General features: G+C 68.5%; 51 protein-coding genes (1 of these 51 running past the window's edge). 32 read left to right on the forward strand and 19 right to left on the reverse strand.

Annotated elements, in window-relative coordinates; all coding sequences use genetic code 11:
• Positions 1–65: 65 nt before the first annotated feature.
• Complete coding sequence (locus tag ACULPM_RS01360) at positions 66–1,226, reverse strand: hypothetical protein (protein WP_445330754.1); 1,161 nt, start codon at positions 1,224–1,226, stop codon at positions 66–68.
• A gap of 196 nt (positions 1,227–1,422) precedes the next feature.
• The gene (locus tag ACULPM_RS01365) at positions 1,423–3,693 is read right to left on the reverse strand and encodes a transglycosylase domain-containing protein (protein WP_445330755.1); all 2,271 of its coding nucleotides are present in this window, start codon (positions 3,691–3,693) and stop codon (positions 1,423–1,425) included.
• Positions 3,694–3,953: 260 nt separating this feature from the next.
• On the opposite strand from ACULPM_RS01365, the gene tyrS reads away from it, so the two are divergent.
• From tyrS to ACULPM_RS01420, 11 genes are all read left to right on the forward strand, one after another.
• Positions 3,954–5,171 (forward strand): tyrosine--tRNA ligase, encoded by a 1,218-nt coding sequence (tyrS, locus tag ACULPM_RS01370; RefSeq protein WP_445330756.1) that lies wholly within the window; start codon positions 3,954–3,956, stop codon positions 5,169–5,171.
• Between the two features lie 189 nt (positions 5,172–5,360).
• Positions 5,361–7,925 carry a peptidase U32 family protein gene (locus ACULPM_RS01375; protein ID WP_445330757.1) on the forward strand — a complete coding sequence of 855 codons (2,565 nt, stop codon included), beginning with the start codon at positions 5,361–5,363 and terminating at the stop codon, positions 7,923–7,925.
• A gap of 75 nt (positions 7,926–8,000) precedes the next feature.
• The gene (locus ACULPM_RS01380; protein ID WP_075279653.1) at positions 8,001–8,237 is read left to right on the forward strand and encodes a NifU family protein; all 237 of its coding nucleotides are present in this window, start codon (positions 8,001–8,003) and stop codon (positions 8,235–8,237) included.
• Between the two features lie 17 nt (positions 8,238–8,254).
• Positions 8,255–9,076: a prolipoprotein diacylglyceryl transferase gene (lgt, locus tag ACULPM_RS01385; protein WP_445330758.1), complete on the forward strand. Its 822-nt coding sequence runs from the start codon at positions 8,255–8,257 to the stop codon at positions 9,074–9,076.
• 396 nt (positions 9,077–9,472) lie between these two features.
• Positions 9,473–9,883, forward strand: coding sequence for a PTS sugar transporter subunit IIA (locus ACULPM_RS01390; RefSeq protein ID WP_167930969.1), 411 nt, complete (start codon positions 9,473–9,475; stop codon positions 9,881–9,883).
• 14 nt (positions 9,884–9,897) lie between these two features.
• Positions 9,898–10,389 (forward strand): PTS system mannose/fructose/N-acetylgalactosamine-transporter subunit IIB, encoded by a 492-nt coding sequence (locus ACULPM_RS01395; protein WP_445330759.1) that lies wholly within the window; start codon positions 9,898–9,900, stop codon positions 10,387–10,389.
• Positions 10,390–10,466: 77 nt separating this feature from the next.
• On the forward strand, positions 10,467–12,068 hold the full coding sequence (locus ACULPM_RS01400) for a PTS system mannose/fructose/sorbose family transporter subunit IID (protein ID WP_445330760.1): 1,602 nt from the start codon (positions 10,467–10,469) through the stop codon (positions 12,066–12,068).
• A 74-nt stretch (positions 12,069–12,142) separates the two neighbouring features.
• Entirely contained in the window at positions 12,143–13,252 is a 1,110-nt protein-coding gene (locus tag ACULPM_RS01405; RefSeq protein ID WP_417802908.1) for a DgaE family pyridoxal phosphate-dependent ammonia lyase, read from the forward strand.
• Between the two features lie 9 nt (positions 13,253–13,261).
• Entirely contained in the window at positions 13,262–13,990 is a 729-nt protein-coding gene (dagF, locus tag ACULPM_RS01410; RefSeq protein WP_445330761.1) for a 2-dehydro-3-deoxy-phosphogluconate aldolase, read from the forward strand.
• Between the two features lie 141 nt (positions 13,991–14,131).
• On the forward strand, positions 14,132–14,854 hold the full coding sequence (locus ACULPM_RS01415) for a GntR family transcriptional regulator (protein WP_445330762.1): 723 nt from the start codon (positions 14,132–14,134) through the stop codon (positions 14,852–14,854).
• 47 nt (positions 14,855–14,901) lie between these two features.
• Positions 14,902–15,561 (forward strand): HAD family hydrolase, encoded by a 660-nt coding sequence (locus ACULPM_RS01420; RefSeq protein ID WP_445330763.1) that lies wholly within the window; start codon positions 14,902–14,904, stop codon positions 15,559–15,561.
• Between the two features lie 94 nt (positions 15,562–15,655).
• Here ACULPM_RS01420 and ACULPM_RS01425 read toward each other — a convergent pair whose 3' ends face one another.
• The 6 genes from ACULPM_RS01425 to ACULPM_RS01450 form a co-directional block, all read right to left on the reverse strand.
• Positions 15,656–16,861 (reverse strand): putative ABC transporter permease, encoded by a 1,206-nt coding sequence (locus ACULPM_RS01425; protein WP_445330764.1) that lies wholly within the window; start codon positions 16,859–16,861, stop codon positions 15,656–15,658.
• Positions 16,862–17,007: 146 nt separating this feature from the next.
• Positions 17,008–17,760: a polyphosphate--glucose phosphotransferase gene (ppgK, locus tag ACULPM_RS01430; protein ID WP_167930951.1), complete on the reverse strand. Its 753-nt coding sequence runs from the start codon at positions 17,758–17,760 to the stop codon at positions 17,008–17,010.
• A 147-nt stretch (positions 17,761–17,907) separates the two neighbouring features.
• Positions 17,908–18,306, reverse strand: a complete 399-nt coding sequence (locus tag ACULPM_RS01435) for a pyridoxamine 5'-phosphate oxidase family protein (protein ID WP_445330765.1) — start codon at positions 18,304–18,306, stop codon at positions 17,908–17,910.
• 41 nt (positions 18,307–18,347) lie between these two features.
• Positions 18,348–18,842, reverse strand: a complete 495-nt coding sequence (locus ACULPM_RS01440; RefSeq protein WP_445330766.1) for a hypothetical protein — start codon at positions 18,840–18,842, stop codon at positions 18,348–18,350.
• Positions 18,843–18,847: 5 nt separating this feature from the next.
• Entirely contained in the window at positions 18,848–19,057 is a 210-nt protein-coding gene (locus tag ACULPM_RS01445; protein WP_167930954.1) for a helix-turn-helix transcriptional regulator, read from the reverse strand.
• Positions 19,058–19,358: 301 nt separating this feature from the next.
• Positions 19,359–19,631: a GNAT family N-acetyltransferase gene (locus ACULPM_RS01450; RefSeq protein WP_445330767.1), complete on the reverse strand. Its 273-nt coding sequence runs from the start codon at positions 19,629–19,631 to the stop codon at positions 19,359–19,361.
• A gap of 539 nt (positions 19,632–20,170) precedes the next feature.
• On the opposite strand from ACULPM_RS01450, the gene ACULPM_RS01455 reads away from it, so the two are divergent.
• Positions 20,171–20,863, forward strand: a complete 693-nt coding sequence (locus tag ACULPM_RS01455) for an SdpI family protein (protein WP_445330768.1) — start codon at positions 20,171–20,173, stop codon at positions 20,861–20,863.
• Between the two features lie 183 nt (positions 20,864–21,046).
• Here the strand turns inward: ACULPM_RS01455 and ACULPM_RS01460 are convergent, their stop codons facing one another.
• Positions 21,047–22,549, reverse strand: coding sequence for an ATP-binding cassette domain-containing protein (locus ACULPM_RS01460; RefSeq protein ID WP_445330769.1), 1,503 nt, complete (start codon positions 22,547–22,549; stop codon positions 21,047–21,049).
• A 183-nt stretch (positions 22,550–22,732) separates the two neighbouring features.
• On the opposite strand from ACULPM_RS01460, the gene ACULPM_RS01465 reads away from it, so the two are divergent.
• On the forward strand, positions 22,733–24,748 hold the full coding sequence (locus ACULPM_RS01465; RefSeq protein WP_445330770.1) for a GTP-binding protein: 2,016 nt from the start codon (positions 22,733–22,735) through the stop codon (positions 24,746–24,748).
• Between the two features lie 235 nt (positions 24,749–24,983).
• Here the strand turns inward: ACULPM_RS01465 and ACULPM_RS01470 are convergent, their stop codons facing one another.
• Entirely contained in the window at positions 24,984–25,979 is a 996-nt protein-coding gene (locus tag ACULPM_RS01470) for a VanZ family protein (RefSeq protein ID WP_167930958.1), read from the reverse strand.
• A 250-nt stretch (positions 25,980–26,229) separates the two neighbouring features.
• Between ACULPM_RS01470 and ACULPM_RS01475 the strand changes: the two genes are divergently transcribed.
• Both ACULPM_RS01475 and ACULPM_RS01480 read left to right on the forward strand, forming a co-directional pair.
• Complete coding sequence (locus tag ACULPM_RS01475; RefSeq protein WP_445330771.1) at positions 26,230–27,414, forward strand: MFS transporter; 1,185 nt, start codon at positions 26,230–26,232, stop codon at positions 27,412–27,414.
• A gap of 50 nt (positions 27,415–27,464) precedes the next feature.
• A complete protein-coding gene (locus tag ACULPM_RS01480; RefSeq protein ID WP_445330772.1) occupies positions 27,465–27,950 on the forward strand; it encodes a hypothetical protein in 486 nt (161 codons plus the stop codon).
• A 61-nt stretch (positions 27,951–28,011) separates the two neighbouring features.
• Here the strand turns inward: ACULPM_RS01480 and ACULPM_RS01485 are convergent, their stop codons facing one another.
• Both ACULPM_RS01485 and ACULPM_RS01490 read right to left on the reverse strand, forming a co-directional pair.
• Complete coding sequence (locus ACULPM_RS01485) at positions 28,012–28,872, reverse strand: class I SAM-dependent methyltransferase (RefSeq protein WP_445330773.1); 861 nt, start codon at positions 28,870–28,872, stop codon at positions 28,012–28,014.
• A gap of 51 nt (positions 28,873–28,923) precedes the next feature.
• Positions 28,924–29,457, reverse strand: coding sequence for an adenylate kinase (locus ACULPM_RS01490; RefSeq protein ID WP_445330774.1), 534 nt, complete (start codon positions 29,455–29,457; stop codon positions 28,924–28,926).
• Positions 29,458–29,548: 91 nt separating this feature from the next.
• On the opposite strand from ACULPM_RS01490, the gene ACULPM_RS01495 reads away from it, so the two are divergent.
• Positions 29,549–30,469, forward strand: coding sequence for a ketopantoate reductase family protein (locus tag ACULPM_RS01495; protein WP_445330775.1), 921 nt, complete (start codon positions 29,549–29,551; stop codon positions 30,467–30,469).
• Positions 30,470–30,694: 225 nt separating this feature from the next.
• Here the strand turns inward: ACULPM_RS01495 and ACULPM_RS01500 are convergent, their stop codons facing one another.
• Together ACULPM_RS01500 and ACULPM_RS01505 are read right to left on the reverse strand one after the other, a co-directional pair.
• The gene (locus ACULPM_RS01500; RefSeq protein WP_445330776.1) at positions 30,695–31,666 is read right to left on the reverse strand and encodes a calcium/sodium antiporter; all 972 of its coding nucleotides are present in this window, start codon (positions 31,664–31,666) and stop codon (positions 30,695–30,697) included.
• Between the two features lie 188 nt (positions 31,667–31,854).
• Positions 31,855–34,839: a hypothetical protein gene (locus ACULPM_RS01505; RefSeq protein WP_445330777.1), complete on the reverse strand. Its 2,985-nt coding sequence runs from the start codon at positions 34,837–34,839 to the stop codon at positions 31,855–31,857.
• A gap of 291 nt (positions 34,840–35,130) precedes the next feature.
• Between ACULPM_RS01505 and ACULPM_RS01510 the strand changes: the two genes are divergently transcribed.
• From ACULPM_RS01510 to ACULPM_RS01520, 3 genes are read left to right on the forward strand one after another with little or no spacing between them, the layout of a single operon-like run.
• On the forward strand, positions 35,131–35,607 hold the full coding sequence (locus ACULPM_RS01510) for a DUF4430 domain-containing protein (protein WP_445330778.1): 477 nt from the start codon (positions 35,131–35,133) through the stop codon (positions 35,605–35,607).
• Positions 35,608–35,615: 8 nt separating this feature from the next.
• Entirely contained in the window at positions 35,616–36,491 is an 876-nt protein-coding gene (locus ACULPM_RS01515; protein ID WP_445330779.1) for an energy-coupling factor transporter transmembrane component T, read from the forward strand.
• A complete protein-coding gene (locus ACULPM_RS01520; RefSeq protein WP_445330780.1) occupies positions 36,488–37,984 on the forward strand; it encodes an ABC transporter ATP-binding protein in 1,497 nt (498 codons plus the stop codon). The genes ACULPM_RS01515 and ACULPM_RS01520 overlap by 4 nt, the downstream gene beginning before the upstream one ends.
• A 128-nt stretch (positions 37,985–38,112) precedes the next feature.
• On the opposite strand, the gene ACULPM_RS01525 is transcribed toward ACULPM_RS01520, so the two are convergent.
• Positions 38,113–38,559 carry a hypothetical protein gene (locus tag ACULPM_RS01525; RefSeq protein WP_445330781.1) on the reverse strand — a complete coding sequence of 149 codons (447 nt, stop codon included), beginning with the start codon at positions 38,557–38,559 and terminating at the stop codon, positions 38,113–38,115.
• Between the two features lie 57 nt (positions 38,560–38,616).
• Between ACULPM_RS01525 and ACULPM_RS01530 the strand changes: the two genes are divergently transcribed.
• A complete protein-coding gene (locus ACULPM_RS01530) occupies positions 38,617–39,327 on the forward strand; it encodes an ECF transporter S component (protein WP_445330782.1) in 711 nt (236 codons plus the stop codon).
• Positions 39,328–39,566: 239 nt separating this feature from the next.
• A complete protein-coding gene (locus tag ACULPM_RS01535; protein WP_075279697.1) occupies positions 39,567–40,364 on the forward strand; it encodes a YebC/PmpR family DNA-binding transcriptional regulator in 798 nt (265 codons plus the stop codon).
• A gap of 161 nt (positions 40,365–40,525) precedes the next feature.
• Here ACULPM_RS01535 and ACULPM_RS01540 read toward each other — a convergent pair whose 3' ends face one another.
• The gene (locus tag ACULPM_RS01540; RefSeq protein ID WP_445330783.1) at positions 40,526–40,786 is read right to left on the reverse strand and encodes a hypothetical protein; all 261 of its coding nucleotides are present in this window, start codon (positions 40,784–40,786) and stop codon (positions 40,526–40,528) included.
• Positions 40,787–40,885: 99 nt separating this feature from the next.
• On the opposite strand from ACULPM_RS01540, the gene ACULPM_RS01545 reads away from it, so the two are divergent.
• From ACULPM_RS01545 to ricT, 11 genes are all read left to right on the forward strand, one after another.
• Positions 40,886–42,175 (forward strand): aminotransferase, encoded by a 1,290-nt coding sequence (locus ACULPM_RS01545; protein WP_445330784.1) that lies wholly within the window; start codon positions 40,886–40,888, stop codon positions 42,173–42,175.
• A gap of 278 nt (positions 42,176–42,453) precedes the next feature.
• Positions 42,454–43,263 carry a tetratricopeptide repeat protein gene (locus tag ACULPM_RS01550; RefSeq protein ID WP_445330785.1) on the forward strand — a complete coding sequence of 270 codons (810 nt, stop codon included), beginning with the start codon at positions 42,454–42,456 and terminating at the stop codon, positions 43,261–43,263.
• Positions 43,264–43,286: 23 nt separating this feature from the next.
• The gene (locus ACULPM_RS01555) at positions 43,287–43,613 is read left to right on the forward strand and encodes an STAS domain-containing protein (RefSeq protein ID WP_274959109.1); all 327 of its coding nucleotides are present in this window, start codon (positions 43,287–43,289) and stop codon (positions 43,611–43,613) included.
• A 36-nt stretch (positions 43,614–43,649) separates the two neighbouring features.
• A complete protein-coding gene (locus ACULPM_RS01560) occupies positions 43,650–44,315 on the forward strand; it encodes a Sec-independent protein translocase subunit TatA/TatB (RefSeq protein WP_445330786.1) in 666 nt (221 codons plus the stop codon).
• A gap of 4 nt (positions 44,316–44,319) precedes the next feature.
• Positions 44,320–45,108, forward strand: coding sequence for a twin-arginine translocase subunit TatC (gene tatC, locus ACULPM_RS01565; protein ID WP_167930219.1), 789 nt, complete (start codon positions 44,320–44,322; stop codon positions 45,106–45,108).
• Positions 45,109–45,117: 9 nt separating this feature from the next.
• Positions 45,118–47,607, forward strand: coding sequence for a DNA topoisomerase I (locus ACULPM_RS01570; RefSeq protein ID WP_445330787.1), 2,490 nt, complete (start codon positions 45,118–45,120; stop codon positions 47,605–47,607).
• 364 nt (positions 47,608–47,971) lie between these two features.
• Complete coding sequence (locus tag ACULPM_RS01575) at positions 47,972–49,822, forward strand: glycoside hydrolase family 2 protein (RefSeq protein ID WP_445330788.1); 1,851 nt, start codon at positions 47,972–47,974, stop codon at positions 49,820–49,822.
• A gap of 64 nt (positions 49,823–49,886) precedes the next feature.
• On the forward strand, positions 49,887–50,510 hold the full coding sequence (locus ACULPM_RS01580) for a flavodoxin family protein (protein WP_445330789.1): 624 nt from the start codon (positions 49,887–49,889) through the stop codon (positions 50,508–50,510).
• 455 nt (positions 50,511–50,965) lie between these two features.
• Positions 50,966–51,583, forward strand: coding sequence for a dTMP kinase (tmk, locus tag ACULPM_RS01585; RefSeq protein WP_445330790.1), 618 nt, complete (start codon positions 50,966–50,968; stop codon positions 51,581–51,583).
• On the forward strand, positions 51,580–52,758 hold the full coding sequence (locus ACULPM_RS01590) for a DNA polymerase III subunit (RefSeq protein ID WP_445330791.1): 1,179 nt from the start codon (positions 51,580–51,582) through the stop codon (positions 52,756–52,758). Before tmk ends, ACULPM_RS01590 begins: the two co-directional genes overlap by 4 nt.
• Positions 52,737–54,254, forward strand: coding sequence for a regulatory iron-sulfur-containing complex subunit RicT (gene ricT, locus ACULPM_RS01595; protein ID WP_445330792.1), 1,518 nt, complete (start codon positions 52,737–52,739; stop codon positions 54,252–54,254). Before ACULPM_RS01590 ends, ricT begins: the two co-directional genes overlap by 22 nt.
• Before the next feature lie 307 nt (positions 54,255–54,561).
• Here the strand turns inward: ricT and ACULPM_RS01600 are convergent, their stop codons facing one another.
• The 3 genes in view from ACULPM_RS01600 to ACULPM_RS01610 are tightly spaced (at most 35 nt apart) and all read right to left on the reverse strand, a layout consistent with a single transcriptional unit that may run on beyond the window.
• Positions 54,562–55,125, reverse strand: a complete 564-nt coding sequence (locus ACULPM_RS01600) for a hypothetical protein (protein WP_445330793.1) — start codon at positions 55,123–55,125, stop codon at positions 54,562–54,564.
• 15 nt (positions 55,126–55,140) lie between these two features.
• Positions 55,141–55,593: a hypothetical protein gene (locus ACULPM_RS01605; protein WP_445330794.1), complete on the reverse strand. Its 453-nt coding sequence runs from the start codon at positions 55,591–55,593 to the stop codon at positions 55,141–55,143.
• Between the two features lie 35 nt (positions 55,594–55,628).
• Positions 55,629–56,335, reverse strand: the 3' portion of a protein-coding gene (locus tag ACULPM_RS01610) for a LuxR C-terminal-related transcriptional regulator (RefSeq protein WP_445332306.1). The gene runs 544 nt beyond the window's last position; the window shows 707 of its 1,251 coding nt (coding positions 545–1,251); the start codon falls outside the window, past its right edge; it ends in the stop codon at positions 55,629–55,631.

The raw sequence follows: 56,335 nt of genomic DNA on the forward strand, positions 1-56,335 counted from the left end.
GGGAAAAGAGAAAGGGCGAGAAGAACGGGGTTCTTCTCGCCCTTTGGCGTGATGTGGGGTGAGGGCTACTCGTCCGTGGTCGTGGTGGTGCCCTCGGCGGTGCCGTTCTCGGAGTTCTCTGCGTCGGCGTCCTCATCGGACTTGGGCAGGCTCAGCGCGTGGATGGTGTCGGTGCTGGCGGCGAGGGTCGCCGCGGCCCACGGGTGCGCGCTCACGTCAGGGGAGGTGGGGTCGTAGACGGTGATGGAGCCGTCCTCGTTCTCGGAGACGAGGAGGATCCAGTGGGCGGTGCTGGTGATGGACCCGGCCTTGGTCTCGAGGAGGACGTAGGTCCCGGCGTCGAGCGCCTGCGACAGGTTGTCGGCGTTCGACGTGTAGCTCTTGTAGGAGAGGCCGAGCCCCTCGGCGGAGCTCTCGAGGAAGCTCGCGGCCATCGCGGAGTCGCCCGTCGCGGCCTCGGCCTCGCTTGCCTGCTGGGCGAGGTCGGCGGGGGACTTGTCGTTGTTGCCGGTGAGGCCCATGTAGGCCATTGAGAGGGCGGTGGGGCCGGAGCCCGTGATGGCGAGCGCACGACCGGCGTAGTCGACGTTGCCCCAGCGGGCATCCCAGCACCAGAGCTGTGGCGCCTCGCCCTGGGTCACGGCGTCGCCATAGGGCTGGGCGGTCTTCTCGGCGTCGGGGTAGGCGGCCACGAAGTCGATGGCCTCGGGGACCCTGAGGGCGAGCTCGAGCAGGCCCGCGTCCGCGTAGCGGTCGGCGGAGGCGGCGATGGCGGAGAGCTTCTCGTTGCGGTTGAGCTCCGTCGCAAACTGCTGCGTGAGCTCCTCGGAGACGCCGGCGGCGACGCGCGAGTCAATCTGGTTGCCGCTCTGCGCGGGCTCTGACGAGCAGCCGCGGACGCAGCTGGACACGCCCACGATCACCAGGACGAGAAGGACCACGGCAAGCGCGCCCAGGATGAGGAGCTGGCGGTCGATGCCGAAGATGCGGTTCCTTCCGCCCTGGAAGTTGATGCTGCGCGACCTGAGCGGGTAGCCGCCCCGGCCGCCCCGGCCACGATGCCCCCTCACGCCGCCGCCGCGCGAGCGGGTGCCGGTGGGGCCGTGATAGGTGGTCTGGCTCGGGACGCGTGCCCTGCTGTCCCCGGCCCCCGCATACTGGCGAGAGGAGCCGTTCATAGATGAGCCGCCCGAGCGGGGGCGGCGGTCGCGATCGGTGCGAGTCATTGTCCCTCCAGGGGATGTGCGCATGAGCGAGAGTAACCCTTATCGCATGATAGGCAGGCCCGGGGACCAATCTGTATGCCGGCAGGCAACAATTCGGGGAGCGGTATGTGTTACGTGCGGTTTGGTCTGACCTCAAGTTTGAGTTGAGTCGGCGGGGACGAAAAAAGGGGACCGGATGGCTCCGGTCCCCTCGTGACTACGCTGGCGGCTCGGGCGATACGTTGCCGCCCTCTCCCCCTGTTCCGCCCTCGTCCCCGCCGGTCACGGGAGGCGTGGTCTCGCCGCCGGTGCCGGACTCTCCGCCGGTTCCGGAGTCGCCACCGGTGCCGGTGTTGCCGCCGGTACCGGTGTTATCGCCGGTGCCGGGAGTGGGGTCGGGCGTGGGCGTGGTAGAGGGCGTGTCGGGCGTCGTGGGGACGACGGGCGTCGTGGGGCCGGTGGTCTCGCTCGACTCGTCGTAGCCGGTCTCCTCCTCGTACTCCTCCTCGTCCCAATCGTCCTCGTTGGAGGCCTGGTTGGTGCCGACGAAGGTCCACGAGTCGTTGGCCTTGTACGTGGCGTTGTGGTCGGAGGTGGGGAAGTCCTGGTAGGCCACGCCCTCGAGCGCCGCGTTCATGTACGCGGTCCAGATGGGCAGCGGGAGCGTCGCCGTGGTGCCGTTGGTGCCCTGGTAGCGAATCGTGCTGTTGTTGTCCTGGTGGCCGCACCAGACGACGGTCGTGAGCTGCGGGGTGTAGCCGCAGAACCAGAGGTCGCCGTAGTTCTCGGTCGTGCCGGTCTTGCCCGCCACGGGCTGGTTGGCGGTGAAGTAGTTGCGCACGTAGGTGGCCGAGCCCTTGGTGATGACGCCCTCGAGGACGCCGGTCAGGTCCTCGATGATCGCGGAGTCGACGATCTGCTCGGAGCTGTCCTGGTGCTCGTAAACGACGTTGCCGTTGCGGTCCTCGATGCGCGTGATCGCGATGGCGTCGCGGTGCACGCCGCCGTTGGCGAAGACGGAGTAGACCTCGGCCATCTCGAGCGGCGTGACCTCCTGGGTGCCGAGCGTGAGCGCGGCCACGGGGTTGATCTGGGAGTCGACGCCGAGCAGGTGGGCCGTCTCGATGATCTTCTCGTTCCCGATGGCCTGGGCGACCTGGGCGTAGCCGGTGTTGGACGAGTACGCGGTGGCGTCGGCGAGTGTGATCGTGCCGAGCTGGTCGTTGTTGATGTTGCTCGGGGCCCACAAGGGCGTGATCTGGATGGGGGAGTTGCAGTTGATGCGCACGGTGGGGCTCATGCCCTCGAGCATGGCGGCGCACAGCGTGATGGCCTTGAAGCTGGAGCCGGGCTGGCGGGCGTTGGTGGCGAGGTTGACCGAGCTCTGGCCGGCCTCGGTGTCGTTGCCGTAGTTCTGGCCGCCGACCATGGCCACGATGTGCCCGTTGGAGTTGTCCACCGAGACGAGGGCGCCCCTCAGCTGCTCGTCCCCGGACGCGGCAACGCGCTCGTTGACGGCCTGCTCGGCGGCCTGCTGCTTGGCGGGCTCGATCGTGGTGTAGACCTTGAGGCCGCCCTGCATGATGGTCTCGGACGAGAAGTCCTGGAGCAGGAGGTTGCGGACGTAGTCGGTGAAGTACGGGTAGGTGCCGATGGAGTCGGTCAGCTCGCCGGGGTTCAGGACGAGCGGCTCGGCGCAGGCGGCGTCGTACTCCTCCTGGGAGATGTCGCCCGCCTCGAGCATGCGCGAGAGGACGAGGTTGCGGCGGGAGACGCAGCTGTCGGGCTTGGTGAAGGGGTCGTAGAGCGAGGGGGCGTTGGGCAGGCCGACGAGGACCGCCGCCTCGGAGAGGGTGAGCTCGCTCGCATGCTTGTTGAAGTAGGTGATGGACGCAGCCTCGATGCCATATGCCCCGTTGCCATAGTAGATGGTGTTGAGGTACATGTTGATGATCTGCTCTTTGGTGTATTCCTTCTCAAGCTGGATGGCGATGTACGCCTCGCGCACCTTTCGCTTGAGGGACTGCTCGAACTGCTCGTCGGAGAGGACGGTGTTTCGGACGAGCTGCTGGGTGATCGTGGAGCCGCCGCCGGCGTCGCCGGAGCCCGTGATCTGGCCCACGACGGCGCGCAGGACGCCCTGCGGGTCGACGCCGTTGTGCTCGTAGAAGCGCTTGTCCTCGGTGTCGATGAGGCCCTTGATGACGTAGTCGGAGATCTCGTCCAGCGTGACGGAGCGACGGTTCTGGAGGTAGTACGAGGCTATCTCGTTCCCGTCCGCGTCATAGACGCGCGTCGGCTCGGCGAGGAGGTAGGCGTCGGCAGAGGTGTAGTCGGGCAAGTCCTCGAGCCATGCGCTCACCACGCCGCCGAGCGAGAGTGCGAGCGTCACGCAGAGCAGCGCGATGAAGCCGAGAACGCCCGCGATGCCAAACCCCACGAAGTGCGTGCGGGAGTGCGTGCGTGCTCTTCGGGTTCTGATCCCCATCTAGTCCTCCTGTCGGGGAGACCGGTCCATAACTGTCCAACATTATAGGAGGTTGTCGGCCCAGGTCTGTCGAGGGCGTTGCCCCTTCGCGTGCGAGTGAGGGCGCGCGCCGTCCTTCTCGCCGCGCCGCCCGCCGGGCGCGCCGCCAGGAAAATCGGCTCTGTCCTGCCCCTTTTCTGGACCTCTGCGCTATGCTAATACCTTATGCGGCCTCCTTGAGAGCCGCTTGGTAAAACGAAGGACCTATGGAGGACAGAGATTTGCTGCCAGTCGACGAGCAACTCAAGGTGATCACCTCCGGCACGATGCAGATCGTGCCGCTTGACGAGCTCAAGAAGAAGCTCGAGAAGGGCACGCCGCTCAACATCAAGCTGGGCGTCGACCCCACCAGCCCCGACCTTCACCTCGGCCACGCCGTGCCGCTGCGCAAGATGCGCCAGTTCCAGGACCTGGGCCACAACGTGACGCTCATCATCGGCAACGGCACCGCCCTCATCGGCGACCCGTCCGGCCGCGACTCCACCCGCCCGCCGCTCACCGAGGAGCAGGTCGAGGCCAACGCCAAGACCTACGTCGAGCAGGCCATGAAGGTGCTCGACCCCGAGAGGACCCAGATCGTCCACAACGGCGACTGGCTGAAGGGGCTCAACCTCGCCGAGATGCTGGGTCTCATGAGCCAGTTCAACGTGGCCCGCATCCTCGAGCGCGAAGACTTCCACAACCGCTACACCGAGGGCAAGTCCATCGCCCTGCACGAGTTCATCTACCCGGTGCTGCAGGCCTACGACTCCGTCGTGGTGAAGGCGGACCTCGAGATGGGCGGCAACGACCAGATCTTCAACCTGCTCGCCGGCCGCGACCTCATGCGCGCCATGGGCATGGAGCCGCAGGTGGCCCTCACGATGCCGCTCCTGGTGGGCACCGACGGCCACAAGAAGATGTCCAAGAGCTACGGCAACTACGTGGGCCTCACCGACGAGCCGGCGGACATGTACGGCAAGGTCATGTCCATCACCGACGAGCTGGTGCCGCTCTACTGGCGCCTGTGCTCCACGGCGGACATGGACAAGCTCGACGCCATCGACGCCGCCTTCGCGGACGGCTCCGCCGACCCGTACGCGCTCAAGCGCGAGCTCGCCGCCAACATCGTGGACCTCTACCACGGCGAGGGCGCCGGTGCCGCGGCAAGTGCCGCCTTCGACGCGCAGTTCAAGCGCGCCGAGGCCCCGGAGGACATGCCGGAGTTCCCGCTCTCCGTCGTCGAGGCGAACGACGAGGGCAAGGTCTACCTCGGCAAGCTCCTCGTTGAGGTGGGCATCGCCAAGTCCGCCGGCGAGGCGCGCCGCCTCGTGGACGGCGGCGGCGTCAAGATCAACGGCGAGGCCGTGGCACCCAAGTGCTACAACGTCGACCCCGTGCTCTTCTCGGCCGGCACGACGGTCCAGTCCGGCAAGAAGCGCTGGGCGCGCCTGGTGTAGGGCCCAAGACAGGGGAAGCGCGGGCGGGGTCGCGGCTGCGGCTCCGCCCGTGTCTGTGAGTTCGGGAAAATTAATCCGCCCTCTGAGCGCTCGGACCGACGTTTTCCCAGTTGGCATTTTGGCGAGAGCTCCACAGGGCGGATTAATTCTGGCGGGTGCGGTCAAGACGGCGCGCGAGAAGGGGGCATGATGGCGAGAGGGACCACGTTTCTGGAGGCCCACGGCGTGCCGGAGCTGCTGGCGCCCGCCGGCGGCCCCGAGCCGTTCAACGCCGCGCTCGCCGCGGGGGCGGACGCGATCTACTGCGGGCTGGGCAACGACTTCAACGCCCGTCGCGGCGCCCACAACTTCGATGACGAGTCGTTCGCCGCGGCGTGCCGGCGAGCCCACCTCGCCGGGACGCGCGTCTACGTGACCGTGAACGTTGCCGTCTCTACCGAGGAGATGCCGCGCGTGCTCGATCTCGTGCGCCGTGCGTGGGAGCTCGGCGCGGACGCCTTCATCATCCAGGACTGGGGCCTCATGGCGGAGATTCGCCGCCGGTGGCCGGAGGTGGAGACCCACGTCTCCACGCAGGCCAACGTGCACGACGCGCGCGGCGTGGCGTGGTGCCGGGACGCTTGGGGCGTCGACCGCGTGACCCTCTCGCGCGAGCTCTCGCTGGCGGAGATCTCCCGCATCGCGGAGGAGGGCGTGGAGCTGGAGTGCTTCGGCCACGGGGCGCTCTGCTTCTGCTACTCGGGCGTGTGCCTCATGAGCTCGCTCAACGGCGGGCGCTCGGCCAACCGGGGCCTCTGCGCCCAGCCCTGCCGCCTGCCGTATGACCTCATCGACGAGGGCGGCAACGTGATGGAGATTCCGGGCGTGGCCACGCAGGGCCTTCCCGAGAAGAGCCGCGGGGTGGGCGGCACGCGCCTGCTCTGCCCCAAGGACTACTGCACCGTGGACCGCCTCGCCGAGATGCGCGACGCCGGCGTGGGGTCGCTCAAGGTGGAGGGGCGCATGAAGGCCCCCGACTACGTGCTCTCCGTCGTGGGGGCCTATCGCGACGCGCTCGACGCCCTGGCGGCGGGAGAGGACTCCGAGGCCGGTGCGGCCGCGCGGCATCGACGCCTCAAGCGGGCCTTCAATCGCGACTTTACGGACAGCTACCTCTGGGGTCGCTCCGACAACGACATGATGAGCTACGAGCGGTCCAACAACCGGGGCGAGGTCGTGGGCGAGGTCGTGGGCTCGCGTCAGCTCGAGGACGCGGTGGTGCGCCGCGGGGGCAGCAACGGCGGCCGCGAGCGGATGCGCCGCCTCACGCGCGCCGACGTGGAGGTGCGTCTCACGGCGCCGGTGGACGAGGGCGACCTCCTGGAGCTTCGCCCGGTGGATGACCCGACACAGTTCCTCACCGCTCCGGCGCCCGCGGACGCCGCGGCGGGGGAGAGCATCATCTGCCGCGCGGCCCGCCCCATGCCCGCAGGCTCCGTCGTGCGCCTCATCCGCTCGCAGCGCGCGCTCGACGAGGCGGCCCGCGTGGCGGACAAGGACGTGGTGCGTCGTCGCCCGGTGCGCGTCAGCGTGACGGCGCGACTCGGTGAGCCCTTCTCCGTTGAGCTCTCATGCGTGGACGGTGCCGCCTCGGCCCGTGCGGAGGGCTTTGTCGTTGAGGCCGCCCGCACGCGCGAGGTCACCGGCGAGGAGCTGGTGGAGCATGTCGGCCGCATGGGCCAGAGCCCGTTTGAGCCCGTGGAGTGGGACGTGACGCTCGATTCCGGCTGCGGCATGTCCTTCTCCGCCGTTCACAAGGTTCGCGCTGAGGCGTGCGCGCTCCTGGAGGAGGCCATTCTCGCACCGTACGCGTGCAGAGGGGGCAGCCCGTGCAAAGGGGACAGTCACTTTTGCACGCCCGGGCGTGCAAAAGTGACTGTCCCCTTTGCACGGGCTGCCCCCTCTGCACGCCCCCTCGTCTCGCCCACGATCTGCGCGCTCGTGACCGCGCCGGAATGCGCTGAGGCGGCGCTTGCCGCCGGCGCGACGCGCGTCTACGCCCCTGCCGACGACCTCGCCGAGGGCGCGTGGCCCGAGGGGGTCATCCCCTGGCTGGACGAGATCTGCCGCGAGGCCGACCACGCGCGCCTGGACGGCTGGGTTCGTGCCGGCGAGCCCGTGGCGGCGGGCAACGTCTCGGAACTTGCGCTCGCTGTGGAGCGCGGCGCGCTGCCCGAGGTCCGCTCCTGCGTCCCGGTGCACAACGAGTCCTGTCTCGCGGCCCTGGAGGACGCGGGCGCGGCGGGCGTCTGGCTCTCCCCGGAGCTCACGCTCGACGAGGTCTGCGCGCTCGCCCGCGCGGCGCGCGTCCCCGTGGGCCTCTCGGTCCTGGGCCGTGAGCGCGTGATGACGAGCGAGCACTGCGTGCTGCAGGCGCTCGGCCAATGCATCCATGACTGCCGCCGCTGTGCGCTGCGTCGCCGCAGGCTCTCACTGCGGGACATCGACGGCCGCGAGCTCCCCGTCCGCACTGACGTCAACGGCCGGTCGCGCATCTGGTTCGGCCAGCCGCTCGACGCCACGCCGCAGGTGGACGTCCTTCTCGCCGCCGGCGTGTCGCGCCTGCTGGTGGACGCGCAGCTCATGGACGAGGAGGAGGTCGCGGCTGCCGTGGGACGCGTCGCGCGTGCGGTGGAGGCGGTCCGCGCCGGCCGCAAGCCCGCCCGGCGCCTCCCCGGCGCCACTTCCGGGCATCTTTTTGCCGGCATTGGGTAACATGGTCTTCGAACGCAAGCACAAGCTGCCTCCCGGGTCCCATGCGCCGGGCGAGGCATGAGGAAAGGACATCCCATGGCCGTTGATCGAGCCCTTCTCGACGCAACCCTCGACGTCATCCGCCAGAGCCTCCAGGCCGACGGCGGAGACGTCGCCCTCATCGACTGCACCGACGACGGCGTGGTCACCCTGGAGATGCAGGGCGCCTGCGCCGGCTGCCCGCTCTCCTCCCTCGACATGTCCGAGGGCATCGAGCGCATCCTGCGCGAGCACGTCCCCGGCGTGACGCGCGTCCAGCCCGCCGCGTTCTAGCACGGGGCGAGAAGAACGTGTTCCTGAACGACCTCTATCACATGCTCGACCCGGTGGCCTTCTCGCTGGGGCCGATTACGGTGCGCTGGTACGGCATCGCGTACCTGCTCGGCTTCATCTGCGCCGGGGTGGTGATGTATCGTACGGCGCGCCGCTGGAAGCTCGGGCTTACCGTCGACGACGTCTTCTCCATCGTGATTGGCGTGGTCTTTGGCATTATCATCGGCGCGCGCCTGTTCTATGTGATCTTCTACGTCTGGGGCGCGGGGCTCAGTCTCTCCAGCCCGCTTGAGATCTTCGCCACTTGGGAGGGCGGCATGAGCTTTCACGGCGGGCTCGTGGGCGCCGTGGTGGGCGGCGCGCTCGTGTGTCGGCACTACGGCATCTCCGTGCCGACGGTCTGCGACCTCGGCGTGATCGGAGCGCCGCTCGGCCTCTTCTTCGGCCGCTGCGCCAACTTCGTAAACGGCGAGCTCTGGGGCAAGGAGACGGACCTCCCCTGGGGCGTCATGTTCGAGACGGGCGGCAACGTGTACCGCCACCCCTCCCAGCTCTACGAGGCCATCCTCGAGGGCCTGGTGATCTTCGCGGTGCTCTACCTGCTGTCCCGTCGCGTGCCGCCGCGCCCGCAGGGGACCTTCATGGGGACGTTCCTTGTTCTCTATGGCGTGTTCCGCTTCCTCGTGGAGTTCGTCCGCGTGCCTGACGCGCAGCTCGGCTACCTCTTTGGCCCCATCACGATGGGCCAGCTTCTGAGTCTGCCGCTCGTCCTTCTCGGCATTGTGGTCCTGGTGGCGGCCCATCGCCTCAACCGACCGCAGGTGGGCTATCTGGCCTAGGGGCGCAGCCCGACAAACGCGACGGGGCCGTCTGCCATGAGTGATTTCATGACAGACGGCCCCGTCGCTTTGTCGGGAACGGTGTCTTCTCGTTCGTTGGGCAGTGCATCAACTGGAAGGCGTGCCCTACCGTTCGCGGAGAATAACTGCCCGCTCACGGTAATCACCTGTGTCCATATCAGGGTGGATTATCTCAATGCCGAATCATCGCACCTCTGTCTACCAGCGGTTTCTTATTCGTTTTGTACTGAAATTAAATCGTTCCGGTACGATTTGACAACAGTTACATCATCACATACATTTCATCCCGAAACGCGCATATAACACCTGCTACTGATACTCGCCAGCATGCCCGTGGGAAGCGCGGGCAATGATATCGGAGGAGGTTTTTACGCCATGGAAGAGAAGCCGACCAAGATTTTGCTGCTCACTCACGGGGGTTGGGGAGAGTCTCTTACGGAGAGTCTCAGGATGATCCTCGGCGCTATCGACTGCGTTCACGAGATTGCCCTCAGGCCGTCGTACACGCTTCCGGAGTACATGGGCATGGTCCGAGAGTACGTGGACACCATCTCGCCTGACTCCCTCATCATCACCGACCTCTTTGGGGGCACACCTTCCAACGTTGCGGCTGCCATCGGAAACCAGACGGGCATCAAGGTCTTCTGCGGACTCAACGCTCCGATGCTGCTGGAGGCATGTGTCGAGCTTCAGGGTGACGGCACGCTCGACTTTGACACGATCCTCGCTGCGGGTGCCAGTGCCTGCAAGGATGTTGTTGCTGAAGTCAAATCGAACATGAAGTAGAGAGAGGAGGAAAGATGGGAAACATTGTTCTGACGCGCGTTGACTCTCGTCTCATTCACGGACAGGTCATGACCAAGTGGGTCAATCAGGTCCGGGCAAACAAGATCGTGGTCGTGAGTGACGAGCTTGCCGCTGATGAGTTCATGAGGAGCATCTATCTCATGTCAGCGCCGACGGGCGTTGAGGTCGTGTGCCTCTCCGAGGCTCAGGCTGCCGAGAGCTACGCTGCCGACGTTTTTGGCTCGGGCAACGTGCTCCTGCTGCTTCCGAGCCTCAAGGCCTTGAAGAACATCTATGACCAGGGCGTCAAGGTTGATTCGGTTCAGGTCGGCGGCCTTGGCGGCGGTCCTGAGCGCAAGGTCGTCTTCCAGAACATCACGCTGGACGACGCCGATGCCGTCATTCTCGACGAGCTCGCTGCCTCAGGCGTCAAGATCGTCTTCCAGACGATTCCCGAGGACGCCCCGCAAGACGTCGACTCTATTCTCAAGAAGTACCGCGGCTAGAGCGGTCGGACTCCGCGCGCCCCTGAGGTGCGCAGACAACCCGAACTGAACGTCTATATCCCTTAGGAGGTACCTAGATGGGTACTATGGGCATCGCAATCGCGATGGGCATCTACTACTGGTTTGCCCGTCTGCGCTTTGGCTACACCCTCTCGAGCGCCCTTCTCCAGCCGGCGACGATCGGCGTGTTCGTCGGTCTTCTCACCGGTGAGATGATGCTCTCGATGCAGATCGGTGCCGCACTTCAGCTCGTCTACCTCGGCGTCACGTCGACGCCCGGTGGTAACGTCCCCAATGACCCGTGTCTGGCCGGAGTCATCGCAATCCCGCTTGGCGTCATGTCCAACATGAGCCCTGAGTTGGCGGTTGCCCTTGCTGTCCCGTTTGGCGTCATCGGTGTGTTCGTTGACCAGCTGCGTCGCACCACCAATGCGATCTGGGTGCACATGGCGGATAAGTATGCGGAGGATGCCAACACTGCCGGCATCATGCGCTGCGCGTTCGTGTACCCCGCCCTTATGGGCTTCTTGATTCGCTTCCCGTTCGTCTTCGTGATCGACCTGTTCGGCGCCGAGTGGGCCAACGCCCTTATCGCCGCACTGCCCGAGGTCCTCATTCACTCGTTTGAGGTCATGGGCGGCATCCTGCCCGCCCTCGGCTTTGCTCTGACGATCATGGTCATTGGCAAGAAGGAGCTCATCCCGTTCTTCTTCCTCGGCTACTTCGCCGTTGCCTACCTTCAGATCCCCGTCATGGGCATGGCCATCTTCGGCCTCATCATCGCCCTCGTCCTGCGCATGATTCTCTATCCCGATACGGTCAATGCCCAGGTCGTCTCGGGTGGCGATAAGGCCGTGGAGACGGCAAAGACCGGGCTTATCACCAAGAAGGACGTCACCAAGTCGTTCTGGATCTACTACTTTGGCTGCGAGCTCTCCAACTCCTATGAGCGCCTGCAGAGTCTGGTCTTCTGCGCCTCGATGATTCCCACGCTCAAGAAGCTCTATCCGGCGAAGGAGGATCTGGCGGACGCCCTCAAGCGCCACCTTGCCTTCTTCAATACCGAGGGCTCGCTCGGCGGCATCATCCAGGGCATCTCCATCGCCATGGAGGAGGAGAAGGCAACCGAGAAGAACCTGCCCGGGTCGGCCATCACCTCCATCAAGACCGGTCTCATGGGGCCGATTGCCGGCATGGGCGATGCCATCGTGTGGGCAGTGGTCATGCCAATCATCTACGGCATGTTCATTCCCTTCGCGGAGCAGGGCAACGCTCTCGGTGGCATCGCGCCGCTGATTCTGTGGCCCGGCGTCTCCATCGCCATTCAGTACTTCATGACGCAGCGTGGCTACAAGCTGGGCCGTGAGTCGATCACCGGCCTCCTGCAGTCCGGCGTGATGCAGTCCATCATCTTTGCCGCCAACGTCCTTGGTCTCATCATGATGGGCGCGCTGTCCAGCTCTTACATCGCGATCTCCAGCCCGCTTGAGATTACGATGGGCGCAGGCAACGTCATCGGCATCCAGTCCATCCTGGACTCCATCGCTCCCGGCATCCTGCCGCTGATCGCTGTCTTCGCCATCTACTTCTACATGCAGAAGAAGGGACCGCGCTATAACGTCATCCTGATCGCCATCGTCCTCGTCAGCGTCGTCTGCGCCGTTTGCGGCATCCTCTAGTCAACGACGCTCCATCCAGGCCGGCGCCGCGCTCACTGGCCGCGGTGCCGGCACCTGCCTAGGGAGTGACACACATGAGCATCTACCAGGAAATTGGGCTGAAGCGCGTCGTTAACGCCTCTGGTCGGGTGACGGTGCTGGGCGTCTCCACGTTCAGCGATAAGGTTGCCCGCGCGGCGGTTGAGGCCGGTCAGTCGTACGTCGTGATCGAGGATCTCATGACTCGCGCGGGGGAGCTCATCTCAGAGCACACTGGTGCTGAGATGAGCTGCGTTGCCCCGTGTGCGTCCGCGGCGATAGCGCTCACGGTGGCGGGGCTCGTCACCAAGGGCCGCTATACCGATATGATGCGCCTCCCCGACTCGTCTGGTCTCGCAAATGAGGTGGTCCTGCAGAAGGGGCATTCCATCAATTACGGGGCGCCCATCCCCACGATGATTCGTTTGGGCGGAGGCGTCCCCGTCGAGGTCGGTCAGGCGAACGAGGTTCATCCCGAGGACATAGAGGAGGGCATTACAGACAAGACCGTTGCGCTTCTCTACGTCAAGAGCCATCACTGCGTCCAGAAGGGCATGGTGGACATCGAGACCATGCGTGACATCGCGCATGCGCACGGCCTGCCCTTCATGATGGACTGCGCGGCCGAGGAGGACTTCCGCAAATACGTCGATCTGGGCGCTGACATCGTCTGCTACTCCGGAGCCAAGGCTCTCGAGGCCACCACATCGGGCTTCGTCACCGGCAAGCGCGCCTATGTCCAGTACGTGCAGCCGCAGTACCACGGCATCGGCCGCGCCATGAAGGTGGGCAAGGAGCAGATTATGGGGCTTCTTGCCGCGCTCGACCAGTACGAGGAGCGTGACCACGACGCCGAGGTTGCCGCCAATGTTGCCAAGGTTGACTACCTCGTGGAGCAAATCGGCCGCATCCCCGGCCTTGCGGCCGAGAAGATCCAGGACGAGGCCGGTCGTGCCATCTATCGCTGCCGTGTTACCTTTGACGGCTCCCAGCGCGCCGGGCTTTCAATGGAGGACGTCAACGTGCAGCTTCGGTCCGGCGATCCCGTTGTCTGGGCGCGTACGGAGTTTCTCAACCTCGGAAAGATTGACTTCGACCCCCGCCCGCTCGGAGAGGGCGACAAGGAGCTCATCGTCGATCGTCTACGTGAGATTATGGAGGACTAAGTAATGGGCATGAACTACTATAACGACCGCGTTGTCCTCAACGTTCTGGGAGGCTCCCTCGAAAACGCGCGCGAGCTGTACCAGGTTGCCGAGGGGCACGTTGCCGTGGGCGTTCTCACGGCTGATTACCCCACGGTCGAGGCCTACGTCGAGGATGCCAACCGGTACATGGAAGTTCTCGAGGGCAACCTTTCCGTTGGCCTAGGTGGCGGTAACCCCAACCAGTGGCGTGCGGTTGCCGAGGTGGCAAAGCATGTTAAGGCCAATCACTTCAACCAAGCCTTCTGTGCCGTGGGCTGGACTCGCGCCAACCTTGACGGTGCGCCCTGCCACGTCAACGCCATGGTGGCCCCCTCGGGGACCCCGGGTCTCGTCAAGATCTCCACGGGCCCGCTGTCCAAGGACTGCGAGAAGCCCGCGCTCGTCGATGCCGACACGGTCGTGGCCATGGCCAAGGAAATGGGGGCGGACTCCCTCAAGTTCTTCCCGATGGGTGGTCTCAAGGTCGCAGACGAGCTCAAGGCGGTGGCCGAGGCCTGTGCCCGCCACGACTTTATCCTCGAGCCCACAGGCGGCATCGACCTGGACAACTTCGAGCAGATCATGAAGATCATTCTCGACGCCGGGGTTCCCAAGGTCATTCCGCACGTCTACAGCTCTATCATCGACAAGGCGACGGGCAACACTCGTCCCGAGGACGTCGTCGCTCTCATGGATAAGGTCAAGAACCTTATCTAAGTATTGCGCACAGTTGGTTCAATGCAGTTCTCGGCTATATACTTGTGTCTTGCCTAAAATGCGGGCTCCGGCCATCGGGGCCCGCATGCGGGCAACCGGGGAGATGATGCCGCGCGCGGCGTCGGGTGCAAGGAAGAACACGTGCCAAAGTACAAGGCTATCGTCAAGGAAATCGAAGAGGCGATCAAGCGCGGAGAGCTCAGGCCTTATGACCAGCTGCCCACCGTGGTGGAGCTCACGAAGAAATATCATGTGAGCCGCACGACCATCGAGCAGGCCATGGACGAGCTTGAGAAGCGCGGCCTCGTCTCGCGCAAGCGTGGGTCGGGCGTCTACGTCAAGAAGGTCGCGACCCCCTCCTTTGCCAAGCCTCTCAATACGGTTTCCCTGACGGATGACATAGACCGGGACCTCGCTGAGAATCCCGAGTGCTCGGTGCATGAGTTCACCGTGCTCAAGCCCGATGAGCATGTCCGGCATGAGCTCGGGCTTCATGAGTTCAGCTTTACGTTCTATATCGAGCGTTCTCATCTTCATCAGGGCTCCCCGCTCGACATGCAGTACCTCTACTATCCGGTGGAGATCTTCCGTGACATCCGCCTCTCTGCCGCAGAGACGAGCGTGCGTCCTTGGATTGCCGAGAACTATGAGGTTACGCCCGACAGCTATCACAAGACGCTTCGTGCCGTGACTGCCACTGAGCGGGAGTGCCAGATTCTGGGCGTTGCCGCGGGAAGCCCCCTGCTTGAGATTGAGCAGGTTGGCTATCTCGACGATGGCCGACCCTTCGAATACCTGGTTTCGCACTTCCCCGGTGACCTAGCGGAGTATCAGACGGTGGATTCTGACTCGCTGCCTGTCTAGGCTCCTCCGGCGGTGCGGCACGGCGTCTCATCCTCAGGGGAGAAGAGATGATTCAAGCCGCGATTTTTGACATGGACGGCCTCATGGTCGATACCGAGCCAATATGGGCGAGTGCATGGCCGCCGGCCTTCGCTCGATATGGCCTCACGGTGGCTCCCGGGCTAGTGGAGGCCTGCGTCGGCAGCTCCTACGAGCGGATTTCCGGTCTCGTTTCTCAGGCATATGATGGCAACCCGGATGCACAGAGGGCCCTGGACGATCATTACGAGATAGGCGCGGAGCGCTTCATTGCCTCCGGCGCGCCCAAGAAGCCCGGCCTCGACGAGCTGCTCGCCTGGCTGGTGGGGCGGGGCATCCCCTGTGCGGTTGCCTCGTCTTCGGAGCGGCGGGTCGTGGAGGCGAATCTGCGGCATGCGGGCGTCGCGAGCCGCTTTGATGCCCTGGTAACCGGAGATGATGGATATCCGTCAAAGCCCGCTCCTGACATCTTTCTCGGTGCAGCCGCGCGCCTGGGCTCCGAGCCTGCGCACACCCTCGTGCTTGAGGACAGTCCCTCGGGCGTTACCGCAGCGAATGCCGGTGGCTTCATCACGGTCATGGTTCCCGATCTGATTGAGCCGAATGACGAACTTCGCGGCCGTTGCGCCCGTGTGTGTCGCGACCTTATCGAGGTGCGTGACCTGCTCGCCTCCGGCTGGGAAGGGTGACGAGAGGCTAAGACCTTACAAACGCGACGGGGCCGTCTGTCATGAGTGATTTCATGACAGACGGCCCCGTCGCGTTTGTCGGGCTGTCAGGGGGCTATGCCGCGCGAGCGCTGTTCTCCGGCGTGATTTCCATGCTCTGGAAGCGATGCTGCATGTAGGCGTCGTCGTAGTGCTCGGCGTAGAACTCCTCCACGGGCGAGCTCGGCGCGAGGCCGCTCTCGCGCTGGTACCAGCACTCGAGGGACTGCAGCGTCATGACGCCGTTCACCAGCATGAGAATCGCGCAGAGCGTGGTGAAGGAGTAGCGCGCCTGCCAGGGGATGAGGTTGATGAGCTTCAGGAGCCACGGCAGGCAGAACTTGATCCACACAAAGCCGAGCGCGCCCCACATGCACATGAAGAGGGTGCTCGTGCGGCCGCCAAAGAGGACCGCGATGGGGTCGGGGAAGAGCCCGAAGATCGTGGAGCCCGAGTAGTCCCAGGCCACGGCGCCAAAGCCGACCTGCATGAACCAGGAGACCGCCGCCTCAAAGAGCCCGCCGATCACGGCCGACACGAGGAAGATCACGATGGGGTTGGCCTTGTAGAAGCGGTTGAGCGCGATGGTCATGAGCACGGCGCCAAACCCGTAGATGGGGGAGAAGGGCCCGTAGAGCATGCCGGCGCGGTCCTGGTAGACGCCGGGGTCCACCACGACCATGTGATACACGGTCTCGATGATGAGCCCGAGCACGCAGCACACCACGAAGACCCAGAACAGGTTGAAGAAGTCGAGCTCGATGAAGCCGCGGTCGCCCTTGGCGCGACCGAGCGTGCCGTCCTTGGCGGCCTCCTCGGTCTCCATGTCACGGAGCTTGCGCTGCAGGCGGCGCTCGGTGATGAGCGTGGGGTCGATGGTGGCGGAGATGACGAGAAGGACCACGAGCCGCACGCCGTCGTAGATGAGGTTGTCGCCAAAGCCGTTGAGCATGATCTCGAGGATGAGGTTGATGATGCCCACGCCGATGAGCGCGTAGGCGATCTGCGCCACGTGCCGGCGCCGGTCGCGCAGCACGAGCACGCCAAAGAGGATGTACCCCGCCGCTCCGACGGCGAGCATCACCACCTGCATGATCATGAGCGTCATCGTGAGCGTGACGTCATGGCTCTCGCGGAAGAGGCTGACGCCGTACTGGGCGAGCGGGATGGCGATCAGCGCCACCAGGGCGAGCACCGCCGCCGCCGTGAGGAGGCAGTAGATGCCGTAGATCTTGAGCAGCAGGGGGATCTTTCGCTTTTCCACGGGGATGGCGTCTGACATGGGGGAGTCCCTTTCTGGGAGCCGGGGCGCTGCCCCGGGGCGTGTGGTGCCCACAGTCTACCCGCAGAGGGCGACAAGAAACAACTGGCGAGAAGAACGTCGGGCAGGACGTTCTTCTCGCCAGCCTGAGGCGTTGTCGGCGATTGCTACCCGCGGTCCGCCGCGAACGATGCGGCGCCGACGATGCCGGCGTCGTTGAGGAGCTTGGCGGGGTAGACGGGCGTCTCGACCTCGATGTACGGGAAGTACTTCTCATGCTTCTTGCTCACGCCGCCGCCGATGACGAAGGCCTCGGGGCTGAGATAGAACTCGAGGAGCCGCAGGTACTTGGTGAGGCGCTTGCCCCACTTCTTCCAGCTGAGGTCCTCGCGCTGGCGGGCGGAGTCGGCCGCCAGCCTCTCGGCGTCCTCGCCGTTCTTGCCCATCGTGATGTGGCCGAGCTCGGAGTTGGGGATGAGCCTGCCGTCCATGACGAGCGCGGTGCCGATGCCGGTGCCCAGCGTGACGGCTATGACGAGGCCCTTGCTGCCGCGTACGGCGCCGTAGCGCGCCTCGGCGAGGCCGGCGGCGTCGGCGTCGTTGACCACACTGACGGGGCGGTGGCAGGCCTCGGAGAGCTTGGCGGTGATGTCGACGCCGATCCAGGACTTGTCGAGGTTGGCCATGTAGCCGATGGGCCTGCCGGGGTGGATCGGGGCGGGGAAGGCTACGCCAACGGGCACGGACGGGTCCACGTGGAAGTTGTCGAGCAGCTCGCAGCATACGCGCGCGACGGCCTCGGGCGTGGACACCTCGGGCGTGGGGATGCGCAGGCGCTCCGCCGCGAAGCAGCCCCTCTCAAGGTCGACGGGCGCGCCCTTGATGCCCGACCCGCCGATGTCAATGCCAAACGCGTCCATGATGTCCCCCTTTGCTGAGTTGCCAATATGAAAATGTTAGCCGTATGTAAGGGGGAGGGAGGCAAAGCGCCGGCTCTGCGGCCGCATTTACTCGGGGAGTGTGACCGGGGGCGGAGCGATGACGGCCCCTCCGCCCCCGACGCGCCGCTACCAGCGGATGGTGTACGGGTCCTTGGTGAACGAGCAGAACGTGGCGGTGACGTTCTCCAGCGCAAGGACCTCGCAGTTGCCGTCGTCGGCGGCATACATCGGCTGCAGCTCGGGGTACTCAGCAAGGACTGCCTCGCGCGCCTCCAGGCGGTCGTCGAGTACGGCGTCGGCCGTGACGCGCAGCCACGAGCCGTCGGCGCCCATCGCGCAGATCGCCACGCGCGGGTGGGCGAGCATCTGCTCGGAGACGGGCTTGACCTTGCCGGTCTGGATGTAGAGCTTGCCCTCGAACTTGGCGATGGTCCCGAAGGGGCGCACCTGCGGGTTGCCCGCCTCGTCGACGGTTGCCAGGAAGTAGGTGGGGTTGGCCTTGAGATAGGCGAGTGCCTCGTCCATGGGCGCTCCTTTCGCGCGCGGGAACGGCTGTTGGCGCTACTTTACTCCGCCTCGGGGACGGCGAGGGTGCGCTTGTAGTAGATCTTCACGCCGAGCAGGACGAGCGCGAGAAAAACCAGCGTGGCCGCCACGGTGACCATGGACTCAAAGCTCACGAGCGCGCCGACGAGAATGGCGACCACGGCGAGGGCGGGCATCAGCTGAACGTAGGCGCGCGCTATCTCTCGTTCCATGTGGGCACGCAGCTCATCGTGCTCGCGCGCCTGAAGGCGGCGCAGCTCGGCGTCGTCTGCGAGGGCACGGCGAAGGCTGTGCGCCCGGCGCGCGGTGATGCCGCCGGCAACGACGAAGATGCCCATTATGAACCCCGAGAGAAAGCCTGAGACGCGCAGGTCCGCGTGCAGTGCGGGGAGCGCGTCAGACATGGAAAGCGCGAGCAGGGCGGCCCATGCGGCGAGGATGACGGCGAGCAGGGCCCTCTCGCGACGCAGGCGGCGACGGACGGTGGCGCGCAGCGCCTCGGCGGTGTTCTTCATGGCGATCACAGCTCCTCGTCTATCTCGGAAAAGTCAAAGACGTCCTCGATCGTGAGGCCAAAGTAGCGTGCAATCTTGTGCGCCAGCGGCAGCGAGGCGGTGTACTTGCCCACCTCGATTGACGTGATGGTCTGGCGCGTGGTGCCCACGGCCTCGGCGAGCTCGGCCTGGGAGAGCTTTCGTTTGCGGCGCAGCTCACGGATGTGCGTGCGCATCGCATTGCCTCCCTCCGCATTCGGTCCTAGATGCTAAGCGCGCTTTGCATTTATAGCATAGTATGCTTTGCAATGAGAGACAAGTTTGCTTTGCAAAGATTCGGTAAGCTGATCGGGAATATCGGCCTGGCACGCATCCCGCGCGACTTCGTTCGCGTTTTCCAGATGATCGCTGGCTATGCGCGCAGAATGCATGCCAGATGCCAGCTCCGTGCCGAAGGTCCCTTCAAGAAAGGCCCCCGCCGCACCTCTTGGGGGAGACGTGCGACGGGGGCCGTTGTCGGGCGGAATGACGCTGGCGCTAGGCGAGAAGACCGGCGTGCTCCGGGTGCTTCTCGAACCAGCTCACGGCGTAGGAGCACGTGGGGCGCGCGTAGAACCCGCTCGCGGCGATGCTCGCCACGGAGCGGCCCATAAGCTCGCCCGCGATGCCCTGGCCACGCAGGCTCTCGTCCACGAAGGTGTGGTTGATCTCAACGATACCGGGCTCCACCACGGGGAAGGTCACCTCGGCAAGGACGTTCCAGGCCTCGTCGAGCACCTGCACGCGATCGCGCTCCATGATCCAGTCCATGCTGCCTCCTCTGAAAAAGGGGGACGGTCCCGAATTCGAAGGAAAGGGTTGCGTGAGATCGGGCCTGTCCCCAACTGCGGCGACTACGACACCCATTCTACCGAGAGAAGGCCAATCGATGAAGTTCCAGCGCGAGGCCACCGTTCTGGACAAGGCTACGCCTCCACCGCCCTGCGGGGCGGCTCGATCATGCACGGCTGGATGTGTGACGGCTGCCGGATGATTGGCTGCCGCCAGGATGGCGCGCGCCCCGCAACGGGTAGAACCCATACCAGACCCTACATGTGGAAAAGTGACTGTCCCTTTTCCACCCCGGCGAGCGGAGGCGGGCATGGCGCGGATGTGGCACATCGCAAACGGTCATCTTGCTAATTGGGGACGGGTTATTTCTCTCAGGGGCTTTGGGACAGGTTCACTCTTCGTCGAACCTGTCCCAAAGCCCCTGAGAGAAATAACCCGTCCCCAATTAGCGGCGAGGTTGATAGCCCTTCGAAAAAGGGGTATACCATCGCGCATCAGGTTCGTCTGAGGAGGCAGAAATGGCTGGCCTTGACTACACGAAGCGCGACAGGGCCCTGTGGATTGCGCTGCTCGCCCTCTGCGTGACAAGCGCGGCGGCCTACGTCCTCTGGGCGCTGCCCGCGATGCCCGAGACGGTGCCCACCCACTGGGGCGCCGACGGCGCGGCCGACGGGTGGGACAGCAAGGGCTCCACGATCTTCATGGGTGTGGTCATGCCGTTCCTGATCCTGGCACTGCTCTTCGCGGTGCCGTTCCTCGACCCGCGTGGCGAGTCCTTCAATCGCTTCAAGGGCGTCTATCAGGGATTCTCTGCGGCGTTCACGGTGTTCATGGTCGCGATGGCCTGGCTCACGCCGGCCACGGCGCTCGGCGTCGTCCCGGAGAGCGGGTCGTTCGTCAACCTGCTCGTCTATGGATCGATGGGCCTGCTCTTCGTGGGCCTCGGCGTGGCGATGCCGCGCATCGAGCCCAACTACACCTTTGGCGTGCGCCTGCCCTGGACGCTCGCGGACCCGGACAACTGGCGTCGCACGCACCGCTTCGCCGGCCCGGTCTTCGTGGTCATGGGCGTGGCCACGCTCGCCCTCTCGTTCTTCTCGACCGCGCTGCCCGAGGCGGCTATGGTGGCCGTGCTGCTCGTGGTCCTGCTCGGCGGCGTCGCGCTCATTGCGCTCTACAGCTTCCTCCTCTGGAAGGGCGTCATCCGGTAGGCGTCGCTCGTGCCCGCAAAACCTGACGTATGTACGAGCGCACCGCCCCTCTCGGTTGGTGAGAAAAACGGTGTGACTCGTCTACCTGTTCATATGCGCTATCGAATCAACGAGACTGGCTGTTTGCTCGTGCAAAAGTCGAGGCTTGCGTCGTGATTCAAAAGGGGACAGTCCCCTTTTGAGTCATTTCTCCCGAACGCGGCCGTCACGGACCTCCCAGGTGCGCGTGGTGCAGGCGTCGAGGAACCGCCGGTCGTGGCTCACCAGCACGAGCGCGCCGGGGTAGGCGGCGAGCGCGCGCTCGAGCGCCTCGGTCGAGTGCAGGTCCAGGTGGTTGGTGGGCTCGTCCATGACGATGAGCGCGGGATGGCGCAGGATGCCCTCCGCCAGCATGAGCTTACGCAGCTCGCCGGGGCTCGTGCGGCCGCCCTCGAGGATGCGGTCCGGGTCCGAGTTGAGCTGCGCCACCGTTGAGAGCACGCGCCCGCGGTCGGCCGAGGCCAGCGCGGCCACGCGCCCCACCATGGCGTCGCGCGCCTCCGACGGGAGCTCCTGCGGGATGTCCAGCACCTCCACGCCCCGCCCCGCGTCCGCCGCCTTGGCGAGAAGGACGCGCAGGTGCGAAAGGAGCGTGGACTTGCCGGCGCCGTTGGGCCCGATGACGCCCACGTGGTCGCGGCTGCCCACCCAGAGCTCGGGAATCTGGAGCGTGCCCTCCGGGCCGCAGGGGATGGTCGCAGGCGGCACGTGCAGCACAGTTTGCCGGCGTGAGGGCTCGGCGTCCACCCAGAGGTCGCCGTCGTAGCGCTTGGCCACGCGCGCGGCGGCCAGGCGCTCCTGCGCAGCGGCCACTCGTGCGTCCATCTGTGAGGAGAGCCGTCCGGCCTGTCCGTCCTTGCCGGTGTAGACCGCGAGGTCGATCTTGCCGCGCGCGTCGCGGTCGCGCGGATCGAGGCCGCGCTTGCTGCGCCGCGCGTCGGCGCGGGCCGCCTCGTGGGCGCGCGCGTCCTTCTCGGCAGAGAGGCGCGCCAGCTCGCGCTTGGCGCTCGCACGCTCCGCGACGGCCGTCGCGCGCTCGAGCTCCGCCTGGCCGTGCGCCGCGCTGTAGCCGCCCGGCCTCACGACGATCCCTCCGGGCTCGAAGGACGCGCAGCGCGTGGCCAGCGCATCCACGAGATCGCGGTCGTGGCTCACGAGGATCCCGATGCCGCGGAAGCGTGCGAGCGCCGTGCCCAGCTGCTCGCGGGCGTCCTCGTCAAGGTGGTTGGTGGGCTCGTCCGCCACGAGCACGTCCGGGCGGCCCCAGAGGGCAACCGCCACCTGCAGCTTCTTGCGCTCGCCAAAGGAGAGCTCGTCAAAGCGCCAGGGCATGTCGTCCTCTATGCGGAAGGCCTCGCGGAGTTCCCGGGCCTCTCGACCGTAGTCCAGCGCGAAGTCCGCGAGCCCCTCGGGCGGCTCGTCGGCGTCCTGCGCCACGTAGGCGCAGACCAGGCCGCGCGTGACGGAGCCCGCGTCCGGCCGCAACAGCCCGCAGGCCACGCGCGCCAGCGTGGTCTTGCCGCAGCCGTTGTCGCCCAGAAGCGCGGTCCAGCCGGTAGGGAAGGTGATGGTGACGTTGTTGAGCACGGCCTCGCGGGCCGCGGGGTAGGCGTAGCGCACGCCGGAGAGCACAAGCTGCATAGACATCTCTTCTCCGTGCAAAAGGGACAGGCACTTTTGCACATCGGGGTTTCTTGGCCGGGGATGTCTAGCGAATGCGCACGGCTCCGGGTCCTTTCGACGGGGCTACGACGCCGCCAGTATCCCGCTCCCGCGCCCGAGCGTCAAGTGATACAAAGGGACTGTCCCTTCGTATCATCGGGAGGTAGCATGAGGCAGGCGGTCGTGGGACTCCTGGCGCACGTTGACGCGGGCAAGACCACGCTCGCGGAGGCCATGCTCGCGGCCGCGGGGGCCATCCGCAACCCCGGCCGCGTGGACAGCGGCAGCACCCACTTGGACACCGACGCCATGGAGCGAGACCGCGGGATCACGATCTTCTCGTCCAGCGCGTCGCTCGACTGGGCGGATACCCACCTCATGCTCGTGGACGCGCCCGGCCACGTGGACTTCTCCGCGGAGGCCGAGCGCACGCTCGCCGCGCTCGACTACGCCATCCTGGTGGTGGGCGCAAACGACGGCGTGCAGGGCCATACCGAGACGCTCTGGGACCTGCTCGCGCGCTACGAGGTGCCCACCTTCGTCTTTGTGAACAAGTGCGACCTCGAGAACCCGGGGCGAGAAGAACTTCTCACTGAGCTGGCCTCGCGGCTCTCGCCGGGCTGCGTGGACGCGTCCACGCTGCTCGCAGGTGACGCGGGCGCGTTGGAGGACGCGGCCTCGACGGATGAGGCGGCGCTCGAGGAGTATCTGGAGTCGGGCGTGCTCTCGGCGGACACGCTGCGGCGTCTGGTGGCGGCGCGGGCGCTCTTCCCAGTCTTCTTCGGCGCGGCGCTGCGCGACGACGGCGTGCGCGAGCTGCTCGACGGCATGTGCGCCCTTCTCGCCGAGCGCTCATGGCCGGACGAGCTTGCGGCGCGCGTGTACCGCGTGAGCCGCGGCGCACGTGGCGAGCGACTTGCCTGGGTCAAGGTCACGGGTGGCACGCTGCGTGCGAAGACGCAGCTCACGGGCGTGGGCCGTCGCGGCGAGCCATGGGCCGAGAAGATCAACGAGGTGCGCCTCTACCAGGGCGAGAGCTTCGAGACCGTGACGGAGGTCCCGGCTGGCCGCATCTGCGCCGTCACCGGACTCAGCCACGTGGTGCCCGGAAGTGCCCTGGGCGCGGAGCCGGAGGGCGCGCGCCCGCTGCTCGCGCCCGTCCTGTCCTACCAGGTGATTCCCGAGCCGGGCGCGGACGTATCCGCTCTGGTGCGGGCGCTCCGCGAGCTTGCCGACGAGGATCCGATGCTCGGCGTCACGTGGCAGGAGCAGCTGCAGGAGGCGCACGTCCAGCTCATGGGCGAGGTCCAGCAGGACGTGATTGCCGAGCTCCTGCGCGAGCGCTACGGCTTTGCGGTGACCTTTGGCCCGGGCGGCATCCTCTACAAGGAGACCGTGACCGCGCCCACCGAGGGCGTGGGCCACTTCGAGCCGCTGCGCCACTACGCCGAGGCGCGCCTTCTCGTGGAGCCGCTACCGCGCGGAACTGGCGTTGAGTTTGGCACGCGCTGCTCCACGGACGACCTCGACCTCAACTGGCAGCGCCTCATCCTCACCAACGCGATGGAGCGCGACCATCTGGGCGTGCTCACGGGAGCGCCGCTCACGGACGTGCGCATCACGCTGCTCGCCGGTCGCGCGCACCCCAAGCACACCGAGGGCGGCGACTTCCGCCAGGCGACCTACCGCGCCGTCCGTCAGGCGCTCATGGGCGCGCGCGAGCGCGGGGAGTGCCAGCTCCTGGAGCCGTGGTATCGCTTCCGTCTGGTGGTGCCGGCCGACCGCGTGGGCCGCGCGCTCACCGACCTCACGCGGATGGCGGCGGAGTTTGAGGCGCCAGTCCAGGCGGGCGACGCGGCTACGATCGCGGGCGAGGTGCCCGCCTCCGAGGCGGGGGAGTACGCGCTCGAGGTCGCGCGCTACACGGGCGGTCGCGGGCGCCTCTCGCTCGAGCTCGCAGGCTATCGGCCGTGCCACAACGCCGACGAGGTCATCGCCTCCGCGGCCTACGACCCCGAGGCCGACCTCCCCAACACGCCCGACTCCGTCTTCTGCAGCCATGGCGCCGGCCACACCGTCAAGTGGCGGGACGTGCCCGCCCACGCGCACACCGCCGCGGACCCAGCACGCCTGCGTCCGTACCGAGCCGCCGACGCCGCGTTCTTCTCGGCCGTGCAAAAGTGACTGTCCCTTTTGCACGATGGGCGCGGAGCCCATGAGCGACTGGACGGTCTACCGCGTGGCCGGCGACGCCCCCGCCCTTCTCTGCCGTCGTGCATCAAATCTGGCCGCGGCGTTTTGGCACTTTCCGCCCCATTTCGGGCCTTGAAAGTGCCAAAACGCCGCGGCCAGATTTGATATGGGCGACCGGCTCGGAAACCGGCGGCGACCGGCGAGCGCCGCGCCGTAGCCCCGCGCGCTAGATGAGGTCGTACGGCATCTCGCGCGCGAAGAGATAGAAGAGGGCAAACGCGGGCCAGAGAATCGGGAAGAAGAAGTACGCGGCGCCGAGGGAGACGACGCGCGCCGCGTAGAACGCCACGCGCCGCACGCCAGAGCGCTCCTGCGTCTCGGAGCTCATGCGAACGAAGGAGCCGCCCGGCGTCGACCCGGCATGCCGCCAGGGCGCCACCAGCTCGACCCAGAGGAACGACGCGTACAGCACGAGGTCCATGGCGTGGGAGCGCACGCCCTCGGAGGCGCCGAGCAGCGACAGGGCGAGGCCGATCGCGCCGCCGACCACGAGCGAGAGGAGCGTCACGAGCAGCGTGTCCAGCCAGAACGCCACGCAGCGGCGGATGAAGCCGGGCTCGTGCGTGACCTCGCCCTCCTCGGCGAGCGCGCCCGGCGGCAGCACCCGGGCGAGCGCCGCCGCGCAGAGCCAGCCGAGCGCGGCGCCCAAGGTGTTGTAGATGAGGTCGTCGACGTCGGCCGTGCGGTAGGCGTAGGGGTAGATCCCGAAGAGCCCCGTGCCCTGCGCCGCCTCGATGCAGAGGGAGGCGAGAAGCCCCACGATGACGGACCGCCAGAACCCCCAGCGCAGCAGGCGCCCCGCGATGAAGCCGAGCGGCATGAAGAGCACCACGTTGAAGGCGATTTGCGGAATCGTGCTGATGCCCTCGCGGCGGAAGTCGTCCACGAACGCCAGCGGGTCGAGCTGCCACGCCACGCCGTAGGTGATGCCGAGGCCGCGCTCGCCGCTCGGCAGCGGCCACAGCGTGAAGCAGCCGAGGCCGAGCACGTAGAGCACCGCCAGATAGGTGGAGACCACCGTCCCGAAGCGCAGCCGCCCGTCGCGGTGGTACACCCAGGCAAGGATCGGCAGCGTCAGCAGGAGCGAGGCCAGCGGCCACAGCGTGAGCGCCAGCAGGAAGTTCTCCGTGTAGCCGGAGAGGAAGCGTCTGATGAGGTTCATGTTTTCCGTTCTTCTCGTCGGTCGTGCCCGACCCATTGTGAGGGAAGGGCCCGCGTCGCGCCATCGATGAAACTAACGGTTTCGCAAGGTGCGGCGCGCGGGACGGGCGAGAAGGACGTGGGCCAGACGGTTGACCCCGTCGCCTCTCCTGGGTCATGCGCCTGCCCCTTGCCCGGTGCCAAGGTGAGGGCTATCATGGTTTGGAAACGTTTCCAAAAACTGGACGCGCCGAAGGGGTCGGGAGCCGCCCATGTCCATCGTTCTTCTCGTTGTCATCTACATCGCCTTCGTGGGCCTGGGAATCCCGGACTCGCTCTTTGGCGCGGCGTGGCCGGCCATGTACCCCGACCTCGGCGTTCCTGTCTCGTGGGGCAGCGCGGTCACGATGGTCACCTGCTGCGGGACCGTCGTCTCCAGCCTCTCCTCCGCCGCGCTCATCGGCCGCTTTGGCACCGGGCGCGTGACGGCCGTCTCCACGGCGCTCACCGCCGCGGCGCTGCTCGGCTTCGCCGTGGCGCCGGGCTTTCCGTGGCTCTGCCTGCTGGCTATCCCGCTCGGCCTCGGCGCGGGCGCCATCGACACGGCGCTCAACAACTACGTGGCGCTGCACTACAAGGCCACGCACATGAACTTCCTGCACTGCGCCTACGGCGTAGGCATCACGCTGAGCCCCTTCCTCATGTCGCTCGCGCTCTCGGGCGGCACGTGGCGCGACGGCTACCTCGAGGCGGCGGCCGTCCAGGCGGCGATCATGGCGGCCACGATCGCGATCCTGCCGCTCTGGTCCCGCGTGGGCCATGAGGGGCCGGCGGGCGAGAAGGACGACGACCCCGCGCCCCGCGCCGCGAGCCCTCTCGCCCTCGTGCGGCGCCGCGACATCCGCCTTGCCTGTCTCGTCTTCATGGCGTCGGTGGCCATCGAGGGCGTCTGCAACACCTGGGGGACGAGCTATCTCGTGAGCGCGCGCGGCATGGGCGCGGGCGAGGCCGCCGGGATGGTGACGGTCTACTACGTGGGCGTGACGGCGGGCCGCTTCCTCTCCGGCGTGCTGGCCAACCGGCTCTCCAGCAAGCAGCTCGTGGGGCTGGGGCAGGCGGTCACCTTTGCTGCCGTGCTCGTTCTTCTCGCCCCGCTGCCGCTCTCCGCGGCCCCGGTGGGGCTCTTCCTCGTGGGTTTTGGCAACAGCCCGCTCTATCCCAACATGCTGCACCTCACGCCGCGCCTCTTTGGCCGCAACCTCTCCCAGGCCGTGATCGGCGTGCAGATGGCGGCCTCCTACGTGGGCTCGCTCACCCTGCCGCCGCTCTTTGGCCTGGTCGCGGAGCGCGTGGGCTTCTGGCTCTTCCCGGTGGCGCTGCTCGCGCTCTCCGCGGTGGTCCTCGCCGCGTTTCTCGGCCTCATGGTGAGCAAGGGCTGGAATCCCCGCCGCTGCTAAGATGTGGAAAAGGGACAGGCACTTTTCCACACTGCAGAGGATGTTGGCTCATGCGGATCTACAAGGGCAACCCGGAGCTCGTGTTCCGCGGCAGGGTGGCCCCGTGGTACGGGGCGCTCGCCGGGATCGTCTCCTTTGCCGCGGCGGCGCTTGCGCTGCAGCCGGGCATGCCCGTGGGCGTGCCGGTCCTGGTGCTCGTGGCCGGGGCGCTCCTTCTCTGGCCCATCGTGGTGCGCAATCGCGTCGAGCTCTACAGGGACCGCCTGGAGATCGTCTTTGGCTGGGCGCGCACGATTATTCCGTACGACCACGTCCGCGGCGTGCGGCGCTTCTCCGGCCCCGCCCTGAACATGAACGACTTTACGGCGCATGCCAACGCGGCCTCGCTCGAGGGCGTGTTCATCGAGGCGCCGATGGACGGTGACGCCGCGGTCTCCGTGATTGGCAACGACAACCTGGTGAGCGAGCTTCGCCGCCGCGCCGGGATCGACGCGGGCGCCGCCGGCGTGCCGTCCTGTCCCGAGGACGCCGAGTAAGAGCAAATCGACAGAAAAGCCCCTCCGGGCGGCCCGTTCCGTCGATTTGCTCTGTCTCGCGTCAGGCGGGGCGGACGGGATGGGATGCTGGCTTGCGCGCCACCACGGCAAACGTGAGCGGGATGCGCGGGCTGCCCTCGGGCATGGTCCAGCCATCCGGCGTTTCCACGAGGCAGGGCAGGGAGCGCCACTCCGCATGCGGGCTCTCGCGGAAGTCCTCGATGACGAGCCCCGCGGCGAGCAGCCCGCCGATAAGCTCCTGGAAGTCGTGGTTCCAGTTGTGGGCGGCGGTGTGCGCGATTGTGCCCTCGGTGCCGGGCACGTAGCTGCCGTCGTCCTCGTAGTCGTCCACGCCGCCGGAGAGGTAGTCCCCGTGCACCGTGAGCGACTCATAGACGAGCGCCCCCAGCAGCGGGTGGTCGTCACGGACGAGAAGGACGCCGCCCGGCCGGAGCAGCCGCGCCGCCGAGCGCGCCCAGCTCGCGAGCTCGGGCAGCCACTCGAGCGCACCCGTTCCGGTGACGATGACGTCGAACTGCCGGTCGATGGCATCGGCCGCGCGCCGGGCGTCTCCCTCCACGTAGGTGACGTGGGCGCCTGCCCGCTCGGCAATCTCCCGCGCGAGCTCGAGGGAGGCGGGGGAAAAGTCGAGACCCCACACCTCGCCCGCGCCGAGGCGCTCCCAGCAGAGCGTGTCCGTCCCGATGTGGCACTGCAGGTGCAGCACCGAGCGCCCGGCAAGGCCTCGCGTCCCCAGGTGGGGGAGAAGAACCTTGTGGTCGCGGCGGGCAACGGGGGAGATGTAGCCGTGGTCGGACACCAGCCGCTCGACCTCGTAAAACGGCGACGCCGCATGCACCCGCGCCCGGTCGTCCCAGTTGAGCCGGTTCTCGGCGACCCTGCGCTCGGTCTCTGCGTCCACGTTCTTCTCCCTCCCCATAGGGGTCGTTGCCTTAGAGCGACCCCTTTGGTTCTAGCATTCGAGCCGACCGCCGGGGGTGACGAGCCGCCAGAGGCATCCGCCGGGCGCGGTCGCGCGCTCGGCCTCCTCTCGGGAGCGCAGCTCGACGAGCTGGCACCTCGCCGGACGGGCGTCCAGCAGCTCGCGGATGCGGGGCAGCCGCTCTTCCGGGAAGCGCTCGACATAGCGGGCGAACTCGGGGTCGAGCTCCGTCTCCTGCCAGGGCAGGTCCTCGCGCGGCCTGCCGATGCGCGAGCGGATTCCCTCGAGGCATGTCTCGAGCGGCAGGTCAAGAAGGACGACGATGTCGGCTCGCTCGATGCGCGCGGGGAGCGTCCTGGAGTAGGTCCCGTCGATGATCCAGCGCTCCTGCGACACGAGCCTGTCGTGCGCGGCGTCAAACTCGTCCCCCGTGACATGGCCCCCGTCAGGGAGGTGCCAGAGCATGTCAAGGTGGTAGAGGGGCAGGCCGGAGAGGTCGCGCAGCCTCCGCGCAAGCGTCGACTTGCCCGAGCCCGGGCTCCCCACAATCGCCACGCGCCTCATGGTCGTCCTCCTCTGCCAATCGCGATGGGCCTGAGAGTATACATTGGCCTCGGGCGCGCTACAATGCCGCCAGCGATGAAGGAGGTTCGTCATGGCAATCGAGCGCGTGGCGATACTGGGCAGGGGAGCGGTTGGCCTGCTCTACGGGACCATTGCCGAGAAGAACCTCGGGCACGGGGCCGTCGAGTACGTGATGGACGACGCGCGCTTCGCCCGCCACGCGGGCGAGACGGTGACCGTGAACGGCGAGCCCTGCCGCGTGCCCACGATTCCCGCGAGTGAGGCCACGCCCGTCGACCTGGTGATCCTTGCAATCAAGGCGCCGGGGATGCCCGCGGCGCTGGACACGATGGAGCGCCTCGTGGGGCCGCGCACCGTCATCGCGTCGCTGGTGAACGGCGTGACGAGCGAGGAGCGGGTAGCGGAGCGCTTTGGCTGGGAGCGCACCGTGCTCTCGGTAGCGCAGGGCATGGACGCCGTCTTCATCGGCTCCGACATGACCTATAGCCATCCCGGCGAGATTCGCTTCGGCGCGGCGCCTGGCACGGCCGCGGGCGTGGTCGAGGACGTCGCCGACCTCTATGCGCGCACCGGCATCCCGCACGTGGTGGAGGCCGACATCCGTCACCGCATGTGGACGAAGCTCATGCTCAACGTGGGCATCAACCAGGTCTGCATGGTCTACGGCGGCACCTACGGATCCGCGAGCGAGCCCGACAGCGAGCAGAACCGCTGCTTCGTGGCCGCCATGCGCGAGGCGCTGGCCGTCGCGCGCGCCGAGGGTGTGGACGTGACCGAGGAGGACCTCGCTCAGATGGCGGCGCTCATCGCCTCGCTCGACCCCGAGGGCATGCCGTCCATGGCGCAGGACCGCATCAACGAGAAGCCCACCGAGGTCGAGGAGTTCTCCGGCACGGTGATCCGCCTTGCCGAGAAGCACGGGCTGCTCGTCCCCACCAACCGCTGGCTCTACGGGCGCATCCGCGAGCTCGAGGCGGGCTTCGGGGCGTAGGGCGGCGTCGGGGGGCTGTGCCCCGGAGCCGGGTACGTACACCTCCCCTTCGGGTACGTACACGCGCCGACGTTCGCAGGCCGTGTCCTTCAGGGAAAACCGCAGATAGAAAGCCTAGCGAGAAGGACATCAAACCGTGAAGCTCGTACGTACCCGGAGAGGGCATGTACGTACCCGGAGAGGGCGTGTACGTACCCGGAGGGCGGGTGCCCGCTGCGGAGGCGCCTAGCGAAGCACGGATGTGGCGATGTAGGCGGCGTAGAGCACCACGAAGACCACGCCGTTGGCGCGGCTCATCTCGTGGCGGCGTCCGATGAAGGCAAACCCCACGAGCGCAAGCGAGAAGAGCGCGAGAAGCACCAGGTCGAGGTTGTAGGCCGGATCATACGGGATGCTCGCGAAGAGCGCCGGGCCGCCCATGACGAGCAGCAGGTTGGATATGTTGGAACCCACGACGTTTCCGACGGCAATGTCGGAGTTGCCTCGAAAGGCCGCGACCACGCTCGTCACGAGCTCGGGCAGGCAGGTGCCGAGCGCCACCACGGTGATGCCGATGACGCGCTCCGAGATGCCCACGGCGGAGGCGATGGCGATGGCGTTCTCCACCACGAAGTCGGCGCCGAACTTGAGCATGGCGATGCCGAGGACGATGAAGACCAGGTCGCGAATGGGGTTCGAGGTGCGGCCCTCCTCCTCGAACTCCTCCTCGAGGTCGCGGTCCGCCTCCGTCATCCCGCTCGCGCCCTCCTGGAGGCCGACCACCACGGTGCGTGCCACGAAGAGCCCGAAGGCGACGAGCAGGATGACGCCCTCGAGGGCCGTGACCTGGCCGTCGGTGTTGGCGACGAGCGCGAGAAGCCCACATGCCGCCACGCTCACGGGAATCTCGAAGCGCTGGGTGCTGCGCGAGAGCGTGACGGGCTTGATCACGGCGGAGAGGCCGAGGATGAGCAGGAGGTTTGCGAGGCAGCTGCCCATGACGTTGCCGAAGGCCATGTCGGCGTGGCCGCCGACGGCCGAGGTCACGCTGACGACGAGCTCGGGAAGCGACGTGCCGATGGCCACGATCGTGAGCCCGGCCACGCGTTCCGGGACGCCGAGGCGCGCGGCGATGTTGCACGCGCCCTCCACGAGCCAGTTGGCGCCAAAGATGAGCAGGGCGAATCCGATTGCGATGATGATGAGACTGAGGAGCACGTCGGTCCTTTCGGGATCGGGGCTGATACCTCAGTCAGTATTCCAGCTCGCATGCAGCGCCATTCCGGGTCCGGGACCGACTCCCAAGCGAATCCACAGATTCGCAGGGTCGCATAACCCGACATTTTTGGCCGAATGAGACGAAAAATGTCGGGGTCTGCGACCCGGCGGGAAGCGCTCTGAGCCGGCTAGCGCCTCCGCGCGAGTGCGGAGACCGCGCCGACGGCGGCGCCTGCCGCCGCAAGGGCGAGAAGGACCTCGGCGGCAACGAGGTCATCGCCGGCGTCCGGCAGGGCGGACAGGCCCTTCTCGGCATCTCCGACCTGCGCGTTCGAGGACCCCAGGCCGCCGTCGGGGGAGGGCGTCACGCCCGGCGTGGGGGTTGGGGCAGGCTCCGGGGTAGGCTCGGGCTCGGGGGCGGGCTCGGGGTCCGGCTCGGGCCCGGGGGCCGGGACCTCGTCTCCCGGCAGCACGAGCGCGCCGTTGTTGCCCAGCCGCGCCGAAAGGCGAACGGCCCCGTCCGTGACCTCGGAGACCGAGGAGCGCTTTGCGTAGGGCGCCGTCTGGGTGACGTTGGGCTCCTTCTCCACCAGGCCAAGCTCCGCCGGCCCGTCGTACTTGGGCGTGCCCGCGAGCGCCACGCACTGCCCGTCGCGCACGACGAAGCGCAGGGGTATCTCGGCCGCGCTGAGCCCGACCACGTACGGCTCCACGACCTTCTCGATGCGCGCGGGCGCCGCGACGCCCGCCTCCGGGAGGTCCGCCGAGTAGATGGTTCGCTCGTAGTAGCAGGTTTGGCCGGGGACGGGCAGCGCGGTCAGCGGCGCGTACCCGCCGTCCGCGCGGGTGAGAAGCGGCGTGTCGCGCGAGAACGCGTAGCGCGAGTTGGTCTGCGCGGCCCAGGCGGAGGCCACGGCGCCCGCCCGGATGCCGCCGTTCGCCTGGGCGAACGCGCTCGCAAAGACGGCGCGCCGCCCGCCCACGTGGCCCACGGGCTCGCCGAGCGCCGCCTCCAGCTCGTCGTCGCCCACGTCCTCCCCGGCCTCGACCCGGTCAAGCAGGGCGTCGACGTCGGGGGTGGGGGAGACCTCGTAGGCCAGGCGCAGCGGTGCCGCGTCGTGCGCCCCGTCGAGCGCCATCGTGGCGGCGCCGTCCTCGCCCACGGTCACGCTCACGCGCCGCGCGGGCACGGCGTCCACGGGCACCGAGAGCAGGACCGTCTGACGGCCGGTGGCGAGGCTCGTCTCCACCATGACCACGAAGTCGTAGAGCGTCACGTCGCCCCCCGTGTACTGGTTGGGGAGGTTGCCGATGTAGTAGTACGTCTCGCAGACGGCGGTGGCGCCGCTGTCCCGCGCGGCCTCGATCCTCTCGCGCACGTCCTCGGGCGCCCGCTCCTGCCAGCGTCCGTCCGCGGCGGCGTCCACCTCGGCCTGCGTTGCAAAGGCGAAGGGCTCTCCGCCCATCGGGACCATCTCGTGCGCGTCGTTCACGTACCACGAGGCGCGGTTGGAGAAGGCCCCGGGCCCGGCATAGGCGAACTGTCCGTCCTGCAGCGCGTCGTAGAAGAGGTCGTATACGGCAGAGCCGAGGTCGTAGCGCGCGTTCATGGCCTCCACGAGGTAGCCGAACTCGTGCGTTGCCTCCACGTGGCCAGGGTCCTCGAGACTGATCTTCACGGCCTGGGCCGCCAGCTCTCCGTCGAGCAGCTTGTCCCCGTAGACGATGCCGCTCACGCGCGTGACCTCCATGCCGGCCCCCACCTCGTCGGACACGGTGACGCGGCTGCCGCCGGGGCGGTCTTCGCCGGGGCCGCCCGACGCCGGCGCCGTGTAGACCACGCCGAGCGAGCGGTCCACCACGGTGCCAAAGGCCCACGAGAGCGCGCTCGCGCTGCGGGCGGAGAGGTAGTCGTCGACGGGCGTGACCTCGTAGCCGTCCGCCTCCGAGAGCAGGCCCGGCGCGCAGGGGAAGGTGACGTCCTCGGCCACGAGGCCGCGCGTGCCGGAGCCGTAGAGCGACAGCGTGACGTCCTTCTCGCCCGCCGCGGAGGCCTCGGCGAACGCCCGCGCCGCGGCGGAGAGGTTGTCCCGCAGGTCCGTGCCTGCCGCCGCTCCGGTGCCGGGCAGGGGGTGGTGCGCCTGCTCGTGGGCGGTCTCGAGCAGGTAGGCGGCCGTCTCGCTCGTGTCCAGGCCGCAGGTGAAGAACGTGAGGGGGCGCTCGGTGCCCCACACGGCGCCTATGCGCGCGGCCTCGTTTCGCATCGTGAGCAGCGTGGCGAGAAGCGCGTCCGTGCCGTAGCCGTTCTCGCGGCTTCCCGGCAGCGGGCCCAGAAATCCCGTGGCGTCGCCGGTGTAGACGGGCGGGTTCGTGAAGTCGGCGCTCGCCATCGGCGGGGTTTCGCGGCCCATGAGGCAGAGCACGGGGACGCGGCCCTCTGAGCCGGGGTCGTCCGCGGCGGCGCTCAGCGCATCTCCCGCCACGTGCGCCGCCAGCTGCAGGTAGGACCCGCTGCTGAGGCGCGCGGAGGCCGTCGCGCCCGCGGCGTCCGTCGTCGTGGCGGTCACGGAGAGCGTGCCGCCGTCGTACGCGACGTAGCGGCCGTTTCCGTCCGGCGCGTAGGTGCCGAGCGGCATGAGCGTCGTGACCCTGGAGTCGTAGCCGATCACGGCCACGCGCGTGGGGATGGCGGCGCCGCCGTTCTCCGCCATGAGGCGCGAGATAGCCTGGTTGAGGGCCTCGGCGAGGTAGGCGGCCTGCGGGCGGCCCCCGTAGGTGACGTCCTCCAGAAGCCGGTTGGTGCTCACCACGAAGACCACGTCGTGCGCGGGCCCTCCCTCCTGGCGGACGGACGTCGCCGCGGACAGCGCGGAGAGCCCCACCAGAAAGCCGCGCCCCTCGTCCTGCAGCGTGGCCGGAAGCCCGGCGTTCGTGGCGTCCGCGCTGCTGCCGAAGACGGACTTGTCGACCCAGATGCTCCCCTCCGCCGAGGTGGAGATGGTCGTCCCGCCGCCGATGTACGCCTCCCAGCCGTCCGCCGTGCTCGGGTCGACGAGCTTCTCGACCCCCGCCGCCGCGGCGCGCCCCGGCGCAAGGGCGGACAGGACCACCATCAGGGCAAGCGCGATGAGGGGGACAAGGCGAGGGCGGGGGTACGCGGTGGCGCGTGGCATGGCATCCTGCTTCCGACGGCGCGGCCTGGACACGTCACCACGATAGGCGCGACGCAACGTCATGACGCAAGGGCGGATGCGCCCCCGCGCCCATATGCCCCGACCTGCTACACTGGAACCGCAATTGCATACCGAGGGCACGGTTCGAAGAGCTGCTACGCCTAGTAGATGAAAAAAGGATTCCGGTTTGACTCCGGATCAGCACACGGCTGTGTCGAGGAAGGCGACCGCGCGGGTCGTCGGTCCTGCCTTGCCCTCACGACGCCCCCAAGGGGGAGAGAGCGAGGCACCATGTCCCAGTCCAAGAACGCAAGAAGTGCCGAGAAGAACCTGCTCACGAGGCTCGTCGCCTGCGCGGCGGCGCTCGTGCTCGCCGTCTCCGTCGCCGCCTGCGGCGGCACGGCCGCGACCTCCGGCACCGACGCCGGCCCCGATGCGTCCCAGGAGCAGCAGGCGACCATCTCCGTCTCGGTCACCATTGACGCGACGGCGGCCGAGGGCGAGTCCACCACCGTCGACGTCGACCTTCCCGAGAACGCCACCGCCTATGACGCGCTCGTCGCCACCGGCGCGGACGTCAACGCCACCGACTCCGACTACGGCATGTACGTCCAGGGCATCGACGGCGTGGCCGCCGGCGACCACGGCGACATGAGCGGCTGGATGTTCGAGGTCAACGGCGAGATGGCCGAGGTCGGCTGCTCCGAGTACCAGCTCGAGGCCGGCGACGCGGTCGTCTGGACCTACGTGACCGAGTTCACCGAGTAGCCCCTTCGATGGCGTGCCCGCGCTCCACAGCCTTCGACGCCTGCCACGCGGCCGTCCCCGCGACGCTCTTCGCGGGGGTGGCCGCGCTCTCGATGCTGGCGGTCCACCCCGTCTTCGTGGCGCTCTCGCTCGCGGGCGCGCTGGCCTTCTCGCTGGTCGCCCGCGGCGCGGCGGTCACGGCGCGCGGGCTCGCCTGGCAGCTGCCGCTGCTCGCGCTCGTGTGCCTGCTCAACCCGTTCTTCTCGGCCTCCGGGTCAACGCTGCTCCTCAAGGTGGGGTCGCGCAGCGTCTACCTGGAGAGCCTTGCGTACGGCGCCACGATGGGCGCCCTCCTGGTCGCGACGGTCCTGTGGTTCGAGGGCGCCGCGGCGGTCCTCACGCAGGACTGCCTGCTCGCGCTCGCGGGCCGGCGCGCCCGCTCGGTGCCGCTCGTGGCGTCGATGGCGTCCCAGCTCGTGCCGCAGATGCTGGGCCGGGCCCGCGCGGTGCGCGCGACCGCCTGCTCCTGCACGGCGGCGGGCCCGCGCCCGCCCCTGCGCGACGAGCTGCTCCGCACGTCGACGATGCTGCTCTCCTGGTCGCTCGAGGACTCCCTCGAACGGGCTGACGCCATGCGCGCGCGAGGCTGGGAGTCCGGCCGTCCGCGGACGTGCTACCGGCCCGAGCGGTTCCGCGCGCGCGACGCCGCGGCGGTCGCGGGAGCCGCGGTCCTTCTCGCCCTGAGCGCGGCGGGCGCGTGGGCGGTCTGCTCCTCCTGGGAGTTCTACCCCAGGATGTCCGGGCTCTCGCCCTGGTGGTCCTACCTGCCCTTCGCCCTGCTCGCGCTCCTGCCCGCTCTCGCGGAGCTCGCGGCGAGGGGGGCCGGGCGAGGGGAGGCGGGATGAGCGCGCTCGAGCTCCGCGGCGTGACGTTCTCCTACCCCGGTGGCGCGGACGTCCTGCGCGACGCCTCCCTCGAGGTGCCCGAGGGTGCCTTTGCCCTGCTCGTAGGCGCCACGGGGTCGGGAAAGTCCACGCTGCTGCGCCTCGCCAAGCCAGAGATCGCCCCCGCCGGCGAGCTCTCCGGCTCGGTGCGCGCCTTCGGGGAGGACGTGCGCTCGCTGGGGCCGCTCGCCTCCGCGCGTGCCGTGGGCTACGTCTTCCAGAGCCCGGACGCGCAGGTCGTGTGCGACACCGTCTGGCACGAGATGGCCTTCGGCCTGGAGAACCTCGGCGTCCCGGAGCCGGAAATGCGCCGGCGCGTGGCGGAGACCTGCTCGTTCTTTGGCATGGGGCCGTGGTTCCGCGCGCGCACGGCGGAGCTCTCCGGCGGGCAGCGCCAGCTCCTCGCCCTCGCGTCGACGCTCGCCATGCGCCCGCGCCTGCTCCTGCTCGACGAGCCGACGAGCATGCTCGACCCCCTTGCCGAGAAGGACTTCCTCGCGATGCTCTTCCGCGTGAACCGCGAGCTCGGCGTCACCGTGCTGGTGGCCACTCACGCGTCCGAGACGATGCTCGACTACGCGACGTGCGCGTTCGAGCTTGCGGAGGGGCGCGTGCGGGAGGCCCCGCTGGAAGGGCTTCGCCCGGAGCCGTCGTGCGCCACCCCATATCAAATCTGTCCGCGGGTTTTTGGCACTTTCGGGCCGGAATCCGGGGCAAAAAGTGCCAAAAAGACGCGGAGAGATTTGATGCAAGGGGGGCGCGCGGCGGGCGGGCCCTCGGGAGGGCCCCGCGGCGAGAAGGACCTGCTCGCCGTCGACGACCTCTGGTTCCGATACGCCCGCGACGGGCGGTGGGTCCTGCGTGAGCTGGACCTCGAGCTGGCCGCCGGCGAGGTTCGGGCCGTGGTGGGGGCCAACGGGTGCGGCAAGTCGACGCTGCTCGCGGCTGCGGCGGGGGTCGTGCGCCCCCAGCGCGGGCGGGTGCGCAATGCTGCCGCGACGAGCCAGGCGCTGCTGCCGCAGAGCCCCAAGGCGCTTCTCTCCCGCGAGACGGTGCGCGACGAGCTTGCGGAGTGGTCGCGCGCCGGCGGGTATGGCGCGCGGGAGGTGGAGGCGTCCCTCGCGGAGCTCGACCTCGAGGATGCCGCCGACCGGCATCCCTATGACCTCTCCGGAGGACAGCAGCAGCTGCTCGCGCTGGAGAAGCTGCTGCTCGTGCGCCCGCGCCTGCTGCTGCTCGACGAGCCGACCAAGGGGCTCGACCGCTCGGCGCGCGAGCGGGTGGCCGCCCGCGTGGCCCGGGCACGCGCCGAGGGCGCCACGGTCCTTCTCGCCACGCATGACATGGCCTTCGTCCGTGCCGTCGCGGACCGCGTCTCCCTCATGTTCGACGGCGGCATCGCCGTGACCGAGCCCACCGGGGACTTCTTCAAGAACTCCTGGCTGTATCGCTGAGCGCGCTGCCGCGCCGCCGGCGTCACGCCACTGGCGTCAGGTTTGTTTGGCACGCCGACCACGCGTGCCAAACAAACCTGACGCCAGTGGCGTGACGCCGGCGGCGCGGCAGCGCGACGATCCCGGGCCTAGAACAGCAGGAACGGGTCGCTCTCCACGAGGTCGTCCTCGTCGATGTCCTCGAAGGAGACGTCGTCGTGGTCGTCATCGTCGTCGTCGTGGTCGTGCTCATCCTCGTCGTCGCCCCACGCGTAGGCGTTCGCGACGTCGCTCTCCTCGTCCACGACGGGCAGCGCGCTCGTGACGCTGCACAGGCCGTCCATCGCCGGCACGATCTTCTGCCACTGGCAGATCACGGGCTCCGTCGGCGCCGCCTCGAGCTCCGCGAGGGAGTCGAGGTAGATCTCGTGCGCCCCGTCGAGCAGGTCGGAGTTCTTGCGGACCTCGTGGAAGTGCGTGGCGAACTTCTCCATCGCCTCGTCGGCGCTCTCGGCCTCGACGACGCAGGGCATGAGGCAGTAGTTGTCCTTGCTGTCGGAGTCGTCGTTGTAGCTGAAGTTCCCGATGTACAGCATGGTGCCTCCTCGCTCGCGGGCGCCCTCCCGGCGGGTGCCTATGGCACACTGATACCCATGATGGAAGGAAAGCAGACAGCCCCGTTCGCCCACCGGCTCCCTGCGGTCGCCGAGGCGCTCGCCCTCGCGGCCGTTCCCGTGGCGCTCGTCGCCCTTGCCGCGGCGGGGGTGCGCGCGACGGCCGGCCTCACCCTGCTGGTCGCGCTTGCCGCCCTCGCCGTCGCGCTCGCGGGCTTCGAGGCCTCGCGCCCGCCGCTGCGCCAGCTCATGCCCACGGCGGTCCTCGCGGCGCTCGCCGCGGCGGGACGCGTACTCTTTGCCCCGATTCCCGACGTCAAGCCCGTCTCGGCCATCGCCATCGTGGCGGGGGCCGCGCTCGGCCGCAGGAGCGGCTTCGTGGTGGGCGCGCTCGCCGCGCTGCTCTCCAACTTCTTCTTCGGGCAGGGTCCGTGGACGCCCTGGCAGATGTATGCGTGGGGCCTCGTCGGCTACGTCGGCGGCGTCCTCGGCGAGAAGAGCCTGCTCTCGCACGGCGCCGTCCTCTATGGCTGGGGGTTTCTCTCGGGCCTGGTCTTCGGCCTCATCCTGAACGGCTACCACGTGCTCGGCTACGTCCAGCCGCTCACCTGGCCCGCCGTGCTCGCGGCCTGCGCGGCCAGCCTGCCGCTCGACGTCACGCACGGCGTGGCGACGGTCGCGTTTCTCGCCGCGATCTGGCTGCCGTGGGGGAGGGCGATCCGTCGCGTGGTGGCCAAGTACGACCTGTGACGGCCCTGCGTTCTTCTCGCCTGCCGCCGTCCGAACGACTCCGCCGAGCATGCCTCCGCGCACCGAACTGCCGTCATGGCGTGAAGAATCGTGCGCGGAGGCATGCTCGTGCCAACGCGGGCCGCGCCCCTTTACAACTTGCGCCGTCTTCGCTATCGTAGGCACGTTTCATGCCGTGAATCATCGTCGAGGGCCTCGCGCGCGGGGGCAGCCGCCCGCGGGGCAAGAAGGAGATGCACATGTCCGGACACTCTAAGTGGGCAACCACCAAGCACAAGAAGGCCGCCATCGACGCCAAGCGCTCGTCGCTCTTCTCCAAGCTCTCCCGCAACATCACCGTTGCGGCCAAGCTCGGCGGCGACCCCAACCCGGACAACAACGCGACGCTTGCCGCCGCTGTGGCCCGCGCGCGCATGGTCTCCATGCCCAACGCCAAGATCAAGGCTGCCATCGACAAGGCCTTCGGCTCCGGCGCCGACGCCGCCAACTACGCCGAGATCACCTACGAGGGCTACGGCCCCGCCGGCGTTGCCGTCTACGTCGACTGCCTGACCGACAACAAGAACCGCACCGCTGCCGACGTGCGCTCCGCCTTCTCTCACTCCGGAGGCTCGCTCGGCACCTCCGGCTCCGTTGCGTTCCAGTTCGAGCGCAAGGGCTCCATCGCCGTCGAGAAGGTCATCAAGTCCGAGGACAAGAAGGTGGCCGACAAGGAGAACGCCGTCGACGAGGACGAGTTCATGATGGCCGTGGCCGAGGCCGGCGGCGAGGACTACGAGGACGCCGGCGAGGAGTGGATCGTCTGGACCGCCTACGACAAGATGCAGGACGTGGCAAAGGGCCTCGAGGAGCAGGGCATCGAGGTCAAGGGCTCCGAGCTCACCATGGTCCCGACCACCCCGACTCAGGTCTCCGTTGCCGACGCCAAGAAGGTCCAGCGCCTCGTCGACCGTCTCGACGAGCTGGAGGACGTCCAGAACGTCTACCACACCATGGACATGACCGACGAGATCGTCGCCGCCCTCGAGGAGGAGTAGGCGCTCGTCACATACGTACTTGAAGGGCCCGCCCGTCCTTCTCGTCGGCTCAGCTGAGCTTCGCTCAGAAATCGCCGACTGAGAAGGACGGGCGGGCCGTGTCGTATGGGGCGAATGTCGCCAACTGCAACGGTTTGGGCTGTGGGTACGATTCGGACGCGTCACTCCACGGTGCCGTAGTAGCTGCCCCAGCCGTGGCCGGAGAGGATGGAGTTGATCTGATCGCAGAGTCGGGTGCGCGTGAAGCTGCCAGAGGGGAGGAGCTCGATTACCTCGACGAGGTCGTCATTGAGGTCAAAGGCGTCCGCGCGCACGAGGATGTCGATCTTCGAGACCGCGGCGCGCGTCGAGACGCCCGGCGCAAAAAGCGCGTCAACAAGTCGCTGCAGCTCGCCGTAGTCCTCCGACCGCACCTCGAACATGGCGCCCTCCCTGTAAGCGTTCCCTTTCGTGGAGAACATGGTAGCAGCCCGGGGGCGTTTTGCATCTATACTCTCACTGGACCCGATGGAGGAGGAACCATGCCCAACGCCTATCAGAACATGACCGACGCCCAGCTCGACGCCGCGATTGCGGAGCTCGAGCGCCAGGCGGCCGACCTGCGCGCGCTCAACCTCAAGCTCGACATGGCCCGCGGCAAGCCGAGCCCCGAGCAGACCGCGCTCTCCAAGCCCATGCTCGACCTGCTGAGCGCCGACTCTGACCTCTCCGACCAGGGCGTCGACGCCGACAACTACGGCGCGCCCGACGGCCTGCCCTCGGCGCGCGCCCTCGCGGCCGAGCTCCTCGGCGTGGACGCGGCCAACGTCTCCGTTATGGGGTCCTCGAGCCTGAACATCATGTATGACTGCGTGGAGCACGGCTACGTCCACGGCATCGGCGGCGAGAGGCCCTGGTGCCAGCAGGGCGAGGTCAAGTTCCTCTGCCCGGCGCCCGGCTACGACCGCCACTTCACCGTGACGGAGAGCTTTGGCATCAAGAACGTCCCCGTCCCCATGCGCGAGGACGGCCCCGACATGGACGTCGTCCGCGAGTACGTCGAGAAGGACGCCACGGTCAAGGGCATCTGGTGCGTGCCCAAGTACGCCAACCCCACCGGCGTGACCTACTCCGACGACGTGGTCCGCGCCTTCGCCGCGCTCAAGCCCGCCGCGCCGGACTTCCGCATCTTCTGGGACAACGCCTACGCCGTCCACACCTTCGACGGCGAGGGCGACCAGCTCCTCAACATCTTCGACGCCCTCGCCGAGCAGGGCGGCGAGAAGAACCTCGTCTACGAGTTTGCCTCCACCGCCAAGGTGACCTTCCCCAGCTCCGGCATGGCCTGGGTCGCCGCGAGCCCGGCCGACATGGCGGAGCTGCGCCGCGCCTTCGCCGCGATGCGCGTCTCCCCGGAGAAGATCTCCCAGCTCGCGCACGTGAAGTTCCTGAAGGACGCCGCGGGCGTCGCCGAGCACATGAAGAAGCACGCCGCGCTCGTGGCGCCGCGCTTCGCGCTCGTGGAGGAGAAGCTCTCCTCCGGCCTCGGCGAGCTGGGCTGCGCCACGTGGACGCACCCCAAGGGCGGCTACTTCGTCTCCTTCGAGGGCCCGGAGGGCTCGGCCAAGGCCATCGTCTCACTCGCCAAGGAGCTCGGCGTCACGCTCACGCCCGCCGGCGCCCCCTGGCCCTACGGCGCCGACCCGCGCGACACCAACATCCGCATCGCGCCCACCTACCCGTCGCTCGACGAGCTCGGCCAGGCGCTCGACGTCTTCGTCGTGGCGGTCAAGCTGGTGTCCGCGCGCCTCGCGCGCTCCGAGCGCGGCTAGGTGCCCGGAATTAATCCGCCCTGTGGGACGCCCGTCTGACGTTTTCCCAGTTGGCTCGCGGGCGGCAGCGCCAGAGGGCGGGTTATTTTCGAGGGCGCCCCAAGACGTTAGCGTGCGCCCGGAGGCGCGCGGCGCCGTGCCCGGCGGAACTCTTGACAAAGTTCTGTTATTATCGCCGCGCATGCGTCGCCTCGTCCTGAGGCGACGCCGCGTGGCCTATGCTAGCAATTTGCGGGCTCGACGCCCGTGCGGACGAGCAGGGGAAAGGTGTCACGATAATGGCGGGAAAGACTGTGGCCAAGGCAGGCAGGCAGGAGGGCTCCAGGCAGGCGCCCAAGAAGCGCGAGCGCAAGCCGGGCGAGCTCTCCCGCTTCCAGAAGGTCGTCATCGTCCTCTTCATCATCGTCTTCGCCCTCTCCACGCTGGCAGGTGCGCTCGCCTCGGTCTTCCAGGGCCAGCAGACCCAGACCGCCGACCAGAGCCAGGAGGACGTGACCATCGAGTCGCTCGACGAGGACTACCAGCCCGTCATCTCCGACCTCGAGGCCAAGGTCGCCGAGAACGCCGAGGACACCGCCTCGCTTCTCGCCCTCGGCCGCTACTACTTCTCGTGGGGCGCGAGCGTGGCCCAGCTCGCCCAGGTCGACTCCGAGACCTCGCACGCCAACGAGCTGCTCGGCAAGGCCGTCGAGTACTACGACAGGTACCTCGAGCTCGAGGACTCGGATGCCGCCCGCGTGGACCGCGCCCTGTGCTTCTACTACGAGGGCGACACCACGACCGCGCTCAACGATCTCGAGGAGATCACCCAGAGCTCCCCGGACTACGCGCCCGCCTGGGCCAACCTCGGCATGCTCTACGAGGTGCGCGGGGATACCGACAGCGCCAAGTCCGCCTACCAGAAGGCGGCCGAGCTCGACCCTGATGACGAGTACAACGCGAAGACCTTTGCCGAGCAGCGCCTCGACGCCATCGCCCAGTCCGAGGCCGACGCTGAGGCGCAGGAGTCGCTCGGCACCGGCGACATCACCTCGACCACCGGCAGCATCGGCGACGACCTCTCGAGCGTCACCGGTACGGGACTCTAGGCCGGGCCAGAAAAGGAGAAGACATGAGCCTTTCGATAACCGTCACCAACGACGTCCGCGACGGCGTCGAGGAGAGCGTCGTCCTCGTGGACGGCGAGGTGGACGTCTCGAACGCCGACCAGCTGCGCGACGCGATTGACGCGCGGCTCGAGGCGGGGACGACGCGGGTCGTCGTCGACCTCTCGGACGTGCCGTACATCGACTCCACCGGCATCGGCGTCCTCGTGGGCGCCGCCCATCGCGCGGGCGAGAAGAACGTTCGCCTCGAGGTCGCCCGTCCGCAGAGAAACGTCGCTCGCGTGCTCGGCCTGCTGGGCGTGGGTGCCGACCTCAACATCCGCGAGTCGTAGGCCCGCGGCGGGCCTCAGAGGGGAAAGGAACCAAGCGTGTTTGGCATCGGAGAAGGTGAGCTCCTCCTCATCGTCCTCTTTGCGTTCATGATCTTCGGCCCGGACAAGCTCCCGGGCATGGGCAGGACGCTCGGGCGCGCGCTGCGCCAGTTCAGAAACGCCCAGGAGGGATTCACCGAGGTCGTTCAGACCAACATCGTGGACCCCGCCGCCGAGGCGATCAGCGACACCCCCAAGAAGCCCAACCGCAATCGCGCGGCCGAGCTCGAGGAGGACGCCGACATCGAGGCTCCCGAGGGAGAGGGCGCCCCGGCGCCGCGCCGCGCGGAGACCTTCGCCGAGCGCAAGAAGCGCCTCGCCGCCGAGAAGGCCGCCCGCGAGGAGGCCGAGAAGGCCGCGGCGGCAGCGCCTGCGGCAGATGACGAGGACTCCGACGCCGCCGAGGGCGCGTCGGCGCAGCCGGCGCCCGACGGCGCAGAGGGCTCCACGGCCCCGACCAAGCCGGCCGGCAAGCCGTCGGCAGCCGACCTCTACGCCATGCACCGTCCTTCTCGCCCCGCGACGTCCTCTGACGGAGGAGCTGGGGTCTCCCCCAGCGCGAGTCACGAAGTGAGCGAGGAGCGCAGCGACGAGCGCCGAGCGGCTGGGGAAGACCCCAGCCCCTCCGCCAGCTCCGTCAACGACGACGAGAAGGAGGCGTAGAGCGATGCCGATCGGTCCCGCACGCATGCCCATCATGGATCACCTGGGCGAGCTGAGGCGCCGCGTCACGATCATCGTGGTCGCGGTCATCGTCTGCGCGCTCATCGTCTACATGGCCACGCCCACGCTGATCGAGCTCATGATGGGCCAGATCGAGGCTGCCATGCGCGGCCAGGAGCTCGTCGTCATCTCGGTGCTCGGCGGCTTCACCATCCGATTCAAGGTCGCCCTGTTCTTCTCGGTGATCATCTGCTGCCCGATCATCATCTGGGAGGTCATGGCCTTCTTCCTGCCGGCGCTCAAGCCTAAGGAGCGCAAGTGGGTCGTGCCGACCGTCGCCGCCATGGTGGCGCTCTTCTTCCTGGGCATGATCTTCTGCTTCTTCGTCATCCAGCCGGCGGCCTTCGGGTGGCTGCTCGACCAGTCCTTCGAGATCGGCGCCATCATGCCCAACGCGGAGGACTACCTTGACATCTACATGCTGCTGGAGATCGGCTTCGGCATCGCGTTCCAGCTGCCGCTGGTGATCTTCTACCTCTCCGTCTTCCACCTCGTGCCGTACAAGACGTTCCGCGCCCAGTGGCGCTACGTCTACGTGGGGCTCATGGTGCTCTCCGCCGTGGTCACCCCGGATGCCTCGCCCATGACCATGATTCTCATGTTCGCCGCCCTCATCGGCCTCTACGAGGTCGCGCTGGCCGTGGCGCGCGTCATCATCGTGGCGCGCGACGGCAAGGAGGCCCTCAAGTGGTCGCGCGAGGACTACGAGCAGCACGCCTTTGACAAGCAGTAAGGAATGCCCTTGAAGCTTATCGTCACCGAGAAGAACGACGCCGCCCAGCAGATCGCCCGCCTGCTCTCCGAGTCGGGCAAGCCCACGGCAGACAAGGTCTACAACACCCCGGTCTACCGCTTCCGCATGGGCGGGGAGGACTGCGTGACCATCGGCCTGCGCGGGCACATCCTGAAGGTGGACTTCCCGGTGCAGCTGACCTTCAACGAGCAGGACGGCTGGCAGGGTCTCACGGCCGACGGCGAGCTCATCCCCGCCGACGTGCCGGACGGCCTCGCGCGCCCGCCGTACAAGTCCCGCCGCAAGCCCTTCCTCGCGGATGGCGTTGACCTCAAGGGATGGAAGATCGCCAGCCTGCCGTACCTGGTGTGGGCGCCCATCGAGAAGCTCCCCGCCGAGAAGGAGATCATCCGCGCCCTCAAGAACCTCGCCAAGAAGGCCGACAGCGTGGTCATCGGCACGGACTTCGACCGCGAGGGCGAGCTCATCGGCTCCGACGCCCTGCGCCAGATCCGCGAGGTCGCGCCCGACGTGCCCGTCTCGCGCGCCCGCTACTCCGCCTTCACCAAGGCCGAGATCGACCATGCCTTCGCGAACCTCGTGAGCCTCGACCAGGACCTCGCCGACGCCGGCGAGTCCCGCCAGTACATCGACCTCATCTGGGGCGCCGTCCTCACCCGCTACCTCACGGCGGCGCGCTGGAGCGGCCTGGGCAACGTGCGCTCGGCCGGCCGCGTCCAGACCCCCACGCTCGCCCTCGTGGTGGAGCGCGAGCGCGAGCGGCTCGCCTTCAAGCCGGAGGACTACTGGGTGATCCAGGGCCAGGGCGAGAAGGACGGCGCGGACTTCCGCATCGCGCACGCGACCGGCCGCTTCTGGGAGAAGGACGCCGCCGACGCCGCGTACGGCCGCGTGGCCGACGCCACCGAGGGGCGCGTCACGGCCGTCGAGCGGAAGAGCCGCACGCAGCGCCCGCCCGCGCCGTTCAACACCACCTCGCTCCAGGCCGCCGCCGCGGCCGAGGGCATCAGCCCGGCGCGCACGATGCGCCTCGCCGAGAGCCTCTACATGGACGGCCTCATCTCGTACCCGCGCGTGGACAACACCGTCTACCCCTCGTCGCTCGACCTGCGCGACTGCGTGCGCACGCTCTCCAAGGTCCCGCAGTACGCCGGCACCTGCCAGGCGCTGCTCTCCCAGGGCAAGCTCACCGCCACGCGCGGCAAGCAGGAGACCACCGACCACCCGCCGATCTACCCCACGGCGGCGGCCTCGCCGGACGCGCTCCAGCCCGCCGCGTGGAAGCTCTACAACCTCATCGCGCGGCGCTTCCTGGCCACGCTCATGGGGCCCGCCACGATCGAGGGGACCAAGGTCTCGATCGACGTCGCGGGGGAGCCGTTCACGGTCTCGGGCTCCGTGCTCGCAAGCCCCGGCTTCCGCGCGATCTACCCCTACGGCCTCAAGAAGGACGACCAGCTCCCCGCGCTCGCCGAGGGCGACGTGGTGGGCGTTCGCGATATGGAGCTTCTGGCCAAGCAGACCGAGCCCCCCGCGCGCTACAGCCAGGGCAAGCTCATCCAGGAGATGGAGAAGCGCGGACTCGGCACCAAGTCCACGCGCGCGAGCATCATCGACACCCTCTACGAGCGCAAGTACTTCCGCGGCGACCCGGTGGAGCCGAGCCAGCTCGGCATGGCGATCATCGATGCCCTGACGCAGTACGCGCCGCGCATCACCTCGCCGGACATGACGGCCGAGCTCGAGGACGACATGACGCGCGTCGCCGACGGCGCCCAGACCCAGGAGCAGGTCGTGAACCACTCGCGGGCGCTGCTCGCCGGCCTCATGGACGTCCTCGTGGAGCACACCGACGACCTCTCCGAGCAGATCGCCGACGCCGTGACCGCCGACGCCAAGATCGGCGTCTGCCCCAAGTGCGGCAAGGACCTCGTGGTGAAGAGCTCGGCCAAGACCCGCGGCAGCTTCGTGGGCTGCATGGGCTGGCCCGACTGCGACGTCACCTACCCGCTGCCGCAGGGCAAGATCATCGCCCTCGAGGGCGAGGCGGCCGTGTGCCCGGAATGTGGCGCCCCGCGCGTGAAGGTGCAGCCGTTCCGCAGCCGCGCGTACGAGGTCTGCGTGAACCCGGCGTGCGCGACCAACCGCGAGCCCGACGTCGACGTGGGCGCGTGCCCCGCGTGCGCCGCTGCCGGGCGTTCCGGGAGGCTCGTGGCGCACAAGTCCGAGAAGAGCGGCAAGCGCTTCATCCGCTGCACGAACTACGACGAGTGCGGGACCAGCTACCCGCTGCCCGCGCGCGGCGCGCTCGAGGCCACGGGCGAGACCTGCCCGGACTGCGGCGCCCCGCTCGTGGTGGTGACCACCGCGCGCGGCCCCTGGAAGCTCTGCCCCAACATGGACTGCCCGGGGCGTGAGAAGAAGGAGGCCGCCAAGGGCGCGCGCAGAGGTCGACGCGGAGCCCGAAAGAAGTCCTAGCGAGCGCGGGGTCGAGGTCCTTCTCGGCCCCGCGTCCTTCTCGCCGCGCGCCCGCGTCCCTCTCCGCCCCGCGTTCCCTCGCCGCGCGCTCGCGTCCCCCTCCGCTCCGCGTTCCCACCTCGTTGCTTAGGTGAGCAAAGACCTTCAACTATCTTGCACGGATTTCTTAGGTGAGTCGCCTTTCCGCAGCTCGCAGACCACCTGTATGCTTAGGTGAGTCGCGATAGTTCGACGCTTTTGCTCACCTAAGGAGCCTCGCGCGGGTGGCCCGCGCGGGAGTGCCCCGCGCGGAGGCGTCCCGCAACGGCGCGCCGCGCGCGACCCGTCCCGGCGTGCGAGAATGGGGGAGTCGAAAGGGGCGAGGATGCTGGACCTGAGGCGCGTGCTCAAGAGCAAGCCCAAGCCGCCGGAGGACGTGGATCTCACGCCGCTCTGGACGCCGTGGGGCGAGAAGATCGCGGCGAGCCGGGACGTCCCGGCGGGCGAGAAGGGCCTCGAGCCCCCGTCCCACCCTCGGCCGCTTCTGGCCCGCGAAGCCTGGACGTCCCTCAACGGCACCTGGGAGTGCGCCTTCGTCCCCGCGCCGGACGCCGCCACGGCCTGGCGGGCCGCTCGCGTCCCGGACGGACCCTGGGTGCCGATCCGCGTGCCCTTCTCGCCCGAGGCGCCGCTCTCCGGCGTGGGCCGCCAGCTCCGCCCGGACGAGCTTCTCTGGTACCGGCGCCCCCTCGACGCCCCGTCGCTCGGCCCCGGGGATCGCATTATCCTGCACCTCGATGCCGTCGACTGGGCCTGCGCGGTGTACGTGAACGGCGCCCGCGTGGCGGAGCATACGGGTGGCTACCTGCCATTCTCTGCAGACGTCACGGACGCGCTGCGCGCCGGCGAGAAGAACGAGCTCGCCGTGTGCGTCCACGACCCGTCCGATGCCGGCGCGCAGCTCCGCGGCAAGCAGCGCCTCGCGCGGGGCGGCATCTGGTACACGGCCCAGAGCGGCATCTGGCGTGACGTCTGGTACGAGGTCGTGCCCGCCGCGCACATGACGTCGCTCGCCGCCGACGCGCGGCCCGTCGAGGGGCGGGTCCTGCTCGACGTTGGCGTGGCGGGGGAGGGGGCGGTGACGGCTCGCGTCCTGGACGGGGGCTCGGAGGTCGCCCGCGGGTCGGCGCCCGCCCGGGACGGCCGCTGCGAGCTCGCCCTCGACGTTCCCGCGCCGCAGCTCTGGAGCCCGGAGGAGCCACGGCTCTATGACATTGAGCTCGCCTTCGGCGCCGACCGCGTCCGCAGCTACTGCGCCTTCCGCACGGTGGAGGTGCGCCCGGACGCGCGCGGCGTCCCCCGCGTGCATCTCAACGGCGAGCCCCTCTTCCTGCGCGGCGTGCTCGACCAGGGCTACTGGCCGGACGGCCTCATGACGCCGCCCTCGGAGGCGGCGCTTGAGCATGACGTCCGCGCGGTGCGCGAGCTGGGCTTCAACCTGCTGCGCATGCACGTCAAGGTGGAGCAGCCGCGCTTCTACGCCCTGTGCGACCGGCTCGGCATGCTCGTCTGGCAGGACATGGTCTCCGGCGGCGGCCCCTACAGCGCGCTTCACACGAGCTACGTTCCCACGCTCCTGCGTGCGAGCTGGACGCGTCGCACCGACGAGGGCCCGCGCGCCCGCCGGCGTCTCTCCTCGGCGGACCCGGCCTACCGCCGCGAGTGGCGCGAGGCCTGCTCCGGCACGGTGGGCCTGCTGGCGGGCCATCCCAGCGTGATCGGCTGGACGCTCTTCAACGAGGGCTGGGGGCAGTTCGACGCGCGCGCCGCATGCGACGCCGTGCGCGCGCTCGACCCCACGCGCCCCGTGAGCGCCACGAGCGGCTGGTACGACCGCGCCTGCGGAGACCTCTTCAGCGTGCACAACTACTTCCGCCCGCTCGAGGTCTGGCCCGACCGCGCCCGGCCGCAGCGCGCCTTCGTGATCTCCGAGTTCGGCGGTGTGAGCTGGGCCGTCCCCGGGCACGTCTCGCTGGGGACGTCCTACGGCTACGAGGCGGCCTCCGGCGCGGACGACTTCGCGCGCGAGGTCCGCGGGCTTCTCGCCCAGGCGGACGCGCTCGAGGCCGAGGGCCTCGCCGGCTACGTCTGCACGCAGCTCAGTGACGTGGAGGAGGAGACCAACGGCCTTCTCACCTACGACCGTCGCGTGAACAAGCTCCTCGCTGCGACCTGACTGGGGTGACGGGGTCGTTTGTCATAATGGGCACGTCCGACACAATGCGACGAGAGGGGAAGCCATGAAGGTGCTGCTGGTCAACGGAAGCCCGCACGAGCACGGCTGCACGGACCGCGCGCTCCAGGAGGTGGCGGGCGCACTCGAGGCCGAGGGCGTACGGACGGAGACCTTCTGGATCGGCGCGCGCCCGGTGGGCGGGTGCACGGCCTGTGGCGCATGCGGGGAGACCGGCCGCTGCGCCTTTGAGGGCGGCGGCGTCAACGAGTTTGCGGCCAAGGCCGCCGACGCCGACGGCTTCGTCTTTGGTGCCCCGACGCACTATGCGCACGCCGGGGCGTCGCTGCTCGGCTTCATGGACCGGCTCTTCTACTCGGCGGGCGCGGCGTTTGCGCACAAGCCGGCCGCCGCGGTCACCTCTGCCCGACGCGCGGGCACCACGACGGCCCTCGCCGACATCGAGAAGTTCTTCACCATCTCGCAGATGCCCATCGTGAGCAGTCGCTACTGGAACATGGTCCACGGCAACAGCGCCGAGGAGGCCGCGCAGGACGCCGAGGGCCTCTGGACCATGCGTCAGCTCGGACGCAACATGGCGTGGCTGCTGAGGTGCATCGAGGCCGGACGCGAGGCGGGCGTCCCCGCGCCGTCGAGCGAGCCCGGCGCGCGGACGAACTTCATCCGCTAGGCACGGCATAGGCGCCGTTCTGGCGGCTCCGTTTCCGCTTTCCGTCCTCTCGTCTCCGTCCTCGTTCCTGTCCCCGTCGCACTGCCCCTCGTTGCCCTGTCCTTTGTCGCCCTGTCCCCCTTAGGTGAGCACAGACTTCTAACTATCTCGACTCACCTAAGGGGGAGGGGCGCAAATTATCTGGCGTTTCTCTACTCACCTAAGAAAACCGTGCAAGATAATTCAAAGTCTGTGCTCACCTAAGCAGGCGCAGAGGGAGGGGTCAGCGGAGCCCGACGAGAGGGGCCGGCGGAGCCCGGCGAGAAGGGCCGGCGGAGCCCGGCGAGAAGGACCGGCGAGAAGGCCCGGCGCGAGGGCCGGCGAGAAGGGCCGTCCGCCCTGCGCCCGCCGTGGTTTTCTCGCGGCGGGCGCGTCCGCGCGGTACCATTGAGGGACCACAAGACCGAAGGGGGCACATGGCGCGGGGCATCTTCATCACGCTCGAGGGGGCTGACGGCTGCGGGAAGTCGACGCAGGCCGAGCTGCTGGCCGAGGTCCTTCTCGCCCGCGGGCGAGAGGTCGTCCGCCTGCGCGAGCCGGGCGGCACCCCCATCTCCGAGAAGATCCGCGCGCTGCTCCTGGATTCGGCCAACGCGGAGATGGTGCCGGAGACGGAGCTCCTGCTCTACGAGGCCAGCCGCGCGCAGCTCACGCGCCAGGTGATCGAGCCCGCCCTCGAGCGCGGCGCCGTCGTCCTGTGCGACCGCTACTACGACTCGACCTATGCCTACCAGGCCGGCGGCCGCGGGCTGGACGAGACGATCGTCCGCCAGTCCAACGTCCTCGGCAGCTGCGGGCGCGTGCCCGACCGCACGCTCGTGCTCGACCTCGATCCCGCGATCGGCTACGCGCGCGCCACGGCCGGTGGCGCCGACCGCATGGAGGCCGAGGGCCTCGCCTTCCAGGAGCGCGTGCGCGCGGCCTACCTGCGCCTTGCGGACGAGGAGCCGGCCCGCGTGCGCGTGGTGGACGCCGCGGGCGAGAAGGACGCGGTCACGGCCCGCCTTGTCTCCGCGCTCGAGGACCTGCTGTGAGCGCCGCCCCCGCCCAGAGCGCCCCCGGCCAAAACGGCACCGCGCCCCTTCCCGCCGCGCTCGGAGCCCTCGCCGACCAGCCGCGCGTGCGCGACCTCCTTGCCACCGCGGTGACGGAGGGACGGCTCTCCCACGCCTACCTCTTCGTGGGCGCGCCCGGATCCGGCAAGCACGAGGCGGCCGAGGCGCTCGCCGAGTGCGTGGTCTGCCCTCACGGCGGGGACGTCACCTGCGACGAGTGCCGCCGCGTGCGCCATCGTACGCACCCGGACGTCCGCTGGCTCAGGCCGGGGAGCGCCACGGGCTACCTCGTGGCCCAGGTCCGCGAGGTCATCGAGGACGCGAGCCTCGCCCCCGTGCGCGCCCGCACCAAGGTCTACGTGCTCGAGCGCGCCGAGCTCCTGCGCGGAACGGCGGCAAACGCCCTGCTCAAGACCCTCGAGGAGCCGCCCGAGGGCGTGATGTTCATCCTCTGCGCCCGCACCACGGCTTCGATGCTCCCCACCATCGTCTCCCGCTGCCAGCAGGTGCCCTTCCGCGCGGTCTCGCCGGACGAGGGCGTGGACGCCGTCATGCGCTCCTGCGCCGCCACGCGGGAGGAGGCGCGCGTGGCCCTCGCCGTGGCGGGCACGCCCGCGCGCGCGACGGAGTTCCTGCAGTCGACGGCCCGCCGCCAGGTGCGCCGCCTCGTGGTGGGCACGCTTGACGCCCTCGCCCGCGACGACTCGTGGGACGTGCTCCTGGCCGCGCGCGAGCTCGTGGCCGCCGTGGCCGTGCCGCTCGCCGACGTCAAGGAGGCCCAGGAGGCCGCCCTGCAGGAGAGCCAGGACTTCCTCACCGCCGCTGCCCTCAAGCAGGTGGAGGACGCCAACAAGCGCGAGCTCACCGCGCGGGAGCGTTCGGGTATGATGGAGGCCCTGACCGCGGCCGAGTCCGTCCTGCGCGACGTGCTCGTCCGCTGCGAGGGGGTCGGCCAGCCCATCGTCAACGAGGACGCGGCCGCCACCGTGGACCGCATCGCCGCCGGCTGCGACACCGCCAGCGCGCTCAGGGCGCTCGGGGCCGTGGCGCGCGCCGCGGACGACCTCGCCCACAACGTATCGCCGCAGCTGACCCTCGAGGTCATGCTGCTTTCCGTCAAGGAGGCACTTGCATGCCCACCGTCATCCCGGTGAAGTTCACCTATGCCGCCCGCGACCTCTGGTTCAGCCCGGCGGGCACCGGCGCCCAGGAGGGCGACCACGTCATCTGCCAGACCGAGCGCGGCCGCGAGATCGGCCTCGCCACCGCGGACGCCCGCGAGGTGAGCGATGAGGAGCTCGCCGCCACCATCGGCCACGCGACCCTGCGCGACGTGGTGCGCATCGCCACCGAGGACGACCTCGCGCGCGCCGAGCGCCTAGCCCAGCGCGGCGAGGACTCCATGCCCGCCTTCCGCCGGCACGTCAAGGAGTCGGGGCTGGACATGAAGCCCGTGGGCGTGGAGTACCTCTTCGACGGCGAGAAGGCCGTCTGCTACTTCGCCGCCGAGGAGCGCGTGGACTTCCGCCAGCTCGTGCGCGACCTCTCGCGCGAGTTCCACGTGCGCATAGACATGCGCCAGATCGGCGTGCGCGAGGAGGCCGCCATCGTCGGCGGCTACGGCCACTGCGGGCAGGAGCTCTGCTGCCGCCGCTTTGCCACGGGCTTCGACCCGGTCTCCATCCGCATGGCCAAGGAGCAGGACCTCCCGCTCAACTCCACCAAGATCTCCGGCGCGTGCGGACGGCTCATGTGCTGCCTGCGCTACGAGTTCGAGGCCTACCGCGACTTCAAGGGCCGCGCGCCCAAGCGCAACGCCGTGATCGACACGCCGCTCGGCAAGGGCAAGATCGTGGAGTACGACACGCCCAAGGAGCAGATCGTCCTGCGCCTTGAGAGCGGAAAGCAGATCCGCGTGGCGCTCGCCGACATGACCGCCTCCGAGGCCGCGCACAAGAAGAGCGAGGAGCTCGGCTGCCCGTGCCGCCCGGACACCGTGACGCGCGAGGTTCTGGACCGCCTGGAGTCCCCGGACGTGCAGATGGCCCTCGCCGAGCTGGACCGCAAGATGGGCGTGCTGCCCGAGCAGGGGCCGGACGCCTCGGACATCTTCGTCGAGCCCAAGCGCAAGCGCCGTCGTCCCTCCAACGGGGCCCCGGCCGGCGAGAAGGGCCCGCAGGGCGAGAAGAACGCGCGACGCGAGGCCGGCGCGTCTCCCGTCGACGAGGCGCCTGCGCGTCGCCGCCGCAAGCGCCGCCCGGGCGATGGCGGGGGAGCGGCCGCCCCGGCGCCCGCGCACATGGCGCCCGACGCGGGGACGGGCTCTGCGCCCGCACGCCGCCGCCGTCACCACCAGGCGGCGGATGGCGCCGCGGAGGCGGGTTCCGCCACCGGCGGTCAGCAGCCCGTCAAGCGCACCCGCCGGCCCGGCGACAAGGGCGGCCAGGCCGAGAAGGGCGCGCAACCGCGCGGCATGCAGCCCTCGCGCAAGAAGCGCGCCCAGCAGCAGGGCAAGTCTGGCGAGCAGGGGCAGCAGGCCGCGCGTCCGCAGGGGGCCGATGACGCCTCCAAGCCGCGTCGTCGCCGTCGCCGCGGGGGGCGCGGGCGCGGTGGCGCCGGCACCGAGGGCGGCGCGCCCGCGGGCGAGTAGTCCTTCGCCGCCCCTTTGCTTCCGATTGATTTGAGGCCCCGAGCGCTTTGGCTCGGGGCCTCGTTGCGTTTGAGCAGGTAAGGGGCCGGGGTGGAGTTTGCCCGCCTCGGGTCGGACGACCCATGGGGGAGGCATGGTGACGATTGTCGGTGATTTTTGGAGGGCGGGCTAAGTAGCGGGCGTTTTTCGGCTGCAAAAGGGCAGGTAGACGGGTTGGCGAATCGGCCAGTTGACGGGCTTCCCACAGAAAATCACCGACAATCGTCAGCGGCTCGCCGGATGGGGTCCCGTGAGGCCCGAGGGGTGCCTACGCCCCCTCGGAAAGCCACTCCTGCGCCAGCGCGAGGGCGGACTGGCCGCGCACGAGCAGCTCGTCGTCCCAGTCGACGTTGCGCCAGGGGTCTCCGCTCTCGAGCTCGATCCACGTCTCGCCCTCGCCCCACCCGAGGTCGACGGCGTCGGTGAGGTAGGCGAGCCGCGTGAGCGTCCCGTCCGCTGCGGTCTGCTGCAGGGCGACGACCTTCCACGTCACGCCGTCCTTCTCGGCGACGTCCACGGAGACGCCCCGGTCGAAGATGCCAAAGCGGAGGGTGAGGGACTCGAGCTGCTCCTGCGTGAGCGGCACGCACGTCATCGAGGCCATGACGTCCTCGTCGGGCTCCACGTCCTTGGGCTCGTAGTCGTTCCTGCTGAGGATCTCCTCCACGAGGGCCTCGCCGTCAGGCTGCGCGTTCTCGTCCTCAACGACCGTCTCGGCCGGCGGCTCCTCCGATGCGGGCTCGGGATCTGCTGCCTGAGTGCCGCCGCATCCCACGAGCAGCAGCGAGGTGGCGAGCGTGGCACAGACGAACGCAGCCTTGAGGAGCCTCATCAGAACCTCCGTCCCCTACATGATTCTGAGCATTAAGAGTACAACAATAAGCAGCGGGAGTGCCCAGACGGCGCCGAAGAAGCCGGGGAGCATGTCGCGATGCGTCTCCCGCACCGCCGGGTCGAGGCGCAACTGGTCGATGAAGAAGAGGACGAGGCTCGCCGCCCAGAGCCCGCAAAAGCCGATTCCAAGCCAGAAGGGCGCCTGGTAGCTCCAGGAGAGCAGATGCGCGATTCCGTACGTCACGCCAAACGCGAGCGGGGTCAGGATGAGATTGACGAAGGAGGCGTCCCGCACGAGCCGGCTGACTCCCGGATGGCTCTTGCGGGCGGAGCGCTCCCACAGGAGCACGCCCACGAGGAGGGGCAGGCCATAGAAGGGGGAGAGGACTACGACGACGCCAAAGAAGCTCGACACGAGCTCAAGCGGGTTGGGGCACGTCTCCGGCGAGAGGCTGGTGGGGAACATGGGGCCTCCTTGGGGTTGCACATTGGGGGATGAGGCTACTCTTCCAGCGGGCGGTCGAAGATGATGCGCACTGTGTCTCCCACACGTGCGGTCTCGCCACACATCGGGTCGGTGGCGATTGCGACGGGCGTGCCCGTGTCGCTTGTGCTGTAGCTCCACTCAGTTATGTATGGATCGGGGGAGAGGCCCGCTAGGACGAGCTCACTCGAGGCGTCGAGGGGCGTCATGCCAAGCACGTCGGGCACCGTGACGTCGCTCGTGACGGTAAGCTCCACCGGCTCGTTGGGAGACGCCCAGGATCCGGAGGTGGGCCGCGCAAGGATGACCCGATTGTCGCTCGGGTCTACGTCCCCTTGGTATGCAACCTCCACGTTCGAGAAGCCCGCATCCTCAAGTAGCTTCCGGGCATCGCGCTCGGAGCAGTTGAGGGTGATATTGGGAATCTTCCGTAGGCCCGAGACACTGAGGATTGCCTCCGCCTTCCATGGCGTCTCATTGAGCTCGGCGTGGACAGTGCCGCTTGGGTCGAGGGGCATCGAGATGCCCATGTTCTCGGGAAGCGCCTGCACGTCGACGTCCACCACCGTCCCCGGGCTTTCGGTGGAGCGCGACTCTTGGATGACGGGGAAGTAGTCCTCGGCGACGAGCACCTCCCACGCGCTCTGGGGGTCCATGCCAACTACGTTGGGCACCTCGCCGAACTCGGTCTCCACCACGGCGGGCGGCTGCGAGCCGAGATACG

The sequence above is a fragment of the Thermophilibacter sp. ZX-H3 genome, from assembly GCF_052599055.1.

Coding starts and splice junctions, on each gene's coding strand:
- dagF (WP_445330761.1), top strand. CDS start 13,262: ATGAACTACTATAACGACCGCGTTGTCCTCAACGTTCTGGGAGGCTCC.
- ACULPM_RS01405 (WP_417802908.1), top strand. CDS start 12,143: ATGAGCATCTACCAGGAAATTGGGCTGAAGCGCGTCGTTAACGCCTCT.
- ACULPM_RS01605 (WP_445330794.1), bottom strand. CDS start 55,593: ATGTTCCCCACCAGCCTCTCGCCGGAGACGTGCCCCAACCCGCTTGAG.
- ACULPM_RS01515 (WP_445330779.1), top strand. CDS start 35,616: ATGGCGTGCCCGCGCTCCACAGCCTTCGACGCCTGCCACGCGGCCGTC.
- ACULPM_RS01400 (WP_445330760.1), top strand. CDS start 10,467: ATGGGTACTATGGGCATCGCAATCGCGATGGGCATCTACTACTGGTTT.
- ACULPM_RS01480 (WP_445330772.1), top strand. CDS start 27,465: ATGCGGATCTACAAGGGCAACCCGGAGCTCGTGTTCCGCGGCAGGGTG.
- ACULPM_RS01545 (WP_445330784.1), top strand. CDS start 40,886: ATGCCCAACGCCTATCAGAACATGACCGACGCCCAGCTCGACGCCGCG.
- ACULPM_RS01395 (WP_445330759.1), top strand. CDS start 9,898: ATGGGAAACATTGTTCTGACGCGCGTTGACTCTCGTCTCATTCACGGA.
- ACULPM_RS01435 (WP_445330765.1), bottom strand. CDS start 18,306: ATGGACGAGGCACTCGCCTATCTCAAGGCCAACCCCACCTACTTCCTG.
- ACULPM_RS01490 (WP_445330774.1), bottom strand. CDS start 29,457: ATGAGGCGCGTGGCGATTGTGGGGAGCCCGGGCTCGGGCAAGTCGACG.
- ACULPM_RS01475 (WP_445330771.1), top strand. CDS start 26,230: ATGTCCATCGTTCTTCTCGTTGTCATCTACATCGCCTTCGTGGGCCTG.
- ACULPM_RS01380 (WP_075279653.1), top strand. CDS start 8,001: ATGGCCGTTGATCGAGCCCTTCTCGACGCAACCCTCGACGTCATCCGC.
- ppgK (WP_167930951.1), bottom strand. CDS start 17,760: ATGGACGCGTTTGGCATTGACATCGGCGGGTCGGGCATCAAGGGCGCG.
- ACULPM_RS01450 (WP_445330767.1), bottom strand. CDS start 19,631: ATGGACTGGATCATGGAGCGCGATCGCGTGCAGGTGCTCGACGAGGCC.
- ricT (WP_445330792.1), top strand. CDS start 52,737: ATGCCCACCGTCATCCCGGTGAAGTTCACCTATGCCGCCCGCGACCTC.
- ACULPM_RS01600 (WP_445330793.1), bottom strand. CDS start 55,125: ATGAGGCTCCTCAAGGCTGCGTTCGTCTGTGCCACGCTCGCCACCTCG.
- ACULPM_RS01390 (WP_167930969.1), top strand. CDS start 9,473: ATGGAAGAGAAGCCGACCAAGATTTTGCTGCTCACTCACGGGGGTTGG.
- tmk (WP_445330790.1), top strand. CDS start 50,966: ATGGCGCGGGGCATCTTCATCACGCTCGAGGGGGCTGACGGCTGCGGG.
- ACULPM_RS01525 (WP_445330781.1), bottom strand. CDS start 38,559: ATGCTGTACATCGGGAACTTCAGCTACAACGACGACTCCGACAGCAAG.
- ACULPM_RS01520 (WP_445330780.1), top strand. CDS start 36,488: ATGAGCGCGCTCGAGCTCCGCGGCGTGACGTTCTCCTACCCCGGTGGC.
- ACULPM_RS01555 (WP_274959109.1), top strand. CDS start 43,287: ATGAGCCTTTCGATAACCGTCACCAACGACGTCCGCGACGGCGTCGAG.
- ACULPM_RS01465 (WP_445330770.1), top strand. CDS start 22,733: ATGAGGCAGGCGGTCGTGGGACTCCTGGCGCACGTTGACGCGGGCAAG.
- ACULPM_RS01440 (WP_445330766.1), bottom strand. CDS start 18,842: ATGAAGAACACCGCCGAGGCGCTGCGCGCCACCGTCCGTCGCCGCCTG.
- ACULPM_RS01540 (WP_445330783.1), bottom strand. CDS start 40,786: ATGTTCGAGGTGCGGTCGGAGGACTACGGCGAGCTGCAGCGACTTGTT.
- ACULPM_RS01425 (WP_445330764.1), bottom strand. CDS start 16,861: ATGTCAGACGCCATCCCCGTGGAAAAGCGAAAGATCCCCCTGCTGCTC.
- ACULPM_RS01460 (WP_445330769.1), bottom strand. CDS start 22,549: ATGTCTATGCAGCTTGTGCTCTCCGGCGTGCGCTACGCCTACCCCGCG.
- ACULPM_RS01495 (WP_445330775.1), top strand. CDS start 29,549: ATGGCAATCGAGCGCGTGGCGATACTGGGCAGGGGAGCGGTTGGCCTG.
- ACULPM_RS01505 (WP_445330777.1), bottom strand. CDS start 34,839: ATGCCACGCGCCACCGCGTACCCCCGCCCTCGCCTTGTCCCCCTCATC.
- ACULPM_RS01375 (WP_445330757.1), top strand. CDS start 5,361: ATGGCGAGAGGGACCACGTTTCTGGAGGCCCACGGCGTGCCGGAGCTG.
- ACULPM_RS01530 (WP_445330782.1), top strand. CDS start 38,617: ATGATGGAAGGAAAGCAGACAGCCCCGTTCGCCCACCGGCTCCCTGCG.
- ACULPM_RS01535 (WP_075279697.1), top strand. CDS start 39,567: ATGTCCGGACACTCTAAGTGGGCAACCACCAAGCACAAGAAGGCCGCC.
- ACULPM_RS01360 (WP_445330754.1), bottom strand. CDS start 1,226: ATGACTCGCACCGATCGCGACCGCCGCCCCCGCTCGGGCGGCTCATCT.
- ACULPM_RS01580 (WP_445330789.1), top strand. CDS start 49,887: ATGAAGGTGCTGCTGGTCAACGGAAGCCCGCACGAGCACGGCTGCACG.
- ACULPM_RS01455 (WP_445330768.1), top strand. CDS start 20,171: ATGGCTGGCCTTGACTACACGAAGCGCGACAGGGCCCTGTGGATTGCG.
- ACULPM_RS01470 (WP_167930958.1), bottom strand. CDS start 25,979: ATGAACCTCATCAGACGCTTCCTCTCCGGCTACACGGAGAACTTCCTG.
- tatC (WP_167930219.1), top strand. CDS start 44,320: ATGCCGATCGGTCCCGCACGCATGCCCATCATGGATCACCTGGGCGAG.
- ACULPM_RS01575 (WP_445330788.1), top strand. CDS start 47,972: ATGCTGGACCTGAGGCGCGTGCTCAAGAGCAAGCCCAAGCCGCCGGAG.
- ACULPM_RS01445 (WP_167930954.1), bottom strand. CDS start 19,057: ATGCGCACGCACATCCGTGAGCTGCGCCGCAAACGAAAGCTCTCCCAG.
- ACULPM_RS01420 (WP_445330763.1), top strand. CDS start 14,902: ATGATTCAAGCCGCGATTTTTGACATGGACGGCCTCATGGTCGATACC.
- ACULPM_RS01365 (WP_445330755.1), bottom strand. CDS start 3,693: ATGGGGATCAGAACCCGAAGAGCACGCACGCACTCCCGCACGCACTTC.
- ACULPM_RS01510 (WP_445330778.1), top strand. CDS start 35,131: ATGTCCCAGTCCAAGAACGCAAGAAGTGCCGAGAAGAACCTGCTCACG.
- ACULPM_RS01550 (WP_445330785.1), top strand. CDS start 42,454: ATGGCGGGAAAGACTGTGGCCAAGGCAGGCAGGCAGGAGGGCTCCAGG.